Below are 47,434 nucleotides of genomic sequence, written 5' to 3'. Positions count from 1 at the left end.
GTCGCACAGGCCGCCGGTCTCCACGTCAGCCGGGCTGACGGCTCACCCCTCCAATACAATAACCCAAACCCATACCTCCCAGACCTCCTCATCTGCAAACAAGACATCGCACACAAAGTCCTCAAAATCGCCGCGGAATATCAGGCCTTGTAGCGCGTGGGTCGGAGTGGCTGCTTATCGACCCTAAGCCGGTATCGAAGGACTGTCCGCCGCAACGCGCGCGATGGCTCGCATCCGCCGGATGGCGCGGCGCTCGGTATCGGGATCGGGTATGCGGCCGAGAAAGGACAGCGAGATCGCGCCTTCGACCAGCCCCTTGCCGGACGGCGGCAGGGGCACGGCGATGCAGAAGAGGTCGTTTCGAATTTCGTGCCGGTCGTAAGCGACCGCCGAGCGGCGGATTGCCGCGAGCTCGCCCCGCAGCGCCGCGGCATCGGTGATCGTGTTCGCGGTCAGCGCGACCAGCGGCCCGCCGGCCAGATAGGCAGCCAGCCCGGCTTCGGGCAGCGCGGCCAGCAGGATTTTCCCGATCGCCGAGCAATAGGCCTCGAGCTGCATCCGTTCGGCCGTGAACAGGTCGGCGGCCTCGCCGCTTTCCTTGACGATGTAAGTGACCATGCCGTCTTCGAGAATGCCGGCATGGGCATAGGCGCCGAAATGCTCCGCCAGCCGCGCCAACGGGCGCCGGAGGCGCGCCGCGAGGTCGGGCCGGGGTTCGGAAGGCCGTGCGAGCGCGGCGAGCCGCGGGGCGGATCGATAGACGCCTTTCGCGGTGCGGATCAGATAGCCCTCCGCTTCGAGCGTCAGCGCGAGGCGATGCGCCGTCTGCGGCGGCATCGCGATGCCCGCCGCGACGGCCGAAAGCGTCGAGCGTCCGCCGTCGCGAACCAGCGCTTCGAGCAGCCGTAGTCCCTTCGCCAGCGTCTGCGAGGCATAGGACGGTCGCGTGCGCGGCGCTGTCATCGAATCCATGGCCCATTGTGGCATGTTTCCTCTCGATTATTAAGAGATAATCGATGGCCGCTCTGGCCCCGCGCGTGATCGCTGATAGCAGGATGCCGAGGGAGACCAAGATGACTGCGACATTCGAAAATCTCGCCCGCCGGTTGCGGGATGCCTATTCCGGTGGCGTAGTGGCGCCGCTCCGCGATGCGCTGGAGCCGACCGATGTTGCGGGCGCCTATGCGGTGCAGACGATCAACACGCGCTATTGGGAGGCGCAGGGACGGCGGATCGTCGGGCGCAAGGCGGGGCTGACCGCGAAGGCGGTGCAGGCGCAGCTTGGGGTGGACCAGCCCGACTTCGGCGTCTTGTTCGCGGATATGCGGGTCGCCGATGGCGGGCGGCTCGATCCGGCGCGAGCGATCCAGCCGAAGGCGGAGGCCGAGATCGCCTTCATCCTCGGCGCCGACCTTCCCGATGCCGATACGGGCGTCGAACAGATCACAGCGGCGGTGGCGTCGGTCCACGCGGCGATCGAGATCGTCGACAGCCGCATCGCCGACTGGAAAATCACCTTTGCCGACACCGTCGCCGACAATGGCTCGTCGGCTTTCTTCGTGCTGGCGGATGAAGGCCTGCCGCTCGCCGGGCTCGATCTCGAAGGAGCGGCGATGGAGATGCGGGTGAACGGCGCGGTTACCTCGACCGGGGTTGGCGCCGCAGCGCTCGGCAATCCGCTCAACGCCGCAGCCTGGCTCGCGCGGACGCTCGCCGAACGCGGCGAGCCGCTGAAGGCCGGCGATATCCTGCTAGCAGGCGCGCTCGGACCGATGGTCGCGCTGACGCCCGGCGATCGCGTCGAGGCGCGCATTGCCGGCATCGGCTCCTGCAGCTTCAGCTATGGGAGCTGAGATCATGGCGAAAACCAAAGTTGCCATCATCGGGTCGGGCAATATCGGCACCGACCTGATGATCAAGATCATGCGCTTGTCCGACGTGCTGGAGATGGGCGCCTTCGTCGGGATCGATCCCGAGAGCGACGGGCTGAAGCGCGCCGAGCGGCTAGGCGTGCCGATCACCGCGGGCGGGCTGGATGGCCTGATCGCGATGCCGGGCTTTGCCGATATCGGCATCGTCTTCGACGCGACCTCGGCGGGTGCGCACAAGCGGCATAGCGAAGTGCTGATCGCCCACGGCAAGCGCGTTATCGACCTGACCCCCGCGGCGATCGGTCCCTATACGATCCCGCCGGTCAACGGCGACGCGCACCTCGACGCAGCCAACGTCAATATGGTGACCTGCGGCGGGCAGGCGACGATCCCGATCGTCGCCGCGGTGAACCGCGTCGCGAAGGTATATTATGGAGAAATAGTGGCCTCGATCGCCTCGAAGAGCGCCGGGCCCGGAACGCGCGCAAATATCGACGAGTTCACCGAGACGACGAGCGAGGCGATCATGAAGGTCGGCGGCGCGGCGCGCGGCAAGGCGATCATCATCCTCAACCCCGCCGAACCGCCTTTGATCATGCGCGACACCGTCTATTGCCTCTGCGACGACGCCGACCGCGACGCGATCGCAAAGAGCGTCGAAGATATGGTCGCCGAGGTGCAGACCTATGTCCCCGGCTACCGCCTCAAGCAGGCGGTGCAGTTCGAGAGCATCGGCGGCAACGCGCCGCTGCACATTCCCGAAATGGGCGGGAGCTTCACCGGCCTCAAGGTCAGCGTCTTCCTCGAGGTCGAGGGCGCGGCGCATTATCTGCCGGCTTATGCGGGCAATCTCGACATCATGACCTCGGCGGCGCTCAAAACCGCCGAGAAGATCGCGACAAGGATGGCGGCATGAGCTTCGATCCGACCACGAGCAAACTCTATATCCAGGACGTGACGCTGCGCGACGGGATGCACGCGATCCGCCATCAATATGGGCTGGGTCATGTGAAGGCGATCGCCAAAGCGCTCGACGCGGCGAAGGTCGATGCGATCGAAGTGTCGCACGGCGACGGGCTGCAGGGGTCGAGCTTCAACTACGGCTTCGGCGCGCACACCGATTGGGACTGGATCGGTGCGGTCGCCGAGGTGCTCGAGCATAGTGTGCTCACCACGCTGTTGCTCCCCGGCATCGGGACGATCCACGACCTCAAACATGCCTATGAGATGGGCGTGCGCTCGGTCCGCATCGCGACGCATTGCACCGAGGCGGATGTCGCAAAACAGCATATCGAGTTCGCACGCGGCATCGGTATGGACGTCGCGGGCTTCCTGATGATGAGCCATATGTCCGAGCCCGAGCCGCTCGCGCAGCAAGCGAAGCTCATGGAAAGCTATGGCGCGCATTGCGTCTACGTCACCGACAGCGGCGGCGCGCTGACGATGGAGGGCTATGCGGCGCGGCTGCAGGCCTATGACCGCGTGCTCAAGCCCGAGACGCAGCGCGGGGTCCACGCGCACCACAATCTCAGCCTCGGGGTCGCGAACAGCCTCGTCGCGGTGCAGAATGGTGCGGTCCGCGTCGATGCCTCATTGGCCGGTATGGGCGCCGGAGCGGGCAATGCGCCGCTCGAAGTGTTCATCGCCGCCGCCGACGTTCACGGGTGGAACCATGGCTGCGACCTTTATGCGCTGATGGACGCGGCGGAAGAACTGGTGCGCCCGCTTCAGGACCGTCCCGTCCGCGTCGATCGCGAGACGCTGACATTGGGCTATGCCGGGGTCTACTCGAGTTTCCTCCGCCATGCCGAAAAGGCCGCCGCCGAGCACGGCCTCGATACGCGCGCGATCCTCGTCGAACTCGGACGCCGCAAGATGGTCGGCGGCCAGGAGGACATGATCGTCGATGTCGCGCTCGATATGGCGAAGCAGCGGGAATCCGGGCTATCCGGGTAGCGGCTCCGCCTCAGTTGGCGACATGCTCGCGATAGTCCTGAAGCCGGGTGATGCGCAGACCCGGGATGCCGGCGCGGTCGATCGATCGGCGCCACGACGCGAGCTCCTCCAGGCTGAGCCGGTAGCGGGCGCAGGCTTCCTCGATCGAGAGCATCCCGCCGTCGATCGCGGCGAGGACTTCGGCCTTGCGCCGGCTCACCCAGTAAGTGGTGCCGGAAGACGGCAAGTCTTCCAGCGTCAGCGGGCCGAGCGGCCCCATGACCGACACCGCGCGGCCGGGATTGCGTTTGAGCACGATGAACTCTCCATCCACGGCCAAGCCGCGCGTGCCCCCCGCGTCCGTGCTGGCCCCACGATGTTAACAAGACCTTGCCAAAGGCGCGTTCCTGCGGTGAAGCGTGCGCCGAAGGCAGCGGGCCGGGCGGTCCTCTTCCTGAGGGGCTTGCGGCGAATTTCGCCATAATGCGGCCAAATTCGCTCAGAATCGTCATCAGATGCTCAAGATCGCCGTCAATCGCCATGATGGGTTGATAGAGGACGGCCGCCATGACCGATATCGCCGCACCCTCCCCAAGCGCGCTCCCGCAGACCCTGCTGCACCGGCTTCTCCCCTATCTGGCGATGGCGGGTTCCATCTTGTCCTTCTGCGTCGGAACCTCCTTCGCCAAGCAACTCTATCCGCTGGTCGGCGCCGAGGGTGCGGTCGCCTATCGGGTCGGCTTCGCTGCGATCATCCTGCTGCTCGCCTTCCGTCCCTGGCGCCATGCGCTGACACGAAGCGATTTCTGGGTGATCGCGCGCTACGGGGTCGCGCTCGGCTTCATGAACTTCTGCTTCTACATGGCGATCCGAACCATTCCTCTCGGCCTTGCCTTGGCGATCGAATTTCTGGGGCCGCTGACGGTTTCGGTTCTCTATGCCCGGACCCGGACGCATTTCATCGCGGTGGGGCTCGCGGCGGGCGGGCTGCTGTTGCTGCTCCCGGTCGGGGATATCAGCGGCACGCTCGATCCGGCCGGCGTCCTCTTCGCGCTGTGCGCCGCGGTCTGCTGGGGGCTTTATATCCTGTTCGGAAAGCGCACCGCGCGGCTTCACGGCGGACAGGCGGTTTCGCTCGGCATGGCGACCGCGGCGCTTTTCGTCGTCCCGATCGGCATCCACGGCGCCGGGCCGGCCTTCTTCGTGCCGTCGGTCATGCTGCTCGGGCTGATACCGGCCATATTGTCCAGCGCCATTCCCTATTCGCTCGAGATGATCGCGCTCAAGCGCATTCCCGAAAACAGCTTCGGCATCCTGCTGAGCGGCGAGCCCGCGGTCGGCGCGGTCGCGGGCGCCATCATCCTCGGCGAATGGCTCTCGCCGGTCCAATGCGGCGCGATCGCGATGATCGCCGGAGCCTCGGCGCTCGCCGCGACGGCGAGTTCGCGCGCCGCATGATGCGCGGCCGAAAGGCCGCTCCGTGAACGGACTCAGGTGATTGCGAACGAATCGCGCTGCTGTGCCACCTCGACCCGGTCGCGTCCCATCGCCTTTGCGCGGAGCAGCGCAGCATCGGCGGTGCGCACCAGCCGGTCGGGCGGACAGTGGACCGGGGTGATTGCGACTCCGATCGACACCGTAACGGGGCCGAGGTTGCCCGCTTCGCTGCCGAGCTTCAGGTCCGACACGCGCTTCCTGATGTCCTCGGCGCGCGCGCTCGTCTGGCCGGCGGTAAGCCCGGGCAGGAGGACCATGAATTCTTCGCCGCCATAGCGAAAGGCGAGCCCGGTCTCGCGCGTTGCATGGGCGAGGGTCTTGCCGACCTCTCGGAGCACCAGATCGCCCGCGTCATGGCCGTGCACGTCGTTGAAGCGCTTGAAATGATCGACATCGACCATCAGGCAACCCAGATCGCGGCCGAGCCGCTCGGCGTGTGCGAGCTGCACCTCCAGAAGCTGGTCGAGCTGCCGCCGGTTCGGCAGGCCGGTGAGCGGGTCGGCGAGCGCCATCTCGCGCAACGTTTCGCGAAGCTGGAGATTGGCGACCGCGAGCCCGATATTCTCGGACAGTATGTCGAGATAGATTTCGGGACCGGTCAGGCTGTCGCCCTGACCATCCCTGGGCTCCAGATAGAGCAGCCCCAGCGTCTCGCGCTGGGCGATCAGCGGCAGGCACAGCGTATCGAGCGGAGCTTCCCCGGTCCGGTCGACATGATCGCAAGGAACGTCGATGCTGGCGCCTGCGGGACGGTGCGGAACGCCGCGGCGCAGCGCCCAGCAGGAAAGGGCCGAAAACTCGGGTCGCGAATGAACGGGGTCCAGCCAATTGCTCGCCTCGACCACCATGTTGCGCCGCCGGTCGAGCAGATACAGGCGCCCCGCGAGCCCCGGCGCAATCTCCGGCATGAAACGCCCGACGACCTCTTTGAGGTCATCCATCGTATCGCAGCCCTGCAGCCGCTGCGTCATCCGCGACAAGAGGTCGCGCATCGACCGGTCGGCGTCGCGCTCGGCCTCCAGCCGCAGGCGTTCGAGGCCGTTTTCGCGGAAGATACGGATCGCCTGCGCCATGTCGCCGATCTCGTCGATCTGGCCGATCGGAGGCGGTTCTGCCTCGAAATCCTGCTTGGCGAGCCGGTTGACGACGTCGCTCAATTTGACGACGGGATGCAGCACGCGCTGCTTGAAGACGAAATAGAGAACGCAGAGCACGAGCAGCGCGGTCAGCGCGAGCACGATTTCCGAAATGCGCTTCCATAGCTGCGACAGGTCGGTGGCGGTCGCGACCTGCCGTTCGATCCGGCTGTCGAGGCGGTTCTGGAATCGCTTGAGATCCATTTCGGCGCGGTCGAGCTGCCGCTCATATTCGGCGCCGAAGAGGAGCTGGCGCGCCTGCGCTTCGTCGCCCTTTTCATGCGCCGCCAGCGCCGCGCGCTGCTCGTCGTGGAGGAGGTCGGCGAGCTGCACCGCTTCGCCGAGCGCCGCGAGCTCGCCTTCGGATGCACCGGCGTCGCCGATATGGGCGATCCGTTTCTCGACCGGTTCGAGCGCCGCCGCTTCGGCGCGATAGCCGACCAGATAGGTGGCATCGCCGCTGTTGACATATTGGCGCGCCCGGTCGCTGAGCGCGAAGATATCGTCGCCCAGCGTCGCGGTCGCCCGATCGGGCCGGTAGCGCTGCTCGACCGCCTCGCGCTCGCGCTGCTGCGCGTTCGAGGCAAGCAGCATCGTCGTCGACGAAGCGATGGTCAGCACGACCGTCGCGCCATAGGCCCAGTTGGTGATGGTCGCGAGACGCATGACGTTCGCTTAATGGCATCGCGATCTTATGAAAGTGCTAAATGCGGGCCCGATCAGATGGCCGCGGTCGCCGCCATGATCTGCCGGCCATCGACGGCGAAGGCGCCGAGCTCGACCGCATCGCCAGTGCCGCGCAGGGCGAGGTGCAGGTCCTCGCCGCAGATCGCGGGCGAGGTGCCGCGAAAGTCGAAGCGCCTGACGGCATTGTCGCCGAACTGCCGCTGCGCGAGATCGAGCAGGAGGGTGGCGGTGAGCGGGCCGTGGACGACGAGACCGCGATAGCCCTCTTCGGCGGTCGCATAGGGCAGGTCATAATGGATGCGGTGGCTGTTGAAGGTCAGCGCCGAGTAGCGGAACAGCAAGGCCTCCGACGGGACGAGCACGCGGTGCGCATCCCAGTTCGATGGATCGAAGCTGTCACCCGTGGGCGGCGGTGGGGCAGGCGGTGTTCCGGCGGGGGCGGGTTCGCGGAAGACGATCGACTGGATTTCGCGGACCGCGAGGACGCCGTCGCCATGCGTTTCGTGCGCGACTTCGGCGAAGACGAGTTTGCCGGTGCCGCCCTGCTTTTCGGTGATCGAGGCGACGCGCGAGATGCGCATCACCGACTGGCCCGGGCGCAGCGGGGCGATAAACTCGACCTTGCTCGCCGCCCACATACGGCGGGGAAGGGGGATCGGCGGCAGGAAGCTGGCGTCGCTGTCCTCGCGCACCGGATGGCCGTCGGCACCGAGGGTCGCGGTCGGCGCGTCGGGGAGGCAGAGACACCAGTGATAGGCTTGCGGGACGCTGCCGTCGGCGGGCGCGGCGCGGTCGAGCGTCGCGAGCCAGCGGTTTACAGCGGCAGCTTCGATATGGTCATGACGAACATCTTCGCGGCCGATCCAGTTCTGCCAGTCGTTCATCAGTTGCGTCCTCCGCTCAGCCCGCGCGCGATCACCTGCGCCTGAATCTCCGCTGCGCCCTCGAAGATATTGAGGATGCGGGCGTCGCACAGCACGCGGCTGATCTCATATTCGAGCGCATAGCCGTTGCCGCCGTGGATCTGGAGCGCGGCGTCGGCGTTCGACCAGGCAGCGCGCGCGCCGAGCAGCTTTGCCATGCCCGCCTCGATATCGCAGCGCTTGCCGCTGTCCTTGACGCGCGCGGCCGCGTAGCTGAGTTCGCGCGCCACGACGAAATCGACGAGGCTCATCGCGAGCTTGTCCGACACGCGCGGGAAATGGACGATCGCCTTGCCGAACTGTTTGCGGGTCAGGGAATAATCGAGCCCTAGTTCGAGTGCGCGCCGCGCGACGCCGACCGCGCGCGCGGCGGTCTGGATACGCGCGCCCTCGAACGTCCGCATGAGCTGTTTGAAGCCCTGACCTTCCTCGCCGCCGAGCAGCGCATCGGCGGGGGCCGTCATGCCATCGAACTGCAACGCATATTCGCGCATCCCGCGATAGCCGAGCACCTCGATCTCGCTGCCGGTCATGCCCGCGGCGGGGAAGGGATCGGCCTCGGTCCCGCGCGGTTTGGGGACGAGCAGCATCGAGAGGCCGGCATAGCCCTTCGCGTCGGGAACGGTACGCGCGAGCAAAGTCATGAGGTCCGAGCGCGCGGCGTGGGTGATCCAGTTCTTGGCGCCGTCGATGACCCACTGATCGCCGTCGCGGCGCGCCTTGGTCTGCAGCGAGCCGAGATCGGAGCCGACGTCGGGTTCGGTGAACACAGCGGTGGGCAGGATTTCGCCGCTCGCGATGCGCGGGAGCCATTCGGCTTTCTGTGCGTCGGTGCCGCCATGGACGATCAACTCGCCCGCGATCTCCGAGCGCGTGCCGAGCGAGCCGGTGCCGATCCAGCCGCGCGACAACTCCTCGGTGACGACGCACATGACAAGTTTGCCGAGCCCGAGCCCGCCATATTCCTCGGGAATGCAGACGCCGAAGGTGCCGAGCTCTGCCATAGCATGCACCGTCGTGTCGGGGATGAGGGCGTTGGCAAGGTGCCAGCCGTGCGCGTGCGGGATGATCGCGGCGTCGGTAAAGCGGCGATACTGCTCGCGGATCGCGTCGAGGTCGGCGTCGTGCAGCGTCTCGCTCGGCCAATGACCCTCGGCGAGCGCGGCGGCCACCTCGGCGCGGGTGGCGGCATGGTCGGCGTCGAGAAGGTCGGCGCAGGCCTCCGCCAGCGTCCGAGCGGCGCCGCCGAAGCCGAGGTCGGCCGGGCGAAAGATCTCATTCTGCCCCATCGGCAGGCCGCCGGTGAGCTGACCGATCCCTTCGGCGAAGGCGAGCGTCGCGATCTGCGCGTCGAGCAGGTTCGCGCCGTTTCCGGCTTCAAGCCATTCAAGGGTCGCCTCTAGGGCCGCGACCGTCGTCGCGACCCACGCGAAGCCATGCGCCGCGCGCTGCTCGCTATCGATCGGACGCGCAGCCAGCCTCTCGGTCAGCGCCGCTTGCGCAGCGCTCCGATAGGCCTGTGCGGCGGCAAGCGCTTTGGTAAGATCGGCGCGCATCATCAGAGCCTGCTCCCTTTCCCATCGTCACCCCGGACTTGATCCGGGGTCCATTGCGGCGCCGTTGTCATGGACCCCGGATCAAGTCCGGGGTGACGAGGAGAAGGGGTCGTGTTCAAGCTGGCCGCCGGTTTCTCATCGACCGCTGTCACGGTCAAACCGCGCGCTCGAAGATCGCGGCGATGCCCTGGCCGCCGCCGATGCACATGGTTTCAAGGCCGTAGCGGCCGTCCCTGCGAACGAGTTCGCGTGTCAGGTTGGCAAGGATGCGCCCGCCGGTCGCGCCGATCGGATGGCCGAGCGAGATACCCGAACCGTTGACATTGAGGATTTCGTTCCGGCTGTCGTCTTCGCTCCAGCCCCAGCCATTGAGCACGGCGAGCACCTGCGGCGCAAAGGCTTCGTTGAGTTCGACGAGGTCAATGTCGCCCCAGCCGAGCCCATTGCGCGCGAAGAGGCGCTCGACCGCGGGAACGGGGCCGATGCCCATGCGGCTGGGGTCGCAGCCCGCCGCCGCCGAGCTATGATACCAGGCGATCGGTTCGAGCCCGAGTTCGTCGAGCTTGTCTTCGGCAACGATGAGACATGCGGCGGCGGCGTCATTCTGCTGGCTGGCGTTGCCGGCGGTGACCACGCCGCCTTCGAGGGCTTTCAGCTTGCCGAGCGATTCCAGCGTCGCGTCAGCGCGATAGCCTTCGTCGTGCGCGAAGACGATCGGATCGCCCTTCTTCTGCGGGACCGGCACCGGCACCAGTTCGTCGTCGAACAACCCGTTCGCCCAGGCGGCGGCGGCACGCTGGTGGCTGCGCACCGCATAGGCGTCGCACGCCTCGCGGCTGATGCCATAATCCTTGGCGAGATTTTCGGCGGTCTCGATCATCCCGGTGATGACGCCGAAGCGCTCGACCGGCTGTGACATCACGCGGCCGCGCGTCAGGCGGTCGTGGAGCGTGAGGTTGCCCGCGCGCACGCCCTTGCGGATGTCGGTGCTGTAATGTTCGACGTTCGACATCGATTCGACGCCCCCCGCGATGACGACATCGGACATTCCGGTCTGGACCATCATCGCGGCGTTGACGATCGCCTGCAGCCCCGAGCCGCAGCGGCGGTCGAGCTGATAACCCGGCACGTCGAGCGGCAGGCCCGCGGCAAGCCACGACCAGTGGCCGATGCAAGGCGCCTCGCCATTGCCATAGCCTTGCGAAAAGACGACGTCATCGACGCGTGCGGGGTCGATCTTGGTCCGCTCCATGAGCGCCTTGAGAATGACGGCGCCGAGGTCGCCGGCGGTGATCGACGAGAGCGCACCGCCGAACTTGCCGACGGCGGTGCGGATCGGGGCGACGATGGCGGCGCGGCGAAGGGTCATCTTCTCAATCTCCAAACATAAATGCCGTGTTCCCCCGCGAAGGCGGAGGGTCCATCACCCGCACTCCCGTCTCTCCACGACTGTTGGCGGAGATACCGAACTTCGGGTGATGGTCCCCGCCTTCGCGAGGGAACACGAAGAAAGGGGCGGCAGGGAAGCTCAATCGACACCGACAATGCCGGCGTCGATCAGGCGAGCGATCTCGCCCGACGATAGCGACAGGCGCGAGGACAGCACTTCTTCGCTGTGCTGGCCATTACGCGGCGCCGGACGCGGCGGCTCGCGTTCCGCCTGCGGGATGGTCGCGAAGGCGCCCGCGGCGGGATAGGCGAAGCCGCTGGGGTTGCTTGCGCTCCCGAAGATCGGGTTGTCCGCGACCAGCGCCGGGTCGTTCGCAGCGTCGAGCATCGTGCGATAGGGCGAATGGACGATGCCGCCCGCATCGAAGGCGGCGGCGAGATCGGCATGGTCGCGCGCGCCGATCGCCTGTTCGAACAAAGGATAGAGCGCGTCGCGATGATCGAAGCGAAGGCCGTCGTCTTTGGCGAAGGACACGCCGCGTTCGCTCTCGATGGCGGCGATGGCATTACCGAGATTGAGCGCGGCGATCAGATTCGCCCATTGGCGCGGCGTCACGACGACGATCATCGTCCGCTGCCCGTCGCGCGTGGCGAAATCACGCCCGAACAAGCCGTAGACCGCGTTGCCGAGCCGCGGGCGGTTCTCGCCCGAATAGAGGACCTCGGCGATGCCGCCCATGTTGGCGACGGTCCCGATCGCGACGTCTGAGAGCGGCAGGCGGATCTCGCCGCCTTCGCCGGTTGCGGCGCGGCGCTGGATCGCGGCGAGCAGCGCGAAGGCGGCATAGGCGCCGGTGAGCAGATCCCACGCGGGGAGGACATGATTGACCGGCTCGGGCCCCGCTCCGGTGAGCATCGGATAACCCACCGAATTGTTCACCGTGTAATCGAGCGCGGGCGATCCGTCGGCCCAGCCCATGACGCGCACGGTGATCAGGTCGGCGCGGCCTTCCGCCAACCTGTCGTGCGACAGGAAACCGCCCACGGGGAAATTGGTGATGAACTGGCCCGTCGCGCGCACCAGCTCTTGCAACAATTCGCGCCCCTCGGGCCGGCCGAGGTCGAGCGCGACCGATTTTTTCGCGCGGTTGAGATTTTCCCAGTAGAGCGAGTTATTCTCGGCCGTCACCGGCCAGCGGCGGAAATCGGGGCCGCCGCCGATCTGGTCGACGCGAATGACTTCGGCGCCGAACTGCGCGAGGTAGAGCCCGGCCGTGGGCGAGGCGACGAAGGACGACGCCTCGATGACGGGGAGGGCGGAGAGGAGGTTATACATGGCCAACTTCCTCGCTGTGCCCCTGCGAAGGCAGGGGTCCATCTCCGATACCATCGAAACTCCGCCGCCCGTTGCAGGACATCGCGAGAGCAGGAGATGGGCCCCTGCCTTCGCAGGGGCACGGGGGAATGGAGAGGCCGACGATCACCCTCAATTCGTCGCCGCGAACTCGCGCAGCATATGCTTGGCGATCTGGAGTTGCAGGATCTGCGTCGTGCCTTCGTAGATGCGATAGATGCGCGCATCGCGGAAAAAGCGTTCGGCGTCATATTCGGCGAGATAGCCGGCGCCGCCATAGACCTGGACGCAGGCGTCGACGACGCGGCCGCACATTTCGGAGGCGAAGACCTTGAATGCGGCGGCTTTCCTGAGGACATTCTCGCCGGCATCGGCGCGGCGCGTGACGTCCTCCATCATGCATTCGGCGGCGTAGATGTCGATCTCGCTTTGCGCGAGCATCTGCTGGATGAGCTGGAAGTTGGCGATCGGCTCGCCGAACGCCTTGCGTTCGGTCGCGTAGCGAACCGCGCTGTCGAGCGCGCGGCGGGCATAGGCGGTCGCGGCGGCGCCAACCGACATGCGGCCGTTGTCGAGGCTCATCATGGCGTAAGCAAAGCCCTTGCCGAGTTCGCCGCCGAGCAGCGCTTCGCCCCCGACGCGGACATCCTCCATGATCACGTCGGCGATATGGCTGCCCGACTGGCCCATTTTCTTGTCCGACTTGCCGATCGTGATGCCGGGGGCGTCGAAGGGCACGACGAAGGCCGAGACATGGGCGTTCTTGGGCAGATTCTCCTTCGAGGTGCGCGCCATGATCAGCCCGACCTTCGCAAAGGGCGAGTTGGTGATGTAGCGCTTGGTGCCATTGAGGACCCAGCCGTTGTCGGTCTGCGTCGCAGTGGTCTGAAGCCCCGCCGAGTCCGATCCCGAGCCGGGTTCGGTGAGGCCGAAGCAGGCGATTTCGCCCGCCGCAACGCGCGGCAGCCACTCGGCCTTCTGCGCCTCGGTTCCACCATTTTTCAGGGCGGAGGCGAACATGCCGATGTTGATCGAGATGATCGAGCGGAACGCCGGCATCGCATAGCTGATCGTGTGGATCGTCTTGATATATTGGCTGACATTCATCCCCGCGCCGCCAAACTCCTCGGGGATCGTCAGGCCGAACAGGCCCATGTCGCGCATCTCCGACAGAATGTCCTCGGGGATCGCATCGCTCTCGATAATCTCCTTCTCGGCGGGGAGAAGGCGGTCGCGCACATAGCGCTGAAGCTGTTCGATGAATTGCTCGAAGACGTCCGCGTCCATGCCGGGGTTGCTCATGGCTGGCTCCTCAGATCGGGTCGTAGGGGAAGACATGCGCGGACACTTCGTCGGCACGCGCGAAGGACGGGCGAAAGGCGGGGATCAGCTCTTCGGCGATTGCCTCGGCGGTCCAGCCTTCGAGCTTGGCCATCGAACGCACGGGGCGCGGTTTCGAGAAGAGAAGGATCTCGTTCTTGCGGACGCTGAAGATCTGGTTGGTCACATCTTGCGACAGGTCGGACGCGAGATAGGCGACCAGCGGCGCGATCTTGTCGGCCGACATTTCCTGGAGGCGCTTGACCCGTGCCTGCTGCTCGGGCGTCTCGGCGGGGATCGACGAGGTCATCCGGCTCCATGCGAAGGGCGCGATGCAGTTCGAGCGCACGCCTGCGCGGGCCATGTCGAGCGCGATCGACTGCGACAATGCGACGACGCCGAGCTTCGCTGCGGAATAATTGGCCTGTCCCAGATTGCCGATGAGCCCGCTCGTCGACGTGAAGTGGATGAAGCTGCCCGACTGCTGCTCGCGGAAGTAAGGCGTTGCAGCCTTCGATACGTTGAAGACGCCGGTCAGATTGACCTCGATAACACTCTTCCAGTCCTCATAGCTCATCTTGTGCCAGATGGTATCGCGGAGGATGCCGGCGTTGTTCACGACGGCATCGATCCGGCCGAACTTGGCGACCGCATCCTCGACGATGCCCGCGGCTTCCTTGGGATCGGCGACATTGCCGAAATTGGCGGCGGCCTTGCCGCCCGCGGCGATGATGTCGTCGGCGGTCTGCTGCGCGGGGGCTGCGTCGCCGCCGTCGCCGGCCTGCGCAACGCCGGGGTCGTTGACGATCACCGCGGCGCCCTGCGCGGCGCAATGCAGCGCGAGTTCGCGCCCGATCCCGCGTCCCGCGCCGGTTATCGCGACGACCTTGCCGTCGAGGCACAAGCTCATGGCCGCTCTCCCATTCGATTCGTGTTGGTAGCGCGATATGCGTCCCTTCGCATAATTTCAACATTCAGAATTGATTTTTCATAATGATGAAAATATTCGATGGGCGATGACCGGCCCTGTTCGCTCCGTCTCGCATGCCTTTGCGATCCTGCGCCTGCTTGGCGAAGAGGGAGCGTTGACGCTTTCGGACATTGGGCGGAGCATTGGTCTTAGCCCGTCGAGCTGCCTCAACCTGTTGAAAACGCTTGTCGCGGAAGGTGCGATCGAGCGCGGGACCAGCACCAAGCGCTATCGCCTGACCGCGCCATGGCAGGCGGCGGAGGCGCTGCGCGACAGCGCGGGGGCGCGGCTGGTCGACCGGGCGCTGCCGCGCATGGCGGCCTTTGCGCAGAGCACCGACGCGGCGGTCGGCTTGTGGAAGGTCGTGTCGCGCGACCGGATGCAACTCGCGGTCCGCGCCGAGAGCGATGCGGGGATGCGCCTCAGCCTCGCCGACGGTCAGCGCCAGCCGCTCGGTAGCGGCGCCGCGGGCAGGGCGATCGCGGCCGCGCAGGCTGTGAATGAAGGCGAACTCGCGCGCCGCTACGCGCCGGTACGCTGGCAAACCGGACTCCCGCTCGAAACCTATGTCCGGCAGGTGCATGAGGCGGGCGGGCGCGGCTATGCGATCGATCAGGGCTATACGCATCGTGGCGTGTGGACTGTCGCGGCGGGCATGACGGGCATTGCGCCCGGCTTTTGCCTTTCGGCGTCGATCGTTGCGGAGTCGCAGAGCGATGCCGAACTCGATGCGCTGGGTGCCATGTTGCTCATGCTGCGCGACGAGTTGATCCTGCAAGCCGCATAGCCATTGTTTCTTGTCTCCCCCGGCGGCGCGTGTCAGGGACGCCCGCAAAGAACGCGCATGCCGTAGGGGAGGGATCGATGAAGTTCGACGTTGTGATCGTGGGGGCCGGGCACGGCGGCGCGCAGGTCGCGGTGATGCTGCGCACGCAAAAGTTCGCAGGCAGCATCGCGATCATCGGCGACGAACCCGAGCTTCCCTATGAGCGCCCGCCCCTGTCGAAGGAATATTTCGCGGGCGAAAAGGAATTCGAACGCATCCAGCTTCGCCCGGCAAAATATTGGGACGAGCGCGAAGTGGCGATGCTGCTTGGCAAGCGCGTCGTGTCGGTCGATCCGGTTGGTCACACCGTTGCGACCGATGGCGGCGAGACCATCGGTTACGGCAAGCTCGTCTGGGCGACGGGCGGCAGTCCGCGCATGCTGCCGATCCCCGGCGGCGACCTGCCCGGCGTGCAGGGCGTGCGCACCCGCGCCGACGCCGACGCGATGAAGGCGGCGTCGGAGACGGCGGGCCAGATCGTCGTCATCGGCGGCGGCTATATCGGGCTCGAGGCGGCGGCGGTGCTGACCAAGGCTGGCAAGAAGGTCGTGCTGCTCGAAGCGCTCGACCGCGTGCTGGCGCGCGTCGCGGGCGAGGATCTGTCGCGCTTCTACGAAAAGGAGCATCGCGACCATGGCGTCGATCTGCGCCTCGGCGTGTGTGTCGATGCGATCGAGGGCGAGGATCATGTCACCGGCGTGCGCCTGTCGGACGGCGAAGTCATCCCCGCCGATCTCGTCATCGTCGGCATCGGCATCGTTCCGGCGGTCGAGCCTTTGATCGCGGCCGGCGCCGAGGGCGGCAACGGCGTCCTCGTCGATCGCCTGTGCAAGACGAGCCTCCCCGATATCTATGCGATCGGCGATTGCGCCGCGCATGCGAACGACTTTGCCGAGGGCGCGACGATCCGGCTCGAATCGGTGCAGAACGCCAACGATCAGGCGAATGTCGTCGCCAAGGGCATCGTCGGCGATGAGGCGCCCTATCATGCCATTCCCTGGTTCTGGTCGAACCAATATGATCTGAAGCTCCAGACCGCGGGCCTCTCGACCGGCCACGATCAGGCGGTGCTGCGCGGCGATCCCGCGAACCGCAGCTTCTCGATCGTCTATCTCAAGGCGGGCAAGGTGATCGCGCTCGACTGCGTCAATGCCACCAAGGATTATGTCCAGGGACGCATGATCGTCACCGCCGGGCTCGCCGCAACCCCCGAGCAGCTTGCCGATACCGGCACGCCGCTCAAGGAATTGCTGCCTTCCTAGACCGGGGGCAGGGCAAGGTCGTCCGGCTCGTCGCCCAGCGCGCGCTTGAGCGTCGCCTTAATGTTGCGGAGCAGGCGGCGCAGCGCGATGATTACTACGATCGCGGCGGCAGCGAGCAGGATTGCGATCACGATTGCGATCGCCGGATAGGCGATGGCGAGCGCGAGCAGGCCGGTCGTCGCGACATCCTCGCCAGTCGAGACGGCGGCATTGCTGAAGGGCTCGGGGCTGACGTTGACGACCGCGCGCGTCGTCGCCTTGGCGCCGTGGCTAAGCAGCGCCCCGCCACCGCCGAGGATGAAGGCGACGACCTGCCACGCCGGATCGGAGCTGTCGACGAGTGCCAGCGCGAGCAGCGCGCCGCCGAGCGGACGGATGATGCTGTGGATGGTGTCCCAGGCCGAATCGACCCAGGCGACCTTGTCGGCGAGGAATTCGGCGAGGGTGCCGACCGCCGCGACCCCCATCACCCAGGGGTTGGCAAGGATCTGCAGCGCCTTCAGATGTTCGGGCAGCGGCAGCCAGCCGAAATGCATCGCGACGCCGGTGGCGAGGATGGTGAGGTAGAGCCGCCAGCCCGCGAGCAAGCTGAGGCTGCCGGCGACACCCAGAATTTCCAATATTCCCATGGCCCTGCTCCTCGATCGGCCGTGCCGGAGGCGGGCATCTTGCACGTGCGAGGTCGCGGCGGCAATGGCCTGTCGCTTGTGCCGGATGACAAGCGCGCGAAGCACGGGTATCGTTCGGCATGACCGATAGTGCCTCCGCATCCGCCGCCGCGCTGCCCGATGGCGCCATCCCCGCCGCGACGCTCGTCATCATGCGGCCCGCCGGCGGCGACGGGCCGGATGAGATACTGATGGTCAAGCGCGCGACCAACATGGCCTTCGCGGCGGGCGCGGTGGTGTTTCCGGGCGGGCGGGTCGATCCCGACGATCATCTGGTCGCCGAACGCCACGGCTTCGCGGCGGACGATCCCGACGGCGCGGCGCGGGTCGCGGCGTTGCGCGAGACGCTCGAGGAAACCGGGCTCGCGGTGGGCTGGCCGGGGCTTGCCGCCGAGGATACCGCAGAGGTTCGCCGGGCGCTGCTCGGCGGCGCGTTGCTCTCCGACATATTGGCGTCACGCGGCGAGCGAATCGGCCTTGATTCGCTCGTGCCCTTCGCGCGCTGGTGCCCGAACTTCAACGAGGCGCGGACGTTCGACACGCGTTTCTATGCTGTCGCCGCGCCGCCGCACGAACACGAGCTCACCGTCGAGGAAGCCGAGCACAGCCACATCTTCTGGGCCAGTGCGCGCGAGACGTTGATGCTGGCCGACCGCGGCGAAATAGCGATCATTTTTCCGACCCGCCGCAATCTGGAGAAATTGGCGCAACAGAATGATTTCTTGAGATTTTCAGATCATGCCGCCAGCTTTCCGGTCGACCTTGTCACCCCATGGATGGAGGATCGCGACGGGCGCACGCACCTGTGCATTCCCGGCCATCTCGGCTATCCCGTCACGAGCGAACCCATCGATCGCGTCCGGCGCGGATAATGGTGCCATTTTGGACCTTTTATGCTGATTTAGCAATTTCATAACAATTGGGTGGCTAGGGCAAATCGTCGTTGCAATCGATGGCGACTATGCCTACAGAAGCAATGCAGAATTGCATCGGGGCCTTGGTCGTTGGCGCGATTCGAGAAGACTATGTTCCAGTGGACGGAGAATAAGATGAACCTGCTTAAGAAAGCTGCGATCTCCCTCGCAGCAACTTCGATGGTTGCGGCGCCGGTTGCGGCGTCGGCTGCCACCTCGCTCGACTCGGCTCGTGCGACTTCGGACGTCGACGGCAAGAGCGAACTGAGCGGCTCGGGCTGGATCATCGGCCTCGTTGCGCTGGTCGCGATCATCGGCGGCATCATCATCGCGTCGGACAACAACGACGACACCCCGACCAGCCCGTAAATTCGGCTGATCGAAGCTATACCAAAGGGCTCCGGATATCGTCCGGGGCCCTTTGTGCATTTGGGGCTGTGCATTTGGGGCTATGGCTCCCGGGGCGCGTTAGTCAGTCAGGTTCGCGGGCCGATTTCGAATGGAGGCGCCGTTCGCGGATCGCGGTCGCGACAGGCAAGCCAGAGCTTGCCCCTGCGGTCCGCACGGCGCGTCCTTAATCCAATCCTCCGAATGAAGTGATGCCGATCTAACGGTCCATATTCTAAATCTCGATCGATCGAACGGCGCGCGATCGGGCCAGGGGGATCGCCTGCCGGGCCCCTGCTACGGCGTCGGGCGCGATCGGGGCGAGGACCAGATCGTAGCCGCGGTCCCCGCCTCCCTTGCCGGCCGCCGCTTCGGCCAGCACCGTTCCCCACGGATCGACCGCCAGACTGTGGCCGTAGGTCGCGCGTCCGTCGGCGTGCGTTCCGCCCTGCGCGGCAGCGACGACATGGCATCCCGTCTCGATCGCACGGGCGCGGAGCAGCAGGTGCCAATGCGCTTCGCCGGTCGATACGGTGAAGGCGGCGGGAACCGCGATCAGTTCGGCGCCGCGATCGACGAGCGCGCGATAGAGTTCGGGAAAGCGCAGATCATAGCAGATGCTGAGTCCCAGCCGGCCGAGCGGCGTATCGACGACCTCGATCGCGCCGCCTCCGGCATAGGCGGCCGATTCGGTCCAGTTCTCCCCTGAAGGCAGGGTGACGTCGAACATGTGAATCTTGTCGTAGCGGGCGCGGATGCTGCCGTCGGCGGCGATAACATGGCTGCGATTGACGCGGCGGTCGCCATCGTCGGACAATAGCGGCATCGACCCCGTATGCAGCCAGAGACCATGGCGCCGCGCCATGTCCTGCAAGGCGGCCGGCCAAGGGCTGTCGGCCTCGCGGGCGATATGCGCCGCCGAGCGCACACGGTCGCGATCGAGCAGCAGCGACATTTCGGGCAGAAAGGCCATCGCCGCGCCGCGCGCTGTCGCGTCGGCCAGCGCGTGGTCGATGGTCGCCAGATTGACGGCGGGATCGATGCCGCTCGTCATCTGGACGAGCGCGGCGAGCGGTGCAGGGGAGGCTTCCATCCCGACTGGCTAGGCCGAAGGGGCGCGAAGGACAAGCGGTGCCCGCGGAGCGGGGAAGCCGGCGAAGTTCAGTGGCCAGCAAGGTTCGGACGCGATAAGAAGGGGCAATGGCCTATTCTCCCGTGGCGATGTCCTTTCCCGCCCTTCGCTCGCTTCTTTCGGCTGCGGCCGTTTCGTTCGCGCTGCTGAATGCATCGCCCGCCGCCGCGCAGGACAAAACCGCGTCCAAGGCGCCCGTCGCGACGACCGCCGACAGCTGGCTCTATGCCGGCAGCGACATTCCGCGCGACACGGCCTGGCAGTTCGGCGAGCTTCCGAACGGCGTCCGTTATGCGGTGCGCAACAACGGCGTTCCGCCGGGACAGGTGTCGATCCGTGTGCGCATGGATGTGGGATCGATGTTCGAGAGTGAGACGGAGCGCGGCTTCGCGCATCTGCTCGAGCATCTGACCTTCCGGGGTTCCGAACATATTCCCGACGGTGAAACCAAGCGCATCTGGCAGCGCTTCGGCGTCACCTTCGGTAGCGATTCCAACGCCCAGACCACGCCGACGCAGACCGTTTACCAACTCGATCTGCCGAGCGTGACCCCCTCCAACCTCGACGAAAGCATGAAGTTGCTGTCGGGTATGGTACGCGAGCCCCGTATCTCGGAGGCGGCGGTGACCGCCGAGCGTGGCGTTGTCCTGGCCGAACTGCGCGAATCGGATGGGCCGCAAAAGCGGATCGCCGACCAGACCACCGCTTTCCTTTTTGCCGGGCAATTGCTCGGCGACCGCTCGCCGATCGGCACGACCCAGTCGCTCGGCGCGGCGAAGGCGGCGACGGTGCAGGCGTTTCACGACCGCTGGTATCGTCCCGAACGCGCGGTCGTCGTCATCTCGGGCGACGGTGACCCGGCCGAATTCGCACGGCTGATCGCCAAATATTATGGCGACTGGCGCGGCGACGGTCCGGCGCCGAAGCAGCCCGATTTCGGCAAGCCCGATCCCAAAGCTCCCGTCGCGAAGGCGATCGTCGAGGCGAACCAGCCGCTCGCGCTGACGCTCGCGATGATCCGGCCGTGGCAGAAACGGATCGATACGGTCGAAAATACTCGGCGGCTCTACCTCGAATATATCGCACAGGCGCTCGTCAACCGCCGGCTCGAAAATCGCGCGCGCGCGGGCGGCAGCTATCTCGTCGCCACCGTCGAGCAGCAATATATCAGCCGCAGCGCCGATGTGACGATGGCGCAGATCGTGCCGCTCAGCGACTGGAAGGCGGCGCTCGCCGACGTGCGCGGAGTGATCGCCGACGCGGTGACGACGCCGCCGTCGCAGGCCGACATCGACCGCGAGGCGAACGAGATCCAGGCCTTTTTGCAAAAGGACCTCGAAAACGCCCGCAACGAACCCGGCGCGCGGCTCGCCGACGATATGGTGCGCGCGGTCGATATCGGCGAGACGGTGACCAGCCCGCAGGGGCAGGTCGACATGTTCAAGGCGATCCGCGCCTCGGCGACACCGCAGGCGATGCTCGACATCAGCAAGGCGATTTTTGCCGCACCGGTGACCCGCGTCGTGCTGACCACACCGACCCCGATCCCCGGCAACGACGGCGCTCTCGTCGCTGCGCTCGCCGCGCCGGCGACGATCCGCGACGACCGGCTGACCGATGCGGCGGTCGATTTCAGGCAGCTGCCCGCGATCGGCAAGCCCGGAACCATTGTTTCGACCGCGCCGATCCCGGGCCTCCGCGCCGAGCGGATTGAATTTGCTAACGGCGTCACTGCGCTCATTTCGAACAATCAGGTCGAACCCGGCAAGGTGCGCGTCAACGTCCGCTTCGGGAGCGGCAACCGCAGCGTCGCAGCCGATGCGCCGAACCTGCTATGGACCGGCGACTATGCGCTGGTCGCGAGCGGGATCGGCCCGTGGGGTCAGAATGAGATCGACCAGCTCACCAACGGCCGCCAGATTCAGATGAATTTCGCGGTCGAGGATGATGCCTTCCAATTTTCGGCGGAAAGCCGTCCCGCCGACCTCGCCGACCAGATGAAGCTGATCGCCGCGAAGCTCGCCAATCCGCGCTGGGATGCGGCGCCCGTCGAGCGGCTGCGCGTCGGCTATCTGACCGGCTATGATCTCAACGACGCGACGCCCAACGCGGTGCTCGACCGCAATCTGCGCGGCTGGCTTACCGGCGACGATGCCCGCTGGTCGGCGCCCGACAAGGCAGCGATCACCGCGCTGACCCCCGCTGCGTTCCGCGCCTTCTGGGAACCGCGGCTCGCGAGCGGGCCGATCGAGGTGCAGATTTTCGGCGATCTCGCGACGGTCGATTACAGGCAGATATTGGCGGACACGCTCGGCGCGCTGCCGCCGCGCAAGGACATCCTGCCGCCGACCGGCCAGAAGGTCGCCTTCGCGAAGCATAATGTCACGCCGACGGTCGCCTATCACAAGGGCGAGCAGGAGCAGGCCGCGGCGATGACCGCCTGGCCGACGAGCGGCGGGCGCGCGAATCCGCGCGACGCGCGCGGGCTCGACATATTGGCCGCGATCTTCAACGACCGGCTGTTCGACCGGCTGCGCGCCGAACAGGGCGCGAGCTATGGGCCGGTGGTCGACAGCCACTGGCCGACGGGCTTCGACGGCAGCGGCGGCTATCTGCTCGTCGGCAGCCTGCTCGCGCCGAAGGACGTGGGTCGCTTCTATACCATCGCGAAGGAGATTGCCGCCGACCTCGTCGCCAATCCGGTCGGCGCCGACGAACTCGCGCGCAATGCGGGGCCGATCCGCGAGCAGGTCGCGCGCGCTTCCACCGGCAACGTCTATTGGATGGTCCAACTCGAGGATGCGACCCGCGACCCGCGCGTTGCGGCGGCGGCGCTGTCGATCGAACAGGATATTTCCTCGGTCACCCCCGCCGACATCCAGCGGCTCGCGAAAGCCTATCTGGTGCCGGCGCGCCAATGGTCGCTTGCGATTCTGCCAAAGGGGATGACGCTCGCCGGCGCTGCGGCGCTCGACAAGGCGGCCTCCACGGCGGCGGCGGGCGGACGCTAGCTTCCCGGCGTCCGCAGCCGCGGAATGCGCGGCTCATGGTCGAGCTGGCCCTTGGTCATGATGTCGTGGCGCATCTTGGCGCGCACGTCGTGGATCGACGCGATTACCGGCCCCATCGCGACGCCGAGGTCGATCAGCACCGCCTCGGCGAGTTGCAGCGAGCTTTCGAGCGTCTCGGGCACTGCGTCGCTCGCCCCCGCCTGATACAGCGCGGCGGCATGGTCGGCGCCGCGCGCGCGCGAGATGATCGGCAAGTCGGGATGTTTCGCGCGGAGCTGGCGCGTCATGCGCAGTTGCTGAACCGGATCGTCCATCGTCAGCACGACCGCTTCGGCCGTTTCGATCCCGATCTTGTCGAGGCTGCCCGGCCGCGCGACGTCGGCGAAGCGGACGGCGAAGCCGTCGCGCCGCGCTGACGCGACCGTATCGATGTCGGCATCGACAGCGATATAGGGACGCCCATGCTCGCGCAGCAGCTCGGCGACGATGCGGCCGACGCGGCCGAAGCCGACGATGACGGTGCGGCTCGGGATGGCGTCGGTTTCGGCTTCGGCGTCGGCGTTCCGCATCTCGATCCGCCGCGCGACGTCGTGGCCGATGCGCGCGAGCAGCGGCGTGATCGTCAGGCCGATCGCGGTGACGAGCTGCCAGAATTCGGCGGTATCGCGGCTGATGAGCTGCGCCTGCAGCGCGGTCGCGAGCACGATCAGGGTGGTTTCCGACGGGCTGGACATCAGCAGCCCGACCTCGGCGGCGGTGCCGCGCCGGACGACGCCCGAAAAGCGCAGCAGCGCGGCGGTGACGATCGCCTTGACGAGCACCACGCCGACGACCGCCGCGATCAGTTGCGGCCACAGCGCGGCAATGCTTTTGAGGTTGAGCCCCATGCCGACGCTGATCAGGAACACCCCGAGCGCGAGGCCCTTGAACGGCGCGGTGATCGCCTCGACCTCATTGTGATATTCGGTCTCGGCGATCATCAGGCCCGCCAGCAAGGCGCCGACGATCGGCGACAGGCCGACCGCCGCGGTCGCGAGCGCGGCGACGATGACGACGAGCAGGCTCGCGGCAAGGAAAAGCTCGGGGTCCTTCGCGCGCGCGGCCTGCGCGAAAATCTTCGGCAGCAGGAACCAGCCGCCGACCGCGAGCCCGGCGACGACGAGCGCGCCCTGCCACAGCGTCGTGAGCAGCAGCTCGGCGCTGTCGCCCGAGGTCGCGGGCGACAGCGCGGCGAGGACGAAGATGATCGGGACGAGCGCGAGATCCTCGAACAGCAGCATCGAGAAGGCGGCTTTGCCGACCGCCGATCTGGTGCCCGCGATCGGCAGGACGAGCGCGGTCGAGGAGAGGGCGAGCGCAATGCCGAGGCCGTAGGCCGCAGTTGGCGGAAGGTTGCCCGCGATCAGCAGCGCGGTGCCCAGGATCAGCCCGCACAGCCCTAGCTCGGCCGCGCCGATGCCGAACACCAGCTTGCGAAGCTGCCACAGGCGGCGGAAGGACAGTTCTAGCCCGATCGAGAAGAGCAGGAGCACGATGCCGAGCTCGGCGAAAAGCGCGATCTCCTCCGCCGATCCGATCGTGACATGCTTGAGCCAGGGATAATCGCCGGTCAGCGATCCCAGCCCAGACGGTCCGACGAGCAGGCCGACGAGGATGAAGCCGATCACCGGCGAGATCTTGAACCGCGCGAAGGCGGGAATGATAACGCCCGCGGCGCCCAATACCACCAGCGCGTCGCCGATCAGCGAGGTTTCCTGTTCCGATACCATAAGGGCCGACCTTATGCAGGCCGGCCCCGATTGGCTAGATATCTATCCCAACCTTTTCGGTTGTTTATCGGATGCGGGTTCAGGCGCCCATCTTCTTGTCGAGATTCTCGACGATCGCCTCGAAGAAGCCTTCGGTGGTCAGCCAGTTCTGGTCCGGACCGATCAGCAGCGCGAGGTCCTTGGTCATCTTGCCGCTTTCGACCGTTTCGACGCAGACTTTTTCGAGGTCTTCGGCGAATTTGACCACCTCGGGCGTGCCGTCGAGCTTGCCGCGGTGCTTGAGGCCGCCGGTCCAGGCGAAGATCGACGCGATCGGGTTGGTCGAGGTTGCCTTGCCCTGCTGGTGCATGCGGTAGTGACGGGTGACGGTGCCGTGCGCGGCCTCCGATTCGACCGTCTTGCCGTCGGGGGTCATCAGCACGCTGGTCATCAGGCCGAGCGAGCCGAAGCCCTGTGCGACGGTATCCGACTGGACGTCGCCGTCGTAATTCTTGCAGGCCCAGACGAACTTGCCGCTCCACTTGAGCGCCGAGGCGACCATGTCGTCGATCAGGCGGTGCTCGTAAGTGATGCCGGCTTCGTCGAATTGCGGCTTGAATTCGTCGAGGTAGATTTCCTCGAACAGGTCCTTGAAACGGCCGTCATAGGCCTTGAGGATCGTGTTCTTCGTCGAGAGGTATACGGGCCACTTGCGTGCGAGGCCGTAGTTGAGGCTGGCGCGTGCGAAGTCGCGGATCGAATCGTCGAGATTGTACATCCCCATCGCGACGCCCGACGATGGGAACTGGAACACTTCCTCGTCGATCAGCGTGCCGTCCTCGCCCTCGAACACCAGGCGCAGCTTGCCGGGGCCGGGGACGCGGAAGTCGGTCGCCTTATACTGGTCGCCGAAGGCGTGGCGGCCGACGACGATCGGGTCCGTCCAGCCCGGAACGAGGCGGGGGACATTCTTCATCACGATCGGCTCGCGGAACACGACGCCGCCCAGAATGTTGCGGATCGTGCCGTTCGGCGATTTCCACATCTTTTTGAGGCCGAATTCCTCGACGCGCGCTTCGTCGGGGGTGATCGTCGCGCATTTGACGCCGACGCCGTGCTTCTTGATCGCGTTCGCGGCCTCGACGGTGATCTTGTCGTCGGTGCGGTCGCGTTCCTCGATGCCGAGGTCGTAATAATGAAGGTCGATGTCGAGATAGGGCAGGATCAGCCGTTCGCGGATCCACTGCCAGATGATCCGGGTCATTTCGTCGCCGTCGAGTTCGACGACCGGATTGACTACCTTGATCTTGCCCATGCGTTCAGCCTTTTTCCTTGGGGAGTCGGAGTTGAGCGGGCCTTAGGGAATGCGGGGCGATTGATCAACCGCCCCGTCGCACCTGCCCCATCGCCACCCCCGGGAGCGCGGTCCGGTGTCTTATTCCGTTGTCACGGCCGAACCACCTCCCTAGAAAGACCGGCATGTCCTTTACCATCTCCTCGAACCGCCCCGGCGGCGGCATCAAGTGGCGCTGGCCCTCGGTGCACCCCGAAGGCCGCAAGTTCCTGCTGATCGCCGGGATCGTCACCCTCTGCTTCTGGCTGCTCGGCTGGGAAATAGTGGGTTGGCTGATGCTGGGCGTGACCATCTGGGTCGGCGCCTTCTTCCGCGATCCCGTGCGCGTCACCCCGACCGGCAGCGATCTCGTCGTCGCCCCCGCCGACGGGCTGGTGACGCAGATCGCCGAGGTTGCCCCGCCGCCCGAGATCGCTGGACCCGACGGCCTGTCCGACGCGACGATGCTGCGCGTCTCGATCTTTATGAGCGTCTTCGACGTCCACATCAACCGCACCCCCGTCGCCGGGACGCTGCGCAAGCTCGTTTATATTCCGGGCAAGTTCGTCAACGCCGACCTCGACAAGGCGAGCGAGGAGAATGAACGCCAGCATTTCGTCGTCGAGCGCGCCGACGGGGTGCGGATCGGCTTCACCCAGATCGCGGGACTCGTCGCCCGCCGTATCATGCCCTTCGTCAGCATGGGGACCGAGCTTTCCACCGGCCAGCGCGTCGGGCTGATCCGCTTCGGCAGCCGCGTCGATGTCTATCTGCCCGCCGGCACGACGCCGCAGATATTGCTCGGCCAGCGCGCGCTCGCGGGCGAAACGATCATTGCGCGGCTCGGCAAGGCCGAAATCCTCGACGGCGTCGGGCAGTAGGGGTGACGGAGGATCGACAGGATGGCATCGGCGCCGAGGCGCGCCGATTGGGCGGCATTCCGCTTCGCGCCTTCGCGCCGAACGCGATCACCGCGCTCGCGCTCTGCTTCGGCCTGACCGGGGTCCGCTTCGCGATCGGCGAGGAATGGGAGAAGGCGCTCGCGGCGGTGATCTTCGCGGGCGTCCTCGACGGGATGGACGGACGCATCGCACGGCTGCTGCGCGCGCAGAGCAAGTTCGGCGCCGAGCTCGATTCGCTCTCCGACGTCATCGCTTTCGGCGTCGCGCCGGCGATGATCCTCTTTCTCTGGTCGCTCGACAATGCGCCGAAGTTCGGCTGGACCGCGGCGCTGGCGCTTGCGGTCGGTTGCGCGCTGCGCCTCGCGCGCTTCAACTCGCGCATGGACGCCGACTTCCAGCCGCACAAATCGGCGGGCTTCAACACCGGCATCCCCGCGCCCGCCGGGGCGGGCCTGTCGTTCGTTCCGGTCTATCTCTGGCTCTCGACCGGCAACGAGATGTTCCGCGAATGGTATGTCGTCATGCCGTGGGCGCTCGGCGTCGCGATGCTGATGATCTCGGCCATCCCGACCTATAGCTGGTCGTCGATCCGCATCCGCCGCGCGTGGCGGCTGTTCGCGCTCGCCGGGGTGGGCTTGCTCGGCGCGGCGCTCGTCACCGCGCCCTGGCCGACCTTGCTCGCGGTCTGCGCGCTCTACGTGACCCTGCTGCCGTTCGGCATCGCGAGTTATGCGAGGGTCAGGCGGCGCGGCTGAATTGCGGCTGCGTACCGCCGGCGCCACGCAGCGGGCGTGAGGCGTGGCGTCCGGCAGGCAAACGGCGCAGCGTCACGACCTGCGACATCGGGCCGGGCTGCGGCGCGGGATCGACCGGGAAGGCACCTTCGCCGAGCAGCGCCGAAAGAATCGCGGCCTCGTTATTCTTCAGCATCGTGAGAATGACCGTGAGGCCGAGCCCGGCGGCGACGGCGAAAAGGAGGGCGGCTGCGACCTGAACCATGATCTTGTCCTTCCGGCTTCTGTGTGCGAAACCTTTTGTTAACCAACGACGGTTTCGTTGGGCATTTCGTTCCATGTTCTCTATTTGTTCTCAATGATATTGCGATGAAGCGAGGGTTTTTGTCGCCGAATTGAGCGCTCTTAGGGCGGGGGCGATGAAGGAGCGTCGGCTTTGGGGTGGTGAGCTGTCATCCCCCACTTTTGTCATTCCCGCGAAAGCGGGAACCCAGTGTGGGGTTAGCCGACGCACGCTCTGGGTCCCCGCTTTCGCGGGGATGACAAAGTTAGGAGAGGCAGAGCGTCCGCAATCGGTCGGCAGCAGTCACTCGACGGCTTCCGCTTCATGGCCCGCGCTCAACACCGCTTCCCCCTTGCATTTCGGGCGCAACGCCGCTAACGGCCCGCCCATTCCACATGGAAGGCGCACATACCGGTGCCGGGTCCATCCCCTCGCGGATGTCTCGGTTCTTGCCTTCCAGAGGACTAACCGGAAGGAGAAAGACTATGGCGGCACCTGTCGTCACGATGCAGAATCTTATCGAAGCTGGCGCCCACTTCGGCCACCAGACCCACCGTTGGAACCCGCGCATGAAGCCGTACATCTTCGGCGCGCGCAACGGCATCCACATCCTCGACCTGTCGCAGACCGTGCCGCTCTTCGCGCGCGCGCTGGATTTCATTTCGTCGACCTCGGCCGCCGGCGGCAAGGTGTTGTTCGTCGGCACCAAGCGCCAGGCGCAGGGGCCGATCGCCGATGCCGCCCGCGCGTCGGGCCAGCACTTCGTCAACCACCGCTGGCTGGGCGGCATGCTCACCAACTGGAAGACGATCTCGAACTCGATCAAGCGCCTCAAGGCACTTGAGGAACAGCTTTCGGGCGACACCTCGGGCCTCACCAAGAAGGAAGTGCTCAACAAGACCCGCGAACGCGACAAGCTCGAGCTCAGCCTGGGCGGCATCCGCGACATGGGCGGCATTCCCGACGTGATGTTCGTGATCGACGCGAACAAGGAAGAGCTGGCGATCAAGGAAGCCAATGTTCTTGGCATCCCCGTCGTCGCGATCCTTGACTCGAACGTCTCGCCCGACGGCATCGCCTTCCCGGTTCCGGCGAACGATGACGCCGCGCGCGCCCTCCGCCTCTATTGCGACGCGGTGGCCCAGGCGGCGACCCGTGGCGGCCAGCAGGCCCGCGCCGATCGCGGCGAGGATCTGGGCGCGGCGGTCGAGCCCGTCGCCGAGCCGGCGCTGGTCGAAGCCGCTCCGAACGAAGACGAACAGGTTCCCGCCGAAGCGGCGGCCGAAACCGAACGCCAGAGCGACGCCTAAGCGCGCACGTGCATGACGGGGCGGCGCGGCAAGGTCTGCGCCGTCCTGTCATCCATTTGACTTATCGCCCCGCCATGCGCGCGGGCGTCCCGCGGGCCAGATGCGCCCGCCCCTTTGGAAAGGAATATCCCATGGCTGAGATTACGGCCGCCCTCGTCAAGGAACTGCGCGACCGCACCGGCGCGGGCATGATGGACTGCAAAAAGGCGCTTGCCGAAAACGGCGGCGACATCGAAGCATCGATCGACTGGCTGCGCACCAAGGGCCTCGCCGCTGCCGCCAAGAAGGCCGGCCGCGTCGCCGCCGAAGGCCTCGTCGGTTTCGCCGCCGAGGGCACCAAGGGCGCGCTCGTCGAAGTGAACAGCGAAACCGACTTCGTCGGCAAGAACGAGCAGTTCCAGGATTTCGTCCGCGACGTGACGCAGGTGGCGCTTGCGAACAACATCACCGACATCGACGCGCTTGCCGCGGCCGCCTATCCGACCGGCGGCACCGTTGCCGAAAAGCTGACCAGCAACATTGCGACGATCGGTGAAAACCAGTCGCTGCGCCGCGCCGCGATCCTGTCGGTCGGCTCGGGCGTCGTCACCGGCTATGTCCACAACGCGGTTGCGCCCGGCATGGGCAAGATCGGCGTGCTGATCGCGCTCGAATCGACCGCGGGCGCCGACGTTCTCGAACCGCTCGGCAAGCAGCTCGCGATGCATGTCGCCGCCGCTTTTCCGCTGGCGCTGAACGGCGACGACCTCGACGCCGACCTGGTGGCGCGCGAGCGTGCGATCGCCGAGGAAAAGGCCGCGCAGTCGGGCAAGCCCGCCGAGATCGTTGCCAAGATGGTCGACGGGTCGATCGCCAAGTTCCGCAAGGAAAACGCGCTGCTGTCGCAGCTCTTCGTGATGGACGGCAAGACTCCGGTCGCCGAAGTCGTCGCTGCGGCCGGCAAGGATGTCGGCGCGACGATCACGCTCAAGGGCTTCGTTCGCTTCCAGCTCGGCGAAGGCATCGAGAAGGAAGAAAGCGACTTCGCGGCGGAAGTCGCGGCGGCCGCCGGCGTTTGATCCGAAATACGGGCTGGCACCCTTTTCTCGTCACCCTGGCTGCGGCGATGGCCTCGCTGTTTCAGGGTCCATGGCCGGTCGGTCCGGTCACCGCAGGTTCGGAAGGCAAGGCCGGGCCATGGATGCTGAAACAAGTTCAGCATGACGAAGTGAAAGGGCGCGGCAGTCCGCTTGGCAATGGCGCGCGCCTTCACTAGGGTGCGCGCCATTCGCATTTATAGAGTTTGCAAGAGGTTCCCCCCGACATGGCATTGCCCGGCATGAAACGCATATTGCTCAAGCTGTCGGGCGAGGCGTTGATGGGCTCCACCCCGTTCGGCATCGATCCCGAAACGGTCGCGAGCATGGCCGCCGAGGTCAAGGAGGCGAAGGACCGCGGGCTCGAAATCTGCCTGGTCATCGGCGGCGGCAATATCTTCCGGGGCATGGCTGGGGCCGCGAAGGGCATGGACCGCGCGCAGGCCGACTATATGGGGATGCTCGCGACGGTTATGAACGCGCTCGCGATGCAGAATGCGCTCGAACAGCTCGGCGTCCAGACGCGCGTCCAGTCGGCGATCGAGATGGACAAGGTGTGCGAGCCGGTGATCCGCCGCCGCGCCGAGCGCCACCTCGAAAAAGGTCGCGTCGTGATCTTCGCCGCCGGCGTCGGTGCGCCCTATTTTACCACCGACAGCGGCGCCGCGCTGCGCGCCGCCGAGATGAAGTGCGACGCGCTCCTCAAGGGCACCAGCGTCGACGGCGTCTATAATGCCGATCCCAAGAAGGACCCGAATGCGGTCCGCTATGACAGCCTCAGCTACGACCGCGTGCTCGCCGACAATCTGAAGGTGATGGACGCGAGCGCGGTGGCGCTCTGCCGCGACAACAATATTCCGATCGTCGTGTTCAACATTCGCGAGGCCGGTAATCTGGCGCGCGTGCTGGCGGGCGAGGGCGTTGCCACCGTCGTCGAAGCGGCGAACTGAGATCAAGAGAGGAAAGACAGATGGCGAAATATGACAAGGCCGACCTCGAGCGCCGCATGCACGGCGCGGTCGAATCGCTGAAGCACGACCTCGCGGGCCTGCGCACCGGCCGTGCGAACACCGCGCTGCTCGATCCGGTGACGGTCGAGGTCTATGGCAGCCACATGCCGCTGAACCAGGTTGCCTCGGTCAGCGTTCCCGAGCCGCGGATGCTCGCGGTGCAGGTGTGGGACAAGTCGAACGTCGGCCCGGTCGACAAGGCGATCCGCTCGGCGGGTCTCGGCCTCAACCCGATCGTCGACGGCCAGCTTCTGCGCCTGCCGATCCCCGAAATGACGCAGGAGCGCCGCAAGGAGCTGTCGAAGCTCGCGGGGCAATATGCCGAAAAGGCGCGCGTTGCGGTCCGCAATGTCCGCCGCGACGGCATGGACAATCTCAAGGCTGACGAGAATAAGAAGGAAATCAGCGAAGACGAGCGCAAGCGCTCCGAAACCGACGTCCAGAAGCTGACCGACAGCACGATCGCCGACATCGACGCGGCGGCGGCGGCGAAGGAAAAGGAAATATTGGGCTAGTGCCTTTCCGCGCTTCCCTCTCAGCCGTTCGCCCTGAGCCTGTCGAAGCCCCGTCCTTTTCTTGCGGAAGAAAGAACGGCCCTTCGACAAGCTCAGGGCGAACGGAGTTTTAGGTTTCTCCAGTGTCCGAGACTCATCACGGTGCGCGCCATGTCGCCATCATCATGGACGGCAATGGCCGCTGGGCCAAGAAGCGCTTCCTGCCGCGCGTTGCCGGACACAAGGCCGGGGTCGATGCCGTGCGCAATATCGTGCGCGCCGCGGCGGAGATGGGGCTGGAGGCGATGACGCTCTATGCCTTCAGTTCCGAAAACTGGAAACGGCCCGAGGAAGAGGTCAGCGACCTGATGGGGCTGATGAAGCGCTTCATCCTGTCCGATCTCGACGAATTCGCAGCGAACGACGTCCGGCTCAGGATCATCGGCAATTGGCGCGCGCTCGCGCCCGACGTCGTGGCGCTGATCGAAAAGGCGCTCGACCGCACCGCGCACAACAGCCGCACGACGCTGGCGGTCGCGCTCAACTATGGCGCGCAGGACGAGCTGGTACGCGCGGCAAAGGCCGCGGCGGCGGCGGGCGAGATCAGCGCAGAGACGATCGAGGCGAACCTCGATACCGCCGACCTGCCGCCGCTCGATCTCCTGATCCGCACCTCGGGCGAGGTGCGATTGTCGAACTTCCTGCTCTGGCAGTCGGCCTATGCCGAGCTTTATTTCACCGACAAATTATGGCCCGATTTCGGGCCTGCCGACCTTCAGGCGGCGCTCGACCATTTTGCGCGGCGCGAGCGCCGTTACGGAGGGCTCTAAGGATATGGCGGCCAAGTCTGACCTTTGGACGCGGATCGGATCGGCGCTCGTGCTGTTCGCGATTGCGGGCACCGCGCTGTGGTTCGGCGGCATCGCTTTCGGGCTGCTGCTGCTCGTCGGCGGCGCGCTCGTCGTCGTCGAATGGCTGGCGCTCGTCCGCGGTATGCCGCTTGGCGGCGGCGCGAAGATGCTGCTCAACATTCTCGGCCCGCTCGCCATTCTCGGCGCGATGGCCGGGCTGTGGTTCATCCGCGACCATCTCGGCATGACCGCCGCGCTCTGGGTCTTCGGCATGGTCTGGGCGACCGACATCGGCGCCTATTTTGCCGGCCGCGCCTTCGGCGGCGCGCGGCTCGCGCCCAAAATCAGCCCGTCGAAAACCTGGTCGGGGCTGATCGGCGGCATGATCGCCGCGCTCGTCGTCGGCTCGACGATCGCCGATCGTGGCGGCATCACCGGCGTGCCGCTGTGGATCGGCCTCGCCATGGGGCTGGTCGCGCAGCTTGGCGACCTCGGCGAAAGCTGGATGAAGCGCCGCGCGGGCGTCAAGGATTCGGGCAAGCTGATCCCCGGCCACGGCGGCCTTTTCGACCGCGTCGACGGGCTGCTCCCTGTCGCGCTCATCCTTGGCGCGCTCGCTTTCGCGGGCCAGATCGCCGTGCGGGCGGCGGGCTGATCATGCGCCGCCTCTCGCTGTTCGGCGCCACGGGATCGGTCGGGCAATCGACCCTCGATCTCGTCCGCCGCGACGGCGAGGCGTGGCAGGTCGGCGTGCTGACCGCGAACAGCGACGTCGCCGAACTGGCGAAGCTGGCGCTGGAATTCCGCCCCGACCTCGTCGTGATCGCCGACGAAACCCGCTACGACGAGCTCAGGCACGCACTCACTGGCACCAATATCGGCGTTGCCGCCGGCGCGGACGCGCTGATCGACGCCGCGACTCGCCCGGCCGATCTGGTGCTGGCGGCGATCGTCGGGACCGCCGGGCTCGCGCCGACGATGGCGGCGCTCGAAGCGGGCCGCACCGTCGCGCTCGCCAACAAGGAATCGCTGGTGTCGGCCGGCGAGCTGATGATCGCCACCGCGCACAAATCGGGCGCGACGATCCTGCCGATCGACAGCGAGCATAATGCGATCTTCCAGTGCCTCGCGGGCGGGCGGATCGAGCATGTGCGCCGCATCATCCTGACCGCGAGCGGCGGGCCGTTCCGCACGATGAGCGCCGCCGACATGGCGCGCGTCACCCCGGCGCAGGCGGTCGCGCATCCGAACTGGTCGATGGGCGCGAAAATCAGCGTCGATTCGGCAACGATGATGAACAAGGGCCTCGAACTGATCGAGGCGCATCACCTTTTCCCCGTCGGGCTCGACCGCATCGAGATTCTCGTCCACCCGCAGTCGGTGATCCACAGCCTCGTCGAATATGTCGATTGCTCGACGCTCGCGCAGCTCGGTTCGCCCGACATGCGCATCCCGATCAGCAGCGCGCTGGCCTGGCCGCAGCGGATGGCGACGCCGTGCGCGCCGCTCGACCTCGCCAGCATCGCGCGGCTCGATTTCGAGGCGCCCGATGAAGTGCGCTTTCCCGCGACCGCGCTCTGCCGCGCCGCGATCGCGGAAGGCGGCGCCCGCCCCGCGCAGCTCAACGCCGCCAATGAAGTCGCGGTCGCCGCTTTCCTCGCGGGCCGCATATCCTTTCCGGCGATCGTCGATACGGTACGCCGCGTGATCGACGCCGCGGCGCCCGCGCCGCCCGCCTCGCTTCAGGACATATTCAGCGTCGATGCCGCATCGCGCGCGGCCGCACAGCATTTTGTGGACCAGTACGAACATGCCTGATGTGCCCATGTGGCTTTACTTCGTCGGTTTCCTGCTCGTTCTCGGGCCGCTCGTCTTCGTGCACGAATATGGCCATTATATCGTCGGCCGCTGGTGCGGCGTGAAGGCCGATGCCTTCTCGATCGGTTTCGGTCGGAAGCTCGTCGGCTGGACCGACAAGCGCGGCACCGAATGGAAGATCGGCTGGCTGCCGCTCGGCGGCTATGTCCAGTTCGCGGGCGACCGCGACGCGGTGAGCCAGCCCGATGCGCGCTGGCAGACGCTTCCGGCCGAAGAGCGGTCGCACACCTTTCCCGCGCAGCCGGTGTGGAAACGCGCGCTGATCGTCCTCGCGGGGCCCTTGACCAATTTCCTGTTCGCGATCCTGATCTTCGCGGCTTTCTTCATGGCTTATGGCACCCCGACGCTGCCGCCGGTTGTCGGCGGTGTGCAGGCGGGGAGCGCGGCGGAGGCCGCGGGACTCCGCGTCGGCGACCGCATTGCGCGGATCGACGGGCAGGCGATCGAAAGCTTCGATGCGATACCGAATATGGTCGCCTACGACTTGGGCCGGCCCGCGGTGCTCGACGTCGTGCGCGGCGGCGAGCGGCTCACCATCACGCTGACGCCGCGGATGACCACGATAACCGACGGTTTCGGCAACAAGGCCGATATGGCGATCATCGGCATCCGGTCGGGGCCGATCGCCCACAAGCCCGCGGGACCTTTGGCGGCAGTTGAGGCAAGTGCGGCGCAAACCTGGAGCATCGTCCGGCTGACGGGCAAGGTTCTGGGTCAGTTCGTCACCGGGCAGCGCTCGGTCAAGGAAATGGGCGGTCCCTTGCGGATCGCGAAGCAATCGGGCGAGCAGGCATCGCTCGGACCGGCGGCCCTGATCTTCTTCATCGCCTTCGTGTCCATCAATCTGGGGTTCATAAATCTGTTGCCATTGCCGATGCTCGATGGCGGCCATCTGCTCTTTTACGCCTATGAGGCGATCCGGCGCCGTCCTGCCCCCGCCGAGGCGCAGGAATGGGCGTTCCGATTCGGCTTTTTGGCGATCGTGACGCTGATGCTGGTCGTGACTTTCAACGATTTGGGCTCAATCGGGGTCTGGGACCGGATCGCGCGCTTGATTGGTTAGGCGGACTGGGGCAGGAGTGCGCGCGGACCCGTAAGCGGGCGGGTCTGTCGCTTTTGAGTTATTTTTGCGGGATGAACAGCGTGGCTTCACAGAAATTCCGGGCGCGGACCCAGCTATCGGCGCTCCTTATGGCGGGAACCATGCTGGCCTGGCCGGCAGCGGCGGTCCAGGCGCAGGAGGCGGCGCCGCCGACCGTGCCCGCTCCGAACGTTCCCGCGCCTTCGGGTGAGGCGGTTCCGACCGCGACGACGGTGAAGTCGATCACGGTCACCGGCAACCAGCGGCTCGAGGCGCAGACGATCCTGTCCTACCTGCGCCTGCGCGTCGGCCAGCCCTACAGCCGCGCAATGCTCGATCAGGCGCTCAAGGATCTCGCCGCAACCGAATTGTTCAAGGATTATCAGATCAGCGACGAAAATGGCGCGCTGACGATCCAGGTCACCGAAAACCCGGTCATCAACCGCGTGATCCTCGAGGGCAACAAGCGCCTCAAGGAAGACAAGATCCGCCCCGAGATCAAGCTCGCGCCGCGCCAGATCTTCACGCGGTCGAAGGTGCGCGCCGACGTCGCGCGCATCATCGAGCTCTACAAGCGCCAGGGCCGCTTCGCCGCGACGGTCGAGCCCAAGATGGTGTCGCTCGACCAGAACCGCGTCGATGTGGTGTTCGAGATCAACGAGGGACCGAAGTCGAAGGTTCGCCAGATCAACATCATCGGCAACGAGAAGTTCAGCGACGGCGACCTCAAGGACGAGATGGCGACCAAACAGTCGAGCCTGATGACGATCCTGTCGTCGAACACCAGCTACGACCCCGACCGCCTCGCCTATGACCAGCAGAAGCTGCGCCTCTTCTACCTGCAGAACGGCTATGCCGACTTCCGCGTCATCTCGGCGGTGGCCGAGCTGACCAGCAACAAGCAGGACTTCATCATCACCTATGTCGTCGAGGAAGGCGAACGCTACAAGTTCGGCGACGTCAGCGTGAAGAGCGAATTGCGCGACTTCAAGCCCGAGATGCTGCAGAAGCTGCTGCCGATGAAGACCGGCGACTGGTACAATGCCAAGCAGGTCGAGGATACGGTCGAAAGCCTCAGCGAGACAGCGGGTCTGTTCGGTTACGCCTTCGCCGACATCAACCCCGAATTCCATCGCAACCCCGAAACGCGGACGATGGACATCAGCTTCGACGTCGGCGAAAGCCCGCGTACCTATGTCGAACGCATCGACGTCAACGGCAACACGCTGACCCACGACAAGGTGGTGCGCCGCGAATTCCGCCTGAACGAGGGCGACGCCTTCAACAGCTTCGGCGTCAAGCGGACCGAGAACCGCATCAACAGCCTCGGCTATTTCCAGGAGAATCTGGAAATCAACCGCAAGGAAGGCTCGACCCCCGACCGCATCATCCTCGAAACCAATGTCGAGGAAAAGCCCACCGGCGAGCTGTCGCTATCGGCCGGCTTCTCGTCGATCGAGAATTTCCTGCTCCAGGGCTCGATCCGCCAGCGCAACTTCCGCGGCCTCGGCCAGCAGCTTCAGGCGTCGGTCAACTATTCGAGCTATTCGAAGTCGATCGAGCTGGGCTTCACCGAACCCTATCTGTTCGATCGCAACATCTCGATCGGCGGCAGCGTCTATCGCCGGGATTTGAACTCGTTCAACTTCATCAACAACGATCGTCAGACGACCTTCCAGCAGACGACGACGGGCGGCCAGATCAACATCGGCGTGCCGCTGACCGAATTCATGTCCTTCTTCGGCCGCTACACGCTCAATTTCGACGATGTGTCGCTCGACAAGGGGCTCTATTATTTCGGCGGCAAGTGCGATCCGCTCGTCGCGGGCCGTTATCTCTGCGACGCGATCGGCAAGCGCACGACCTCGCTGCTCGGCTATACGCTCGCCTATGACGACCGCGACAATCGCCTGCGCCCGACGCGCGGCCAGTCGCTCTCGCTCAGCCAGGATTTCGCGGGGCTCGGCGGCAGCGTCAAATATGTCCGCACCAGCGTGGCGGCCACCAAGCATTTCAACCTTGGCAACCGCTTCATCCTCAACGTCTCGGCCAACGGCGGCTATATCTATCCGTTCGGCAGCGCGCCGAGCCCGACGAGCGACAAGGTGCGTCTCGTCGACCGCTTCCAGCTCGGCGAGCCGCAGATGCGCGGCTTTGACATTCGTGGCATCGGCCCGCGCGTGATCCGCTTCACCGACGTCGATCTCACCAATCCGGCGAATCCGGTGCTTAACGCCGATCTCAAGAACCGGAACAATCTGATCGACGATGCGCTCGGCGGGCGGATGTATTATCAGGGCCGGCTCGAGATGGACATTCCGCTCGGCACCGGCGCGAAGGAACTTGGCCTGCGTCCGTCGATCTTCCTCGACGTCGGTTCGGTGTGGAGCGTGAAGCGCCCGACCCTGACGACGCTGGCGGACTTCAAGGACCCGCTCGACGGCCTGACCAAATACAAGTGCCGCAACGCGACGACCGGCGACGTCAAGTTCGCGACGCTGACCACGGGCAGCACGACGCTCTATTCGACCTGCGACACCGCCAACGGATATACCGCGCTCGCGCCGTTCGAGGAACGCTTCTATGGCGACAGCTGGAAACCGCGCGTCGCGATCGGCGCCGGCGTCAACTGGAACTCTCCCTTCGGCCCCTTCCGGATCGACTTCGCTTATGCCCTCCGCAAAGAAGAGGGTGACGATACCAAACGCTTCTCATTCAACGTAGGAACCCAATTCTGATGAAGAAAATTCTCACCGCTTCGGCGCTCGCCATCGCTGCGCTGTCGGTTTCGCCGATGCTCGCCGCCCCCGCCGCCGCGCAGGCCCGCGCCGTCGCAGTCGCCGACGTCCGCACTGCCGCCGCCAAGTCGAACGCCTTCACGGTCGCCTCGCAGCAGATCCAGACCACCTACAAGGCACAGATCGACCAGCAGGAAACCCGCGGCCAGACGCTCCAGGCCGAAATGAACGTCCTGATCGCCAAATATAATGAAGAGGCGAAGAAGACCCCGCAGAACCAGGCCGCGCTCCAGGCCGCCGCGAAGGCGGTGCAGGACAAGCGCCAGGCCGCGCAAACCGAACTCGGCAAGATCGGCGCGCCGGTCGAGCTCGCGCTCGCATACGTCGAAGACCAGATCAGCGTTCGCATGAACGAGGCGATCAAGGCCGCGATGACCGCAAAGAAGGTCGACCTGCTGCTTCAGCCCGACGCGGTGCTGGCGCGCGAGAATAATGTCGATCTGACCGACGCCGTGGTGGTCGAACTCAACCGGATTCTGCCGAACGTGACGATCACGCCGCCGGCCGGCTATCAGCCCGGCCAGCTCGTCCAGCAGCGCAACCAGCAGCTGATGGACGCGGCGCGCGGAGCCCAGCCGGCCGCCGCCCCGGCCGCTGCGCCCGCCGGCACTCCGCCGACGACGCGCTAAGCGCCGTGAGCGACGGGGAAAAGACGGGCGAAGCTCTGGGCCCGGCGGATATCCGCCGGGTCCTCAGCCTGTTGCCGCATCGCTATCCGATGCTGCTCGTCGACCGGGTGGTCTCGATGGTCAAGGACCAGTCGATCCACGCGGTCAAGGCGGTGACGATGAACGAGCCCTTCTTTCAGGGCCATTTCCCCGGCCGGCCGATCATGCCCGGCGTCCTCATCGTCGAGGCGCTGGCGCAGGCGGGCGGTGTCCTCGCGATCGAATCGCTCGGCCTCGCGGGCTCGGGCAAACTCGTCTATTTCATGGGTATCGACGGGGTGAAGTTCCGGAAGCCCGTCGAACCCGGCCATCTGCTCGATCTCCACGTTACCATCCTTCAGGCGAAGCGGAACATCTGCAAGTTCGAGGGACGGGCGATGCTGGACGGTCAACTCGCGACCGAATGCCAGTTCACCGCGATGATCGCCGACCCGCCGGCGGATTGAGACGGGTCCTTCCTCCAACCCCGTCATTGCGAGCGTAGCGAAGCAATGTCCAGCTATCGACCTTGCACAAGGTCGATAGCTGGAGATTGCCGCGTCGCCTTCGGCTCCTCGCAATGACGGAGTTGTTGTTGCATTTCTCCCCATTGCCCACTAAAGGCCCGCACTTCGCGTCCCCGGGCGCAGACTCAAGCGGCTGGTCGGAAACCAGCGGCACAGGAGCTAGACATGAAAAAAGACATTCATCCCGACTATCACATGATCACGGTCAAGATGACCGACGGCACCGAATATCAGACGCGCTCGACCTGGGGCAGCGAAGGTGACGTGATGACCCTCGAAATCGACCCCACCGCGCACCCGGCCTGGACCGGCGGCCAGGGCCGTATGCTCGACGCGGGCGGCCAGGTTGCGAAGTTCAACAAGCGCTTCGGTGGCCTCACCCTCAAGCGTTAATTCGCGCCTCTTATCCGAGGACTTTTGCAAGCGCGCTTTGCCACCCGGCAAGGCGCGTTTTGCGTTTTTGGGCGTCCAGCGCCGGGGTGAAGCGCGTCGCGGTGCCGCGCATCGCGGTCGCCGCATTGGCAAGGTCGGGGTAGAGTCCCGCGCCGGTCGCGGCGAGCATCGCGGCGCCGAGCGCGGTGCTTTCGACGAAATCGGGGCGCTCGACCGCGATGTCGAGCATGTCGGCCAGATCCTGCGCCATCCAGTCGTTCGCCGCCATCCCGCCGTCGATCCGCAGCTCAGCCCAGTCGACGCCGTCGGCGGCAAAGGCCGATTTGAGGTCGTGCGCCTGATAGGCCTGCGCTTCGAGCGCCGCGCGTGCGACATGCGCCTTGCTGCTTGCGAAGCTCAGCCCCGAAAGTGCGGCGAGCGCCTCGGGCCGCCAGTGCGGCGCACCAAGTCCGGCAAGGGCGGGGACGAGATACACCCCGCCATTATCGAGCACCGACCGCGCAAGTCCCTCGCTCTCCCCGGCGCTCGCGAGCAGGCCGAGCCCGTCGCGCAGCCATTTGATTAGGCTGCCCGCGACGAACACCGACCCTTCGAGTGCGTAACTGCGTAGATTGCCTTCCTGCACCAGTACGGTCGCGAGCAGGCGGTTCGTCGAATGCGGCCGCACCGTCCCGCTCGCCGACAGGATGAAGGCGCCGGTGCCGAAGGTCGCCTTTGTCTGTCCGGGAGACAGGCACGCCTGGCCGATCGTCGCCGCCTGCTGGTCGCCCGCCATGCCGCAGATGGGGATCGCGCCGCCGAACAGCGCCGGATCGGTCGTGCCGACGGTCGTGGTGCAGCCGGTGATTTCGGGAAGCAGCTCCATCGGGACGTCGAGCAGGGCGCATAATTCCTCATCCCAGCCGCCCGCACCGTTGATGTCCATCAGCAGCGTCCGCGAAGCATTGCTGGCGTCGGTGACATGAATCCCGCCGGTCAGCCGATAGACGAGATAAGATTCGATCGTCCCCACCGCGAGCCGGTCGCCCGCCTCGCGAAGCTGCGGCCAATGCTTCAGTGCCCAGCCGATCTTGCTGCCCGAAAAATAGGGATCGAGCAGCAGGCCGCTCTTGGCCTGCATCAGCGGTTCGTGCCCCGCCCCTTTGAGCGCCGCGCAGTCGGCGGCGGTGCGGCGGTCCTGCCAGACGATCGCGGGGGCGAGCGGCTCGCCGGTCTTGCGGTCCCAGAAGACTACCGTCTCGCGCTGGTTGGTGATGCCGATCGCGGCGATTTCGTCCGCGCCGCCCGCCTGCGCGACCATCTCGCGCGTGCAGGCGAGGGTCGCCTTCCAGATTTCGGCGGCGTCATGCTCGACGAGGCCGGGGCCGGGATAATGCTGCCGGAACTCGCGCTGTGCGCTGCCGAGCGGGGTGCCGTCGGCGGCGAACAGCATCGTGCGGGTCGAGGTGGTGCCCTCGTCGATGACGATGATCTTTTCGGCCAATGCGCTTTCCCCCGATCTTTGCGTCCGAGCCTGCCAAAGGCGGTGGATTAGAACAAGGGGTTCGCGCGGAGACGCGGAGACGCGGAGAAAAAAGTTCGCGCAGAGGACGCAGAGAGCACAGAGAGGAAGGAACAAAGGCGGCAAGCCGCCAATTTCCTTTCCTCCGCGCCTCCGCGTCTCCGCGTGAATCAAAATTCTTTATGACCCCGGTGTCCTTTGCGGGAATGTTCCGGAGCAATAATCTTGCAATCCCGCGCAACCTGTGCCATATATTGTGCAGCGCAGCATGGCGGACTTCTCCCGCCGTAACCACCGGCAGCGTGATTTTCCCGCCCGAAACAGGCGCGGGACGAGCCGGACCGGCGCTTTGTCCCAAGAGGCACCCTTTCACGCGGGTCGTTTCGAACCCGCGGCCCGTGCGCCGTCCGTTCGATGCGAACGGATGCGCCTGCGCGTCGCCCATAGTGAGTATTTATGACGACTTTCAACGACTTTGGCCTGCACGCCGACATCAATCGCGCGCTTGCCGCCAAGGATTATACCCAGCCGACCCCGATCCAGATGCAGGCGATCCCGGTGCTGAAGCAGGGCCGCGACCTCTGCGGTATCGCGCAGACCGGCACCGGCAAGACCGCGGCCTTCTCGCTGCCGTCGATCCATCACCTGCTGACCTATCCGCATCGCGCCAATCCGCGCAGCTGCCGGATGCTCGTGCTGTCGCCGACGCGCGAACTCGCGGCGCAGATCGCGCAGAGCTGCCGCGACTACGGCCGCTTCACCAAGCTTCGCGTCTCGACCGTGTTCGGCGGCGTGCCGATCAACAAGCAAATCCGCGACCTTGCGCAGGGCGTCGACATCCTCGTCGCCACGCCGGGCCGCCTGCTCGACCTGATCGACCAGCGCGCGCTGCGCCTCGACGATGTCGAAATCTTCGTCCTCGACGAGGCCGACCAGATGATGGACATGGGCTTCATCCATTCGCTGCGCCGCATCGCCAAGCTGCTGCCGTCGCGTCGCCAGAACCTCTTCTTCTCGGCGACGATGCCCAAGGAAATCGCGGGGCTTGCCGACCAGTTCCTCAACGACCCGGTCACCGTCTCGGTCACCCCGCAGGCGACGACCGCGGAAAAGATCCGCCAGCAGGTGACCTTCGTCGAGCAGAAGGAGAAGCAAGCGCTGCTCCACCATGTGCTGCGCAGCGAGGAGATCGACCGCGCGCTGATCTTCACGCGCACCAAGCATGGCGCCGACCGCGTCGTCCGCCATCTGCAGGGTGCGGGCATCCAGGCCTATGCGATTCACGGCAACAAGAGCCAGGCGCAGCGCACCACCGCGTTGCAGGCCTTCCGTTCGGGTCAGGTTCGCCTGCTCGTCGCGACCGACATTGCGGCGCGCGGTATCGACGTGTCGGGCGTCAGCCATGTGATCAATTTCGAGATTCCGAACGTCCCCGAACAATATGTCCACCGCATCGGCCGCACCGCGCGCGCCGGCGCGGAGGGTATTGCGATCAGCTTCGTCGCGCCCGACGAAAAGGCCTATCTGCGTGATATCGAGAAGGTGACGCGGACGAAGGCCGAGCCGGTGAAGCTCCCCGACGGCTTCAACGAAATGGTCCGCAACCTGCCCAAGCCGGCGAAGCCGCCGCGCGATACCGGCAGCAAGGGCCGCGACCCGCAGCGCCAGCGCGAGGACGCGCAGCGCCGGGGCGGCGGCGCCAAGTCCGAAGGCGGCCATCGCGGCCCGCGCCGCGAAGGTGCGGCGGGCGAGGGCGCCCAGCCGCAGCAGAAGCGCCGCTTCCGCCCGCGCCGCGGCGGCGTCGGCGCACACAAGAGCGCGGTGACCCGCGTCGGTTGACCCTCCAATATCGTCATTGCGAGGAGCGTAGGGACGAAGCAATCCAGGGCGCAACAAGCCGCTCTGGATTGCTTCGCTCCGCTCGCAATGACGAACTTTCTGGTTCCGATGTTGGCGAAGGACGCCTGCGTCATTGACGCTGCGCGGTGACCGACTACCGTCCACTGCCATAATTGAGGTGAAGGGGTAGCGGATGACGGACGGCGCAGGCGCAGCGGCATTACCAGCCGAAACCCGCCAGAGCGAACGCAAGGTCATCCTCGCCTCGTCGCTCGGCACCGTGTTCGAATGGTATGATTTCTACCTCTACGGCCTGCTCGCAACGATCATCTCGGCGCAATTCTTCTCGGGCGTCAACGAAACCACCGGCTTCATCTTCGCGCTCGCCGCCTTCGCCGCGGGCTTCGCGGTCAGGCCCTTCGGCGCGCTCGTCTTCGGGCGCATCGGCGATCTGGTCGGGCGCAAGAACACTTTCCTCGTCACCATGGGGCTGATGGGCGCCTCGACCTTCCTCGTCGGGGTGCTGCCGGGCTATGCGGCGGCGGGCGTCGCGGCGCCGATTCTGCTCGTGCTGCTTCGCCTCGTCCAGGGGCTCGCGCTCGGCGGCGAATATGGGGGTGCCGCCACTTATGTCGCCGAACATGCGCCCGAGGGGAAGCGCGGCCTCTTCACCAGCTTCATCCAGACCACCGCGACCCTCGGCCTGTTCGCGGCGCTGCTCGTCGTCATCACGACGCGCTCGCTTGTCGGCGAGGCGGCATTCGCCGACTGGGGCTGGCGCATTCCCTTTCTGATCTCGGCGATCCTGCTCGGCGTATCGCTGTGGATTCGCCTGCAGCTCGAGGAAAGCCCGGTCTTCCGGCAGATGAAGGAAGAGGGCACGACCTCGAAGGCGCCGCTCACCGAAGCCTTCGGGCGCTGGGCGAACCTCAAATGGGTGCTCGTCGCGCTGTTCGGCGCGGTCGCGGGACAGGCGGTCGTCTGGTACACCGGGCAATTCTATGCGCTCTTCTTCCTCGAAAAGACGCTGAAGGTCGATGGCGCGACCGCGAACATCCTGATCGCCATCGCGCTCGCATTGGGGACGCCCTTCTTCATCCTCTTCGGCTGGCTCAGCGACCGGATTGGCCGCAAGCCGATCATCCTCGCGGGCTGCGCGCTTGCGGCGATCACCTATTTTCCCGCCTTCCAGATGCTGACCGAGGCCGCGAACCCCGCGATGGCGAAGGCGCAGCAGCAGGCGGCGGTAATCATGGCGGCCGAGCCCGGCGCCTGCTCGTTCCAGTTCGACCCGATCGGGCGCAACAAGTTCGAGGATAGCGGCTGCGACATCATCAAGTCGGCACTGGCGAAGGCGGGCGTCAGCTACACCGCCTTCACGCGCGAGCGCAGAACCGGCGACCCGGCGCGCGTGCGCATCGGCTCGCGCGTCCTCGCCGCGCCCGACCCGTGGCGCATCGCCGAGGAGGATCGCGCCGCGGCGGTCGCTGCCTTCCGCGCCGACCTCGATCGCGCGCTCGCCGACGCGGGCTATCCGGCAAAGGCCGACCCGCGGGCGATCGACAAGCCGCTCGTCGTCGCGATCCTCTTCTACCTCGTGCTGCTCGTGACCATGGTCTACGGTCCCATCGCGGCGCTGCTCGTCGAGCTCTTCCCCAGCCGCATCCGCTACACCGCCATGTCGCTGCCCTATCATATCGGCAACGGCTGGTTCGGGGGCTTCCTGCCGACGACCGCTTTCGCGATGGTCGCCGCGACGGGCAATATCTATTACGGCCTTTGGTATCCGGTCGTCATTGCGGTGATCACCGTCATAGCCGGGCTGCTGTTCCTTCCCGAGACCTTCCGCAGGCCGATCCATCATTAGGGTGGCCACCATCAGGACGGATTGACGCGGCGGGCCGGCGGGTTAGGGTCCGGCAAGCTCTGAGGGGGGCATGATGCAAGCGATCGACGAAGATGATTTCGAACCGGCGCCGCCGCGCCGGCCTTTGTTCCGGCGCAAGCGGGTTCTCATCCCGCTCGCGCTCCTGCTCGCGATCGTCGCCGCCTTCTTGGCGCTCCGCACCCCCGATACCGACCGCGACGCGATGATCGCCAAATATGGCGGGGCGAACGCGACCTTCGCGGCCGGTCCTGCCGGACAGCATGTCCATTACCGCGATCAGGGGCGCCGCGACGCGCCCGCCATCGTCCTGCTCCACGGCGCCAATTCCAGTCTCCAGACATGGGAGCCGCTCGTGAAGCGGCTCGGCACCAGCTATCGGATCGTGACGCTCGACCTGCCCGGGCATGGGCTCACCGGAGGCACCCCCGACAAGGAGTATGACGCCGACGGCATGATCGCCGCGGTCGATGTCGTCGCGGCCAGGCTCGATCTCGACCATTTCATCCTCGGCGGCAATTCGATGGGCGGCTGGGTCGCGTGGCGCTATGCGCTGGCCGAGCCGGGGCGCGTCGATGCGCTGCTGCTGCTCGACGCAGCGGGGATGCCGCTCCGCAAGGGGGAGAAGGCGCCGCCGTCGAACATCGGTTTCCGCATCCTCCAATATCCGCTCGGCCGCTGGCTCGCGACGCAGATCACACCGCGCTCATTAATTGAGGAATCGCTCCGCGGATCGGTCGCGAAGCAGGGCATCGTCGATGACGCGATGATTGACCGCTATTGGGAATTGCTGCGCTTCCCCGGCAACCGCGAGGCGACCGTGCTGCGCGCGCGGATGGACCGCGAGCCCGCGATGGCGAGTCGGGTAGGCGAGATCAAGGCGCCGACGCTGATCCTCTTCGGCAAGCAGGACCGGCTGATCAACCCGACCGCAGCCGAAACCTTCCACGAACGCATCGCAGGGTCGGAGGTCGTGCTGCTCGATGGCATCGGCCATCTGCCGATGGAGGAAGCGCCCGACGCGACCGCCGCGGCGATCACGGACTTTCTCAAGCGGCGGCTTGCTGCGCCGCCGGCTCGTCCAGAAACGCGCTGATCCGCGTCGCGGTCGCGGCAGCGTGGGTGAAGGGAAAGAGGTGCGAGCCGGGCACCACCTCGAGCACCGCGCCGTCGATCAGATCGGCGATCGCCTGCCCGTGGCACGCCGGGACGACACCGTCGCGCGCGCCCATCAGGATCAGCACCGGGACGTTCTTGAGGTGGGGCAGCATCGCCGCGCTCGTCCACCCTGCCATCGCCATCGTCTGATAAGCGAGGCCGAGCGGGGTCGCGGTCGGCAGCTTCAATCCGCTCGCGAGCATGTCGTCGTCGAGCAGCGCCGCCCAGCCGATGCCCGGCGCGCCGACCGAAGGCGTCGTCGCCATCAGCACCAGCCGCCGCACGCGTCCCGGAAACTGCACCGCCACCTGCTGCGCGAGCGCGCCGCCCCAGCTGAACCCGGCTAGGTCGACCTGCTTATGGCCGAGACGGTCGGCGACCTCCATCACGATCGCCGCCATCGTCGGCGCGCCATAGGGCAGCAGCGCATCGGGCGAGCCGCCGACGCCCGGCATGTCGAGTGTCCACACCTCGCGGTCATGAATCTGCGCGAGTAGCGGCGCCGCGGCGCCGATGTCGGCGCCGATGCCGTTCAGGAACAGCAGCGGCATTCCGGGCGCGCCCTCGCGCCAGCGCGCGACGCGCAGCGTCAGGCCATAGACATGCTCGGTGCGGAGCGTCGGGTTCCCGCTGATCCTGCTCATGGGCGCAGCCTTGGCACAGCTTGGTGACGGACGGAAGTCCGCAGCGCGTCAGCCCTGCGGTTCGGCCGCCGCCTTCGCCGCCTGCTCGTAGCGCAGGCAGTCGAAAATCTTCGCGCCCGCGAGGAAGACCGAGCCGCTGCACACCGCCATCAGCAATTGTCCGCCCAAACCCGGAAACTGGTCGAGATAGGCATGCCCCCGCGCCATCGCCCCCACCGCGAGCGCATAGATGATCAGGCACGCCTCGAAGCGGGTCTTGATGACGAACAGGCGTCCGATTTTCTTCAACATCAGGGTATCCAAAGCAAGGGCTGTGCCAGCGGCGCAAATCGGGGATTCGGCTTCGCGGGCTTATGGTAAACTGTAAATTAACCCGACGGATTGGGGAAGGGCGAAGCGGCGGGGCGGGTTTTGGGGTGGATTCCAGACCGTCTTCTATTTCCGTTCGTGTCGAGCGCAGTCGAGACACGCGAAGGCTGGCGCTTCCCAAGCGTGTCTCGACTG

43 protein-coding genes are annotated in these 47,434 nt (G+C 66.1%); 26 read left to right on the top strand and 17 right to left on the bottom strand.

The window, feature by feature from the left end; all coding sequences use genetic code 11:
• Window positions 1–183: 183 nt before the first annotated feature.
• A complete protein-coding gene (locus tag ACE3SL_RS09690) occupies window positions 184–972 on the bottom strand; it encodes an IclR family transcriptional regulator (protein ID WP_374525528.1) in 789 nt (262 codons plus the stop codon).
• Window positions 973–1,073: 101 nt separating this feature from the next.
• Between ACE3SL_RS09690 and ACE3SL_RS09685 the strand changes: the two genes are divergently transcribed.
• The 3 genes from ACE3SL_RS09685 to dmpG are packed head-to-tail and all read left to right on the top strand — an operon-like array spanning window position 1,074 to window position 3,827.
• A complete protein-coding gene (locus ACE3SL_RS09685) occupies window positions 1,074–1,853 on the top strand; it encodes a 2-keto-4-pentenoate hydratase (protein WP_374525527.1) in 780 nt (259 codons plus the stop codon).
• A 1-nt stretch (window position 1,854) separates the two neighbouring features.
• Window positions 1,855–2,787 (top strand): acetaldehyde dehydrogenase (acetylating), encoded by a 933-nt coding sequence (locus ACE3SL_RS09680; RefSeq protein ID WP_374525531.1) that lies wholly within the window; start codon window positions 1,855–1,857, stop codon window positions 2,785–2,787.
• Window positions 2,784–3,827 carry a 4-hydroxy-2-oxovalerate aldolase gene (gene dmpG / locus ACE3SL_RS09675; RefSeq protein ID WP_374525526.1) on the top strand — a complete coding sequence of 348 codons (1,044 nt, stop codon included), beginning with the start codon at window positions 2,784–2,786 and terminating at the stop codon, window positions 3,825–3,827. The genes ACE3SL_RS09680 and dmpG overlap by 4 nt, the downstream gene beginning before the upstream one ends.
• 10 nt (window positions 3,828–3,837) lie before the next feature.
• On the opposite strand, the gene ACE3SL_RS09670 is transcribed toward dmpG, so the two are convergent.
• Entirely contained in the window at window positions 3,838–4,122 is a 285-nt protein-coding gene (locus tag ACE3SL_RS09670; RefSeq protein ID WP_374525525.1) for a DUF1153 domain-containing protein, read from the bottom strand.
• 251 nt (window positions 4,123–4,373) lie between these two features.
• On the opposite strand from ACE3SL_RS09670, the gene ACE3SL_RS09665 reads away from it, so the two are divergent.
• The gene (locus ACE3SL_RS09665) at window positions 4,374–5,264 is read left to right on the top strand and encodes a DMT family transporter (protein ID WP_374525524.1); all 891 of its coding nucleotides are present in this window, start codon (window positions 4,374–4,376) and stop codon (window positions 5,262–5,264) included.
• Between the two features lie 32 nt (window positions 5,265–5,296).
• Here ACE3SL_RS09665 and ACE3SL_RS09660 read toward each other — a convergent pair whose 3' ends face one another.
• The 7 genes from ACE3SL_RS09660 to ACE3SL_RS09630 all read right to left on the bottom strand — a co-directional run bounded on the left by ACE3SL_RS09660 (window position 5,297) and on the right by ACE3SL_RS09630 (window position 14,578).
• On the bottom strand, window positions 5,297–7,105 hold the full coding sequence (locus ACE3SL_RS09660) for a diguanylate cyclase (RefSeq protein WP_374525523.1): 1,809 nt from the start codon (window positions 7,103–7,105) through the stop codon (window positions 5,297–5,299).
• A 53-nt stretch (window positions 7,106–7,158) separates the two neighbouring features.
• Window positions 7,159–8,010 carry a MaoC family dehydratase N-terminal domain-containing protein gene (locus ACE3SL_RS09655; RefSeq protein WP_374525522.1) on the bottom strand — a complete coding sequence of 284 codons (852 nt, stop codon included), beginning with the start codon at window positions 8,008–8,010 and terminating at the stop codon, window positions 7,159–7,161.
• Window positions 8,010–9,605 (bottom strand): acyl-CoA dehydrogenase family protein, encoded by a 1,596-nt coding sequence (locus tag ACE3SL_RS09650; protein ID WP_374525530.1) that lies wholly within the window; start codon window positions 9,603–9,605, stop codon window positions 8,010–8,012. The genes ACE3SL_RS09655 and ACE3SL_RS09650 overlap by 1 nt, the downstream gene beginning before the upstream one ends.
• A gap of 154 nt (window positions 9,606–9,759) precedes the next feature.
• Complete coding sequence (locus ACE3SL_RS09645) at window positions 9,760–10,974, bottom strand: acetyl-CoA C-acetyltransferase (protein WP_374525521.1); 1,215 nt, start codon at window positions 10,972–10,974, stop codon at window positions 9,760–9,762.
• Window positions 10,975–11,133: 159 nt separating this feature from the next.
• A complete protein-coding gene (locus ACE3SL_RS09640; RefSeq protein WP_374525520.1) occupies window positions 11,134–12,330 on the bottom strand; it encodes a CoA transferase in 1,197 nt (398 codons plus the stop codon).
• A gap of 150 nt (window positions 12,331–12,480) precedes the next feature.
• Entirely contained in the window at window positions 12,481–13,650 is a 1,170-nt protein-coding gene (locus ACE3SL_RS09635) for an acyl-CoA dehydrogenase family protein (protein WP_374525519.1), read from the bottom strand.
• A gap of 10 nt (window positions 13,651–13,660) precedes the next feature.
• A complete protein-coding gene (locus ACE3SL_RS09630; protein ID WP_374525518.1) occupies window positions 13,661–14,578 on the bottom strand; it encodes an SDR family NAD(P)-dependent oxidoreductase in 918 nt (305 codons plus the stop codon).
• Window positions 14,579–14,684: 106 nt separating this feature from the next.
• On the opposite strand from ACE3SL_RS09630, the gene ACE3SL_RS09625 reads away from it, so the two are divergent.
• Both ACE3SL_RS09625 and ACE3SL_RS09620 read left to right on the top strand, forming a co-directional pair.
• The gene (locus tag ACE3SL_RS09625) at window positions 14,685–15,425 is read left to right on the top strand and encodes a helix-turn-helix domain-containing protein (protein ID WP_374525517.1); all 741 of its coding nucleotides are present in this window, start codon (window positions 14,685–14,687) and stop codon (window positions 15,423–15,425) included.
• Window positions 15,426–15,502: 77 nt separating this feature from the next.
• Window positions 15,503–16,726: an NAD(P)/FAD-dependent oxidoreductase gene (locus ACE3SL_RS09620; RefSeq protein WP_374525516.1), complete on the top strand. Its 1,224-nt coding sequence runs from the start codon at window positions 15,503–15,505 to the stop codon at window positions 16,724–16,726.
• Here the strand turns inward: ACE3SL_RS09620 and ACE3SL_RS09615 are convergent.
• Complete coding sequence (locus ACE3SL_RS09615; RefSeq protein ID WP_374525515.1) at window positions 16,723–17,355, bottom strand: DUF4126 domain-containing protein; 633 nt, start codon at window positions 17,353–17,355, stop codon at window positions 16,723–16,725. The genes ACE3SL_RS09620 and ACE3SL_RS09615 overlap by 4 nt on opposite strands.
• Window positions 17,356–17,474: 119 nt before the next feature.
• Between ACE3SL_RS09615 and ACE3SL_RS09610 the strand changes: the two genes are divergently transcribed.
• A complete protein-coding gene (locus ACE3SL_RS09610) occupies window positions 17,475–18,266 on the top strand; it encodes an NUDIX domain-containing protein (RefSeq protein WP_374525514.1) in 792 nt (263 codons plus the stop codon).
• Between the two features lie 177 nt (window positions 18,267–18,443).
• Window positions 18,444–18,677, top strand: coding sequence for a hypothetical protein (locus tag ACE3SL_RS09605; protein ID WP_374525513.1), 234 nt, complete (start codon window positions 18,444–18,446; stop codon window positions 18,675–18,677).
• 253 nt (window positions 18,678–18,930) lie between these two features.
• On the opposite strand, the gene ACE3SL_RS09600 is transcribed toward ACE3SL_RS09605, so the two are convergent.
• On the bottom strand, window positions 18,931–19,788 hold the full coding sequence (locus ACE3SL_RS09600; RefSeq protein ID WP_374525512.1) for a carbon-nitrogen hydrolase family protein: 858 nt from the start codon (window positions 19,786–19,788) through the stop codon (window positions 18,931–18,933).
• Window positions 19,789–19,916: 128 nt separating this feature from the next.
• Here ACE3SL_RS09600 and ACE3SL_RS09595 point away from each other — a divergent pair, with 128 nt between their 5' ends.
• A complete protein-coding gene (locus ACE3SL_RS09595; protein ID WP_374525529.1) occupies window positions 19,917–22,838 on the top strand; it encodes a M16 family metallopeptidase in 2,922 nt (973 codons plus the stop codon).
• Here the strand turns inward: ACE3SL_RS09595 and ACE3SL_RS09590 are convergent.
• Together ACE3SL_RS09590 and ACE3SL_RS09585 are read right to left on the bottom strand one after the other, a co-directional pair.
• A complete protein-coding gene (locus tag ACE3SL_RS09590; protein WP_374525511.1) occupies window positions 22,835–24,607 on the bottom strand; it encodes a cation:proton antiporter in 1,773 nt (590 codons plus the stop codon). The two genes, ACE3SL_RS09595 and ACE3SL_RS09590, sit on opposite strands and share 4 nt — an antisense overlap.
• Before the next feature lie 79 nt (window positions 24,608–24,686).
• Entirely contained in the window at window positions 24,687–25,901 is a 1,215-nt protein-coding gene (locus tag ACE3SL_RS09585; protein ID WP_374525510.1) for an NADP-dependent isocitrate dehydrogenase, read from the bottom strand.
• 164 nt (window positions 25,902–26,065) lie between these two features.
• Here ACE3SL_RS09585 and ACE3SL_RS09580 point away from each other — a divergent pair, with 164 nt between their 5' ends.
• Window positions 26,066–26,800: a phosphatidylserine decarboxylase gene (locus ACE3SL_RS09580; protein ID WP_374525509.1), complete on the top strand. Its 735-nt coding sequence runs from the start codon at window positions 26,066–26,068 to the stop codon at window positions 26,798–26,800.
• Between the two features lie 2 nt (window positions 26,801–26,802).
• The gene (locus ACE3SL_RS09575; RefSeq protein WP_374525508.1) at window positions 26,803–27,576 is read left to right on the top strand and encodes a phosphatidylcholine/phosphatidylserine synthase; all 774 of its coding nucleotides are present in this window, start codon (window positions 26,803–26,805) and stop codon (window positions 27,574–27,576) included.
• Here the strand turns inward: ACE3SL_RS09575 and ACE3SL_RS09570 are convergent.
• Window positions 27,560–27,820 carry a hypothetical protein gene (locus tag ACE3SL_RS09570; RefSeq protein ID WP_374525507.1) on the bottom strand — a complete coding sequence of 87 codons (261 nt, stop codon included), beginning with the start codon at window positions 27,818–27,820 and terminating at the stop codon, window positions 27,560–27,562. The two genes, ACE3SL_RS09575 and ACE3SL_RS09570, sit on opposite strands and share 17 nt — an antisense overlap.
• Window positions 27,821–28,323: 503 nt before the next feature.
• On the opposite strand from ACE3SL_RS09570, the gene rpsB reads away from it, so the two are divergent.
• The 12 genes from rpsB to rpmE all read left to right on the top strand — a co-directional run bounded on the left by rpsB (window position 28,324) and on the right by rpmE (window position 39,903).
• Window positions 28,324–29,148 carry a 30S ribosomal protein S2 gene (gene rpsB / locus ACE3SL_RS09565; RefSeq protein WP_374525506.1) on the top strand — a complete coding sequence of 275 codons (825 nt, stop codon included), beginning with the start codon at window positions 28,324–28,326 and terminating at the stop codon, window positions 29,146–29,148.
• A gap of 131 nt (window positions 29,149–29,279) precedes the next feature.
• Entirely contained in the window at window positions 29,280–30,206 is a 927-nt protein-coding gene (tsf, locus tag ACE3SL_RS09560) for a translation elongation factor Ts (RefSeq protein ID WP_374525505.1), read from the top strand.
• 245 nt (window positions 30,207–30,451) lie between these two features.
• On the top strand, window positions 30,452–31,174 hold the full coding sequence (pyrH, locus tag ACE3SL_RS09555) for a UMP kinase (RefSeq protein WP_374525504.1): 723 nt from the start codon (window positions 30,452–30,454) through the stop codon (window positions 31,172–31,174).
• A 20-nt stretch (window positions 31,175–31,194) separates the two neighbouring features.
• Complete coding sequence (gene frr / locus ACE3SL_RS09550; RefSeq protein ID WP_374525503.1) at window positions 31,195–31,749, top strand: ribosome recycling factor; 555 nt, start codon at window positions 31,195–31,197, stop codon at window positions 31,747–31,749.
• A gap of 122 nt (window positions 31,750–31,871) precedes the next feature.
• Window positions 31,872–32,558, top strand: a complete 687-nt coding sequence (gene uppS / locus ACE3SL_RS09545) for a polyprenyl diphosphate synthase (protein WP_374525502.1) — start codon at window positions 31,872–31,874, stop codon at window positions 32,556–32,558.
• 4 nt (window positions 32,559–32,562) lie between these two features.
• Window positions 32,563–33,234, top strand: coding sequence for a phosphatidate cytidylyltransferase (locus tag ACE3SL_RS09540; protein WP_374525501.1), 672 nt, complete (start codon window positions 32,563–32,565; stop codon window positions 33,232–33,234).
• A 2-nt stretch (window positions 33,235–33,236) separates the two neighbouring features.
• A complete protein-coding gene (locus ACE3SL_RS09535) occupies window positions 33,237–34,397 on the top strand; it encodes a 1-deoxy-D-xylulose-5-phosphate reductoisomerase (RefSeq protein WP_374525500.1) in 1,161 nt (386 codons plus the stop codon).
• On the top strand, window positions 34,390–35,520 hold the full coding sequence (gene rseP / locus ACE3SL_RS09530) for an RIP metalloprotease RseP (protein ID WP_374525499.1): 1,131 nt from the start codon (window positions 34,390–34,392) through the stop codon (window positions 35,518–35,520). Before ACE3SL_RS09535 ends, rseP begins: the two co-directional genes overlap by 8 nt.
• 71 nt (window positions 35,521–35,591) lie before the next feature.
• Entirely contained in the window at window positions 35,592–38,276 is a 2,685-nt protein-coding gene (gene bamA, locus ACE3SL_RS09525) for an outer membrane protein assembly factor BamA (protein ID WP_374525498.1), read from the top strand.
• Complete coding sequence (locus tag ACE3SL_RS09520) at window positions 38,276–38,965, top strand: OmpH family outer membrane protein (RefSeq protein WP_374525497.1); 690 nt, start codon at window positions 38,276–38,278, stop codon at window positions 38,963–38,965. Before bamA ends, ACE3SL_RS09520 begins: the two co-directional genes overlap by 1 nt.
• Window positions 38,966–38,970: 5 nt before the next feature.
• A complete protein-coding gene (gene fabZ / locus ACE3SL_RS09515) occupies window positions 38,971–39,450 on the top strand; it encodes a 3-hydroxyacyl-ACP dehydratase FabZ (RefSeq protein ID WP_374525496.1) in 480 nt (159 codons plus the stop codon).
• Between the two features lie 225 nt (window positions 39,451–39,675).
• Complete coding sequence (rpmE, locus tag ACE3SL_RS09510) at window positions 39,676–39,903, top strand: 50S ribosomal protein L31 (RefSeq protein ID WP_095383345.1); 228 nt, start codon at window positions 39,676–39,678, stop codon at window positions 39,901–39,903.
• A 10-nt stretch (window positions 39,904–39,913) separates the two neighbouring features.
• Here the strand turns inward: rpmE and ACE3SL_RS09505 are convergent, their stop codons facing one another.
• On the bottom strand, window positions 39,914–41,386 hold the full coding sequence (locus ACE3SL_RS09505) for a glycerol kinase (RefSeq protein ID WP_374525495.1): 1,473 nt from the start codon (window positions 41,384–41,386) through the stop codon (window positions 39,914–39,916).
• Window positions 41,387–41,860: 474 nt separating this feature from the next.
• On the opposite strand from ACE3SL_RS09505, the gene ACE3SL_RS09500 reads away from it, so the two are divergent.
• The 3 genes from ACE3SL_RS09500 (at window position 41,861) to ACE3SL_RS09490 (ending at window position 46,224) form a co-directional block, all read left to right on the top strand.
• Window positions 41,861–43,243 carry a DEAD/DEAH box helicase gene (locus ACE3SL_RS09500; RefSeq protein WP_374525494.1) on the top strand — a complete coding sequence of 461 codons (1,383 nt, stop codon included), beginning with the start codon at window positions 41,861–41,863 and terminating at the stop codon, window positions 43,241–43,243.
• A 193-nt stretch (window positions 43,244–43,436) separates the two neighbouring features.
• Entirely contained in the window at window positions 43,437–45,110 is a 1,674-nt protein-coding gene (locus ACE3SL_RS09495) for an MFS transporter (RefSeq protein ID WP_374525493.1), read from the top strand.
• Window positions 45,111–45,180: 70 nt separating this feature from the next.
• Window positions 45,181–46,224 carry an alpha/beta fold hydrolase gene (locus ACE3SL_RS09490; RefSeq protein WP_374525492.1) on the top strand — a complete coding sequence of 348 codons (1,044 nt, stop codon included), beginning with the start codon at window positions 45,181–45,183 and terminating at the stop codon, window positions 46,222–46,224.
• On the opposite strand, the gene ACE3SL_RS09485 is transcribed toward ACE3SL_RS09490, so the two are convergent.
• Together ACE3SL_RS09485 and ACE3SL_RS09480 are read right to left on the bottom strand one after the other, a co-directional pair.
• Complete coding sequence (locus ACE3SL_RS09485; protein ID WP_374525491.1) at window positions 46,178–46,930, bottom strand: alpha/beta fold hydrolase; 753 nt, start codon at window positions 46,928–46,930, stop codon at window positions 46,178–46,180. The two genes, ACE3SL_RS09490 and ACE3SL_RS09485, sit on opposite strands and share 47 nt — an antisense overlap.
• 48 nt (window positions 46,931–46,978) lie before the next feature.
• Window positions 46,979–47,221: a hypothetical protein gene (locus ACE3SL_RS09480; protein ID WP_374525490.1), complete on the bottom strand. Its 243-nt coding sequence runs from the start codon at window positions 47,219–47,221 to the stop codon at window positions 46,979–46,981.
• Window positions 47,222–47,434: the final 213 nt, after the last annotated feature.

It is taken from the genome of Sphingopyxis sp. (assembly GCF_041916015.1).
Taxonomy (GTDB): domain Bacteria; phylum Pseudomonadota; class Alphaproteobacteria; order Sphingomonadales; family Sphingomonadaceae; genus Sphingopyxis.
This window is presented reverse-complemented; position numbering and strand designations above follow the sequence as displayed.

Excerpts from the sequence above, each read along its gene's own strand:
- ACE3SL_RS09495 (WP_374525493.1), top strand. The coding sequence starts at position 43,437 with ATGACGGACGGCGCAGGCGCAGCGGCATTACCAGCCGAAACCCGCCAG.
- ACE3SL_RS09690 (WP_374525528.1), bottom strand. The coding sequence starts at position 972 with ATGGATTCGATGACAGCGCCGCGCACGCGACCGTCCTATGCCTCGCAG.
- ACE3SL_RS09520 (WP_374525497.1), top strand. The coding sequence starts at position 38,276 with ATGAAGAAAATTCTCACCGCTTCGGCGCTCGCCATCGCTGCGCTGTCG.
- rpsB (WP_374525506.1), top strand. The coding sequence starts at position 28,324 with ATGGCGGCACCTGTCGTCACGATGCAGAATCTTATCGAAGCTGGCGCC.
- ACE3SL_RS09665 (WP_374525524.1), top strand. The coding sequence starts at position 4,374 with ATGACCGATATCGCCGCACCCTCCCCAAGCGCGCTCCCGCAGACCCTG.
- ACE3SL_RS09625 (WP_374525517.1), top strand. The coding sequence starts at position 14,685 with ATGACCGGCCCTGTTCGCTCCGTCTCGCATGCCTTTGCGATCCTGCGC.
- ACE3SL_RS09580 (WP_374525509.1), top strand. The coding sequence starts at position 26,066 with ATGTCCTTTACCATCTCCTCGAACCGCCCCGGCGGCGGCATCAAGTGG.
- ACE3SL_RS09490 (WP_374525492.1), top strand. The coding sequence starts at position 45,181 with ATGATGCAAGCGATCGACGAAGATGATTTCGAACCGGCGCCGCCGCGC.
- frr (WP_374525503.1), top strand. The coding sequence starts at position 31,195 with ATGGCGAAATATGACAAGGCCGACCTCGAGCGCCGCATGCACGGCGCG.
- bamA (WP_374525498.1), top strand. The coding sequence starts at position 35,592 with ATGAACAGCGTGGCTTCACAGAAATTCCGGGCGCGGACCCAGCTATCG.
- ACE3SL_RS09610 (WP_374525514.1), top strand. The coding sequence starts at position 17,475 with ATGACCGATAGTGCCTCCGCATCCGCCGCCGCGCTGCCCGATGGCGCC.
- ACE3SL_RS09655 (WP_374525522.1), bottom strand. The coding sequence starts at position 8,010 with ATGAACGACTGGCAGAACTGGATCGGCCGCGAAGATGTTCGTCATGAC.
- ACE3SL_RS09485 (WP_374525491.1), bottom strand. The coding sequence starts at position 46,930 with ATGAGCAGGATCAGCGGGAACCCGACGCTCCGCACCGAGCATGTCTAT.
- ACE3SL_RS09605 (WP_374525513.1), top strand. The coding sequence starts at position 18,444 with ATGAACCTGCTTAAGAAAGCTGCGATCTCCCTCGCAGCAACTTCGATG.
- ACE3SL_RS09630 (WP_374525518.1), bottom strand. The coding sequence starts at position 14,578 with ATGAGCTTGTGCCTCGACGGCAAGGTCGTCGCGATAACCGGCGCGGGA.
- ACE3SL_RS09590 (WP_374525511.1), bottom strand. The coding sequence starts at position 24,607 with ATGGTATCGGAACAGGAAACCTCGCTGATCGGCGACGCGCTGGTGGTA.
- ACE3SL_RS09480 (WP_374525490.1), bottom strand. The coding sequence starts at position 47,221 with ATGTTGAAGAAAATCGGACGCCTGTTCGTCATCAAGACCCGCTTCGAG.
- rseP (WP_374525499.1), top strand. The coding sequence starts at position 34,390 with ATGCCTGATGTGCCCATGTGGCTTTACTTCGTCGGTTTCCTGCTCGTT.
- ACE3SL_RS09535 (WP_374525500.1), top strand. The coding sequence starts at position 33,237 with ATGCGCCGCCTCTCGCTGTTCGGCGCCACGGGATCGGTCGGGCAATCG.
- ACE3SL_RS09660 (WP_374525523.1), bottom strand. The coding sequence starts at position 7,105 with ATGCGTCTCGCGACCATCACCAACTGGGCCTATGGCGCGACGGTCGTG.
- ACE3SL_RS09645 (WP_374525521.1), bottom strand. The coding sequence starts at position 10,974 with ATGACCCTTCGCCGCGCCGCCATCGTCGCCCCGATCCGCACCGCCGTC.
- rpmE (WP_095383345.1), top strand. The coding sequence starts at position 39,676 with ATGAAAAAAGACATTCATCCCGACTATCACATGATCACGGTCAAGATG.
- ACE3SL_RS09600 (WP_374525512.1), bottom strand. The coding sequence starts at position 19,788 with ATGGAAGCCTCCCCTGCACCGCTCGCCGCGCTCGTCCAGATGACGAGC.
- ACE3SL_RS09540 (WP_374525501.1), top strand. The coding sequence starts at position 32,563 with ATGGCGGCCAAGTCTGACCTTTGGACGCGGATCGGATCGGCGCTCGTG.
- tsf (WP_374525505.1), top strand. The coding sequence starts at position 29,280 with ATGGCTGAGATTACGGCCGCCCTCGTCAAGGAACTGCGCGACCGCACC.
- ACE3SL_RS09570 (WP_374525507.1), bottom strand. The coding sequence starts at position 27,820 with ATGGTTCAGGTCGCAGCCGCCCTCCTTTTCGCCGTCGCCGCCGGGCTC.
- ACE3SL_RS09585 (WP_374525510.1), bottom strand. The coding sequence starts at position 25,901 with ATGGGCAAGATCAAGGTAGTCAATCCGGTCGTCGAACTCGACGGCGAC.
- ACE3SL_RS09500 (WP_374525494.1), top strand. The coding sequence starts at position 41,861 with ATGACGACTTTCAACGACTTTGGCCTGCACGCCGACATCAATCGCGCG.
- ACE3SL_RS09650 (WP_374525530.1), bottom strand. The coding sequence starts at position 9,605 with ATGCGCGCCGATCTTACCAAAGCGCTTGCCGCCGCACAGGCCTATCGG.
- ACE3SL_RS09635 (WP_374525519.1), bottom strand. The coding sequence starts at position 13,650 with ATGAGCAACCCCGGCATGGACGCGGACGTCTTCGAGCAATTCATCGAA.
- ACE3SL_RS09620 (WP_374525516.1), top strand. The coding sequence starts at position 15,503 with ATGAAGTTCGACGTTGTGATCGTGGGGGCCGGGCACGGCGGCGCGCAG.
- pyrH (WP_374525504.1), top strand. The coding sequence starts at position 30,452 with ATGGCATTGCCCGGCATGAAACGCATATTGCTCAAGCTGTCGGGCGAG.
- ACE3SL_RS09685 (WP_374525527.1), top strand. The coding sequence starts at position 1,074 with ATGACTGCGACATTCGAAAATCTCGCCCGCCGGTTGCGGGATGCCTAT.
- ACE3SL_RS09640 (WP_374525520.1), bottom strand. The coding sequence starts at position 12,330 with ATGTATAACCTCCTCTCCGCCCTCCCCGTCATCGAGGCGTCGTCCTTC.
- ACE3SL_RS09615 (WP_374525515.1), bottom strand. The coding sequence starts at position 17,355 with ATGGGAATATTGGAAATTCTGGGTGTCGCCGGCAGCCTCAGCTTGCTC.
- ACE3SL_RS09595 (WP_374525529.1), top strand. The coding sequence starts at position 19,917 with ATGTCCTTTCCCGCCCTTCGCTCGCTTCTTTCGGCTGCGGCCGTTTCG.
- dmpG (WP_374525526.1), top strand. The coding sequence starts at position 2,784 with ATGAGCTTCGATCCGACCACGAGCAAACTCTATATCCAGGACGTGACG.